Below are 57,671 nucleotides of genomic sequence, written 5' to 3'. Positions count from 1 at the left end.
TGCCGCTGCAACCCCTAACGCAAGTTGTTAATGCAGGCTAAAAATACAAAACTTAACCTTGCTACGAAAACGTTGTAATGTAAAAGCTATGTTAAAAATATTACCATGTAAATAGTTTCCTTGGAAAATAAAATATTTTATCATATATTTGCCATGGAAAATAAAAACAATCACACATGAAACATATTATAGCATTCGCAGGAAGTAACAGTACAACATCAATCAACAAACAATTGGCAACATACGCTTCTAGTTTAGTAGAAGGAGCCAAAGTAGAAGTATTGGATTTAAATGATTTTGATGTACCGCTATTTAGTACAGATTTAGAAAAAAGCATGGGCGGACAACCAGAAAACGCTCACAAGCTATTCAATAAAATAAAGGAAGCTGATGGTATGGTTATTTCATTAGCAGAACACAATGGCGCTTATGCTTCAGTTTTTAAAAACCTATTTGATTGGATATCACGTATAGAAGCCAAAACATTTTTAGGAAAACCTATGTTGCTTATGGCAACATCACCAGGAGCAAGAGGCGGACAATCGGTATTAACCATTGCTGAAGACCGTTTTCCAAGACATGAAGCAGATATTGTAGGCGTGTTTTCTTTACCGCAATTCGGAAATAATTTTTCTGAAGGAAAGATTACTAATAAGGAATTAAACGACCAATTATTAGTTGAAGTAGATAAATTTCAAAACGCAATATAGTTATGAACATCCAGCAAGAAGACGATACTAAAAAAGGGGCTTTTTACATAGAACAAGATGCAAAACGAATAGCTGAAATGACTTACGTTTATGCAGGAGAACAAAAAATTATTATTGATCATACAGAAGTAGATGCAAGTCTAAAAGGTCAAGGCGTTGGTTACAAACTAGTAGAAGAAGCTGTAGCATTTGCAAGAGAAAAAGCGTTAAAAATTTTACCACTTTGTCCGTTTGCAGCAGCTGTCTTTAAAAAGAAAGCTGATGATTATAATGATGTAAAAGCCTAACAACTATGGGAGATATTTCAAAAGACGTTAATTCCTCGTTTAAAGATAACCGTACAAAAGCGCTGATTAATATTTTGTACACAGCTAATTGGATTACCGGAAAACAAAATACATTTTTTGCAAAGTTCGGGTTATCACCACAACAATATAATATTTTACGCATTTTACGTGGTGCAGATAAACCATTGACGATGCAAGATGTAAAATCAAGAATGATAGACAGAGCTCCAAATGCCACACGATTGGCAGACAAGCTTTGTGCAAAACAACTCATTGAGCGTATCCCATCTGAAACAGATAGACGTGTGGTACAAGTTGCCATCACCAGCGAAGGATTAAAACTTTTAGAAGATATATCAGACAATTTTAATGACGATTGGTTAAAAAATATCACAGAAAAAGAAGCATCACAATTAAGTGATTTATTAGATAAATTAAGATAAAAGGGGAAACCCAGAAAGGATAATAAAATGAAAACAATAGTTCACAAAGCAGGTACAAGAGGATTTGCAAATCACGGATGGTTACAAGCCAATCATTCGTTTAGCTTTGCAGGTTGGTTTAATCCAGAGCGCATTCATTTTGGAGCGTTACGAGTATTAAATGATGATGTTATTGCACCAAAAATGGGTTTTGGAACACATCCGCACGATAATATGGAAATTATCACCATTCCTTTAAGTGGTGAGCTTAAACATCGCGATTCTATGCATAACGAATGGCAATCTGTATTACCAGGTGAAGTGCAAGTAATGAGTGCCGGAACTGGAGTGCAACATTCTGAAATTAATGGTTCGGTAGATTCGCATTTAAGTTTGTTTCAAATATGGGTAATACCTAACAAGCAAGGTGTTTCACCACGTTATGATCAAAAAACATTTAGTGATTCTGAAAGGAAAAATAAACTACAAACCTTGGTAACATCTATTGATGATAATCATGAAGGAAGTTTAAAAATTCATCAAGATGCTAAACTATCTCGCATTGATTTAAGCCAAGGTGAAACGTTTACCTATAACCTAAAAAGTAGTAACCATGGTGTTTATGTAATGACTATTTATGGAGACATTATTATAGCAGATCAAAACCTTGAAACAAGAGACGCTATAGGTGTTTCAGAAACTGACAGCTTTTCAATAGAAACAAAACAAGATTCTGAATTGTTGTTTATTGAAGTTCCTATGATAACTCTATAGGCGTTTAAACAGGAGGAAACTATCTCGAAGCAAGCACACGAGGTATTAAAAAGAACAAACGTTTAATTTCGAGGCAAGCATTGGAGCATTTAATCTCGATTATCGAGTAAACTAAAGCATCACAAACGTGATGCTTTTTTTCATTTTATGACATTAATCATATTTTTAATCTTATTCGTGTACTAAATTTGTTTTATTAATCAAGACAAAATTATCCTAATTTAAAATCACTATTATGAGAACACTAAAAAACACTAAAATTAAAGGTATCAACATACTATTTTTTGTGGTTGTATCATTGTTTATGGTTTCTTGTTTCAACAACGAGAAAACCGTTTATGAAGAAGCACAAGACATTCCTGTTAGCCGTGAAATGACAGCAGAGTTAACTGCACCACCAAACGTACCAACACCTGTTGGAAGACGAAAGGCCAAAAAGCTTATTGTTGAAATGGAAATCCTTGAAGAAGAAGGCGAACTTACCGATGGTGTACGCTATGTATATTGGACTTTTGGTGGAACAGTTCCTGGAAGCTTCATTAGAACTCGGGTAGGTGATGAGGTTGAGTTTAGACTACAAAACCACCCAGATAATAAGCTGCCTCACAACATCGATTTACACGCTGTAACTGGTCCAGGTGGTGGTGCAGAATCTTCGTTTGTAGCACCAGGTCACGAAAAAGTGTTTTCTTTTAAAACACTCAACCCTGGTTTGTATGTGTACCACTGTGCAACGGCTCCTGTAGGAATGCACATTGCCAATGGTATGTATGGATTAATTTTGGTAGAACCTGAAGGTGGTTTACCACTTGTAGATAAGGAATATTATATTATGCAAGGCGATTTTTATACCAAAGGAAAAAATGGTGAACGTGGTTTGCAACCTTTTGATATGCAAAAGGCCGTTGATGAACACGCCGATTATGTTGTCTTTAATGGTAGTGTAAATGCTCTAACAGGCGATAATGCTATTACTGCTAATGTGGGTGAAACTATTAGACTGTTTGTAGGAAACGGTGGGCCTAATTTAGTGTCTTCATTTCACGTAATTGGAGAAATATTTGATAAGGTTCACGTAGAAGGTGGTGATATGGTAAATGAAAATGTTCAGACCACAATAATCCCTGCAGGAGGAGCAGCTATTGTAGAATTTCGTGTAGATGTCCCTGGAACATTTATTTTAGTTGACCATTCCATTTTTAGAGCTTTTAATAAAGGGGCTTTGGGTATGTTAAAAGTACAAGGAGAAGAACATGAAAAAATCTATTCTGGGGAACAATATGAAGGAATCTATTTACCAGAAGGTCCAGGAATTCAAGAAATGCCAACAACCAATGAAATTGTAGAGTCTGAAATTCCTGCACAAAACTTTGAGGAGCAAATGAAATTTGGCAAACAAATTTATATGCAAACTTGTTTTGCATGCCATCAAGCTGAAGGACAAGGTGTTCCTAATGCATTTCCACCATTGGCAAAATCAGATTATTTAAACGCAGATGTAAATCGTGCCATTGGTGCAGTTGTAAACGGATTAACAGGCGAAATTACCGTAAATGGGAAAAAATACAATAGTGTAATGACCAGACAAATGTTATCTTCTGAAGAAATAGCCAATGTTTTGACCTACGTGTATAACAGTTGGGATAATAACGGAACAGTGGTTACTAAACAAATGGTGGATAAAGTAAAAGGAAAGTAATTAATAGTAATAGTTAGTGTTATGTTTGACCATACCTTCAAAATATTGTGTGTGTTTTTAGTGTTTCAAACCATTTGTTTTTCACAAACTGAAGGTATGGCAAATATAAAGGGTAGTCGCTATATCCCTTTATATGGTAGAGATTCAACTGTTGTTGAAGTTCAAGATTTTAAACTTGATAAATACCCTGTTAGCAATCAGCAGTTTTTAGAGTTTCTAAAGAAAAACCCTAAATGGCAAAAACACAATATACTTAAGCTCTATGCTGATGGAAACTATTTGAGACAATTTAAAAGTGATACAATTCTAAACGATATAGTAAACCCTCAAAGCCCTGTAACCTATGTGTCTTGGTTTGCAGCCAAAGCTTACTGCGAGTGTCAAGGCAAACGATTACCAACTATTGATGAATGGGAATATGTAGCAATGGCAGATGAAGACGTACCAGATGCCAGAAGAAAGCCTTCATATAACCAACAAATCCTCTCTTGGTACGAAACACCTAGAACTGATGAAAAAACTATAGGTAATTCGCCTAAAAATTATTGGGGTATTTACGATATGCATGGTTTGGTTTGGGAATGGACACTCGATTTTAACTCGGTATTGATTTCTGGAGAATCCAGAAAAGATGTTGACAAAGATAGTAATCTGTTTTGTGGGAGCGCAGCCATTGGTGCTACCGATTTAATGAATTATGCTGCTTTTATGCGATATGCTTTTAGAGGTAGTATAAAGGCAAGTTTTAGTATTAAAAACCTTGGATTTAGATGTGCAAAAGACATTGAAGTAAATCCTTAAAAACAACATTATGAAACCATTTATCTATATAATATGTATTGTCTTAACGTTGGTATCTTGTAAAAACACCTCTTCAAAAGCTGCAAAAGATGATGTGGCTTACCATTGTCCTATGCGTTGTGAAGGTGATAAAATATATACCGAAAAAGGAAATTGTCCTGTTTGTAAAATGGATTTGGTTGTAGAAGAAAACCATGTAAAAACTATTTCAGATGATAAGTTTTCAGAGATGTCTATCTACAACTTACCCTCAACTTGGACCACCCAAAATGGAGAAGATATTCAACTTAAAGACTTGAAAGGTGATGTTTTGGTCATGGTAATGATTTATACTAGTTGTAAAGCAGCATGCCCACGTTTGGTAGCCGATATGCGAAACATAGAAGAACGCCTACCAGAACATTCCAAAGAAAATGTAAAAATGATTTTTGTAAGTATTGATCCCGAAGTTGATACACCAGAACGTTTAAAAACCTTTGCAAAAGAAAACTTGATGGATAATGACCCTTGGCTGTTTTTACGTTCTACAGAAGAAAACACGCGCGAATTTGCTGCGGTTTTAGCGGTAAGCTATAAAGAAATATCACCAATCGATTTTTCACATTCAAATATTATTAGCGTATTTAACCATAAAGGAGAGTTAGTGTTTCAGCAAGAAGGTTTAGGTGTGAATTCCGATAATACCATTAAACATATTAACGAAGCTGTTGACGCTATGTAACAGTTTAACAATATCTAACAACTTATGAAAAATATAATTTGCACAATGTTCTTCGGAATGTTGACATACACCTTTTTTGCCCAAGAATTAGAAGTAGGTATCGAATTTAGACCACGATACGAGTTTAGAAACGGCTTTGGTACATTGCTGGATGATACACAAGACCCAACGTCTTTTGTGTCCCAACGTAGCAGATTAAATCTGAATTTTAATTACGAAAACCTAACTATTGTATTAAGACCGCAAGACATTAGAGTCTGGGGAGATGTTGCAACAAACCAAAGTAATGCCCATGATGGTTTAGCTCTTTTTGAAGGTTATGCCCAATATAGATTGGATAATATTTGGAAGTTTAAAGTGGGAAGACAAACGTTGTCGTATGATAATCAACGTATTTTAGGAGAAGTCAATTGGGCACAACAAGGTAGAAGTCACGATGCCTTTTTGGTTTCGGTAACACCCAACAAAAAACATCGACTGGATGTTGGCGCATCGGTGAGTTCAAATGCTGAAACTGTTGAGCGTACAGCGTATTCGGTAAACAATTACAAGAATATGCAATTGTTGTGGTATCAATATGGCTTTAAGACATCAACATTGAGTGTTTTGTTTTTAAATACAGGTTATGAGTTTGAAACTACTAATCAAGACCTGAAAACCCAATATGCACAAACATTTGGTATGTTTTACAGCTTGAAAACCAATAAATGGATAGGCGAGTTTTCTGTTTACGGACAAACAGGAACACGAAATGACACTACTGTTTCTGCTTGGTATGGTGGAGCTTCGTTGGGATATTTGGCAACAGAACATTGGCTCTTTGGTATTGGAGGCGAATATTTGTCAGGAACAGCCATGGATGATACTTCGGGAACTAATAAATCGTTTACTCCGTTGTTTGGAACCAATCATAAGTTTAATGGTTTAATGGATTATTTCTATGTAGGAAATCATGCCAATTCTGTTGGTTTGATTGATGCTTATGCACAACTAAAATACAGTAAAAACAAATTGACTTTAACTCTATTGCCACATGTGTTTTCTTCAGCAGAGAGCGTATTGAGCGGTTCCAATACAATGGATAGCTATTTAGGCACAGTAATCGATGTTGTGGTAACCTATAAACTTCATAAATTCATTACGGCAAATTTGGGCTACTCACAAATATTTGCAACTGATACAATGGAAGTGTTAAAAGGAGGAAACGCCAATAGAACCCATAATTGGGCTTGGGCAATGGTTACTGTAAGACCAGAGATTTTTAGTTTTAAGAAGTAATTACTTCCAAAATTCATCATCCAGATTATCTATAAATTTTTCGTCTGGATGATGGATTTTTTCAATATGTTGTAATTGTGTTTCAGTAGCTATCTTCTGGATTTCCTTAAAAAGTACACGCTCTTCAAAACGGATGTGTTGTTCTAGTTCTTCTTCAATTAATCCCAAGGCTTTGGAAACATCTTTGTCATTGGTAAAGAGACGTTTTAACCTTCGGTGTTCTGTCAATGCTCGCTTGATCAAATCATTGTCATTTCTCAATAACGGAAAAATGTATTGTTCTTCCATTTCAAAATGAGGAATCAAATGCGTTTTAAAAAACCAATCGGTATAGGTTTTCATACGTTTAACCTCAATGTTCTTCTTGAAGCCTTCTCGTAGTTTCCAAGACAATAATAAACCGTGATGATGCTCTCTGCTCAATGGTTGTAATGCTTTATGGCGTTTTAAAGGTTTATTAGACATGCTGTTTTTGTTTTGAATAGGTGAATAAAATTAAAGTAATTCCCAACGGAAGAAATATGCTACTTATAAAAAGTAAAAGGTAGTAGTGCGGTATTAATCCTTTTCCAAAATAGAAAAAACTACCTTGATACGTCAGTAAAAGTTCTGTTAAAACAAACCCTATAAAAAAGCTAAATATTCCTAGATTGAGATAGACTGACGGTTTTATGGTTTTTGAATAAAGTAGAAATGCGAATAGGAATCCACTAACTATTCCTAGCATCAATAAATGGATAAAACCGATAATAAAATTTTTGTGGTTTATGAGTACTTGTGAAAATTCAGGAATAACCGAAACACTTTGGAGTGCCATTTTCAAAATAAAACAGCTCAACCCAAAAATATAAAGCCATCTTACGGCTTTTTGTTGTTTAACAATAATGGTCTTAAAAGGAATTTTTATGATTTTTATAAAGTAAACTAAAGTTAAAAGCTGTAAAATGCTACCCAATGCATTGATGTAGTACAGCAACCAATGGGTTGCAAACCATTGAATAGGTAAAGCGAACGTAGTTATGGTTGCGACAATCAATAATCTTAAAAATAGTTTTGTGTTTTTTGACGGTTGTACTTGTAGCTGATGAAAAAGAATAGCAATAACAGCAAACAAAAACCAACCGTTAAACTGAAAATGTAAAAAATACTGAATGGCTATTTGATAAAATGCCGATGCTTTTCCTAGAAGCCCAACAGCAGGACCCAAACACCAAACACCAATGGTACTCAATACCATAAAAGCTAATGACCACTTTATGAGTCTTTCAATTAAAATATTTTTTGCTTTTAAATTTTTCCACATCTTAAAGGCAAACACATAGCTACATAAGATATGTAAAGTTGAAAATATTATGGAAACTGTTGCATAACCTTGAAAAGGAAAGCTAAAGAGCATGCCCAAAACAGCAAGTTGGGTAACCCAAAAAAGCTTGGTGTAAAAACGTTTGTTTTTAGGGATAAAGTAATGTACAAAAAGTGTAAAAATCATAAGATAAACCCAACCCAAGATAGCTACATGCGAATGTGTATGGGTCAAAAATTGGTAGTTGAAATCTAGATGTCCAACAAATGCGTAGCGCAAAACCAAACCTAATAATGCGGCAATTAAAAAATTGATAAGACAAGTTGCTACAAGTTTTTTTTGCATAAAATGTATTTTTATATTTTAAAAATACGTATAAAAAAGAAACACCTTTCCTTTATACTTCTCTCGTATATTCTTTTATTGGAAAGGTGTTTCAATCACAGCGTTATTTTATTTAAAAACAAATGTTATTGAATCATTTTTTTAAAAAAAGCTTTTCAAGATCGGTAGCTTTAGGGAATAAAATGTTGTTTTCAAGATGGATGTGAAGATGTAAATCTTGTTCAAACTCGTTGAGCATGGCAAAGGTAACACGATATGTGTTACATGCATCAGCAGGTGGATTATAGTTATTTGTTAGTTCAGCGATTTTTCTAAATCGTATCCCTTCATTATCGTGTTCTTGCATCATCATGGCAATAGGGTTTTCAACGGTTCCAAAACCAGGTGCTTGAATTTCTTGACCAGAAATAGAGGCTTTCATCATCTTTTTTATAAAAGGGAAGAGGATAAGTTCTTCCTTTTTCATGTGGGCAGCCAGTTCGCCAGCAGAAGCCGAAAAGAGTTCGTTGATTTCGAATAATTCAGGATGGCGGTTTCCATGCACTTTACATAGCTTATCTAGAAATTGTTTTAATACTGGTATAGTTTCTTCTACATAACGATGGTGTTTTTTTTCAATATACTCTGCAAGTAAATCTAATGGCCAAGATTTATAATCAATATTTTCATTGGTTTTCGAATTCATAATGGCATTCAAATTATTCAATAATTCGTCTGCATTAATATCATTTTTTTCGCAGACCTCATGAATGGTTCTGTGGCCTTTACAGCAGAAATCAATACCGTATTTTGAAAACACTGCAGCAGTTCTGTAATCATCAGCCACAAAACTTCCTATTTGTTTGTTTGTTTGTTGTTCTAGAATCTCCATATCATATTTATTTATTCGGATAAATTTATCCTGTTTTGTTTTAATTTTTTTTTTTTTTATTATTTTAGATTTTTAAAAAAACAGCACCAGCATTCACATTCATTGCCAAGGATTTTAAATTAGTTGTCTCTAGAAGGATTCTTAAATTATTTCTAACAACCTTAAAGTCATTATGAATAGGACAAGGATGTTGTTCGCTACATTCTTTTAAACCAATACCACAACCTTTATATATACTGTCTCCATCAATAGCATTAACAATATCAGCCAATTGAATATTTTCAAGTTTTTGCTTGTCTATTTCAAAGCCACCATTAATACCTCTTATAGAGTTTACAATATTCTCTCTCGCAAGAGTTTGAAGAATTTTTGCAGTAAAGGCTTCTGGTGAATCAATATGTTTTGAAATGCCTTTTAAGCTAACACGCTTACCTTCATTGGAATTTGATGCAATGTAAATTGCTGCTTTAATACCATATTCACAAGCTTTTGAAAACATATAGATAATTTATCTTTTACAAATTTATGAATATTTTTTTAATTAGGATGTTTTTGTCTTAATTAAAATGTCTTTAACCTATTATATGTTATTTCTTAAATAATGCCGATATTTGTATTAACTAACTATCTAATAAAATAAGAAGAAAAATTATGGCAATGAATAAAAACACAGTGTTGGCTTGGGCCACATGGATTATGATTTTTGTAGGATTAGGTTTAATAGGACTAGGAGCTTTTCGCTATGACGATGTTGCAGGTTGGGGATTTGCTGCTGTTGGTTTTGGCTTTTTCTGTATTGCTTGGGTGTTTAATGCATTAAAAGGACGCGTTTAAGGGTTTTCAATTTATGGGTAGATTAAGTAGTATTAAGTTTAAAAATTTCACTTTCTACTGAATACTATCTACTAAAAACAAACAACTATAATATATGAGCGACGATAAAAAAGTAATTTTTTCAATGTCTGGTGTTACCAAGACATTTCAATCGGCTAATACGCCAGTACTTAAAAGCATTTATTTAAGCTTCTTTTACGGAGCTAAAATTGGTATTTTAGGTCTTAACGGTTCGGGTAAATCTACATTATTAAAGATTATTGCAGGTGTAGATAAAAACTATCAAGGCGATGTGGTTTTTTCACCAGGATATTCTGTTGGTTATCTAGAACAAGAACCACAACTAGATGATGAAAAAACAGTGATGGAAGTAGTGCGAGAAGGCGCTGCTGAAACTGTAGCTATTCTTGATGAATACAATAAAATAAACGATATGTTTGGTTTGGAAGAAGTGTATAGCAATCCTGAAAAAATGGAAAAGCTTATGAATCGTCAAGCCGAATTACAAGATCAAATAGATGCTTCAAATGCTTGGGAATTGGATACCAAATTAGAAATTGCCATGGATGCATTACGTACTCCAGATGGTGATAAAAAAATAGGTGTACTTTCTGGTGGTGAGCGTCGTCGTGTAGCTTTATGTCGTTTATTACTACAAGAACCAGACGTATTACTACTTGATGAGCCTACCAACCACCTAGATGCAGAATCGGTACATTGGTTAGAGCATCATTTAGCACAGTATAAAGGAACTGTTATTGCTGTAACGCACGATAGATATTTCTTGGATAACGTTGCAGGTTGGATTTTAGAGCTGGATAGAGGCGAAGGTATTCCTTGGAAAGGTAATTATTCTTCATGGTTAGACCAAAAGTCTAAACGTATGGCTCAAGAAGGAAAAGCAGCTTCAAAACGTCAAAAAACATTAGAACGCGAGTTAGAATGGGTGCGTCAAGGTGCAAAAGGACGTCAAACCAAGCAAAAAGCGCGTTTAAAGAACTACGATAAATTAATGAGTCAAGACCAAAAGCAACTTGACGAAAAGCTTGAAATTTACATACCAAATGGTCCGCGTTTAGGAACCAATGTTATTGAAGCAAAAGGTGTAAGTAAAGGTTATGGCGATAAGTTATTGTACGAAGATTTAAACTTCAATCTACCTCAAGCAGGAATTGTTGGTGTTATAGGACCTAATGGTGCAGGTAAAACCACGATTTTCAGAATGATAATGGGTGAAGAAACACCAGACAAAGGAGAGTTTGTAGTGGGTGATACTTCAAAAATTGCTTATGTAGACCAAAGTCATTCTAATATAGATCCTGAAAAAACGATTTGGCAAAACTTTAGTGATGAGCAAGAATTGGTGATGATGGGAGGAAAGCAAGTCAATTCTCGTGCGTATTTAAGTCGTTTTAATTTCTCTGGAAGTGAACAAAACAAAAAAGTAAAATTACTATCTGGAGGTGAGCGTAACCGTTTGCATTTAGCGATGACATTAAAAGAAGAAGGAAACGTACTACTTTTAGATGAGCCTACAAACGACCTTGATGTAAACACGTTACGTGCGCTAGAAGAAGGTTTAGAAAACTTTGCTGGTTGTGCTGTGATTATTTCTCACGACCGTTGGTTTTTAGATCGTATTTGTACGCACATATTAGCTTTTGAAGGCGATAGCCAAGTATATTTCTTTGAAGGTAGTTTTAGTGATTACGAAGAGAACAAGAAAAAACGTTTAGGTGGTGACTTAATGCCGAAACGAATTAAGTATAAAAAATTAGTTAGATAGATAAAAAAAAGCCTGCACAATGCAGGCTTTTTTATTTAAGTGATTTTAATTTATTCATACAAATGGCCATTTGTAAAATCTTTATAGCTCTCCTCAACGTCATTTTTTAAAGATTCCATTTCAATAAGCTTCTTATTTTCAGCCTTTAACTTTCTCATTTTTATTACTGCAACCACAATAAAAAACATAAATACTGCTGCTGTAATAATGAGTATAACCGTAAGCTGAGTAGTGCTTACAAGTAACTTTGGAATTGAATATAAAGCATTCATAATTAGGTTGATAGTTGGGGTTAATCAAGTCAAATATACAATTTTAATTAAAACCGTAACTATTTCATTATAAATTTGTTAATAAAAAATGGAGTAATCACTATTTGTACCAATCTAATTGAACGACTTCAATAGCATCATTTTTATCATTCACAATGGTTTTAAATTTTTCTACATCGCTAAGCCCACCTTGTCCTCTGTAGTGGTATGGATATACTTGCTTTGGTTTAAAATCCAGAACAGCACTTGCAGCACTTTCAACAGTCATAGTGTATGGTAAGTTCATACATACAAAGGCCATATCTATATCTTTTAAGTTACGCATTTCAGGAATGTCTTCAGTATCACCTGAAATATAAATTCGTTTTCCTCCCATGGTTAAAATGTAACCATTACCACGTCCTTTTTCATGGAATTTTAAAGCCTCTTCTCTTAAGTTGTACATTGGTACAGCTTCAATATTAATTTCAACACCATCAAAAGTGTAGTCTCTATTTTGCGAATTATTAAGAACCAATGTACGATCTCTTAGAGGTTTTGGTAGCAATTCAGCTACTGCACCAGGAGCTATAATCTTAACAGCATTTCCTAATATTCCTGACAAGGTTTCTTCATTAAAATGATCACCATGAATATCAGTAACCAAAATAATACTAGGAGATTTTTGTTCAGTAAATTTTTCTGCTCCTCCAACAGGATCAACATACACTATAACATTTTTATACTCCAAGACCATAGTAGCATGTTCAATAGGAGTAATTTTTATTTCAGAAGAAGTATCGGAAGTTGTTGTTTCAACATCAACATTGTTTTCAATAATTGTCTCAGTGGTTGCTGGTTCTTTTTTATCTGTTTTACAGCTTATAAAACACAATGCTAAAATAGCGGTAATAAAAATTGAATTTCTCATAATAGAAGTATTTGAGTACTAAAGATAATGATTGCGTTACATTTTTTAAAGCCTGTAACATTTTTAATTTTTTTACTACTGATATTTTAAGAGCATTAGTTTTGAAAATGATATTTTTTAACGAAATTGCTTATCCAAAAATTGTTCAACTATAAAAACACTACACAATATGTCTGATGATTTTGATTTATTAGAAACCAATTCCAATGAAAAACAGGAAAAAGTAGATGTTAATTGGGGAAAAGCCATTGACACTATGAAATCTAAATTGGCACAGGAAGATGATCCTGAAGTGCGTCAAAAAATACTTAATGCAACATTGGACGATGTAGTGCATATGGCAGAAAAAGATAGAACATCTTTACTAGATGCCATTAAAGACTTAACTGATTATCAAGACGAAGTTGGAATTATTTTTGAAGATTTCTCTAGCTTAAATGCTGATGAACAAAAAATCATTGATAATGCAATAAAACGTCTAGAACGCGCAAGAGTTGAATTAGAAGATGCCGAAGCTAAACCAGACACTTGGTGGAACAACCTTTGGGGAAGAAAAAGCAAAATCAAAAAAGCGCAAGACGAACTTACTGCTGCTCAAAAATCTCGTGACGAAGCAGATAACAAAGCTAAAGCGATGTTTCAGCAACGTATAGAATCGGCAGATGTACAAACTTTATTAAATGAGTTATCGTTTAAAAGTCAGGCAGCTGTAAAGCGTTTAAAAGATCGTGAAGTAGAAATTAAAGAAGTTGAAGACAAACTTCAAGACGCGATTGTTGAAGCTACAAAAAACCATACAAAAGCTTTAGAGAAGAAGAAAGAAGTAGAAGCAAAGCTTGAAGAAAACTATGCTTTACTAAAACAAGCACGTCAAGAGTTAGAAGAAATTGTAGATAAGCAATCTGCGGAGTATGCTGAAGCTGTTGGTAAAGTCACCACATTAGAGCAAAAAGTAGAAGAGCTTGAAGGACTTAAAAACGCTTATACAACGCTTGCTGCAAGTAAGGACAGCTTTGTGCATAAGCATAACTTAACCATCAAGGTATTAACCTCTTTACGTAGTAATTTACAAACACATCGTGCAAAATTAAAGAGTGATACCGAAGAGCGTTTAAAATATTACGACGGTTACGTTGTGGCTTTAAAAGCACGAACTGACCAAGAATTTGCAGCTATTTTAGAGCATTTAGGTGTAAAAACCGATGAGCATATTGGAGAAACTCTTGCGTCAATGCATACAGCAAGTGCTAAAGCACGTCAAGAAATGATGGATAATATTCCTGTGCATGAAAAAGTAATGCAAGGTGTTTACAGCAGTTATGCTGAAGCGTTACAGGAAATTCGTACCAAAGATTCTGAAATTCAAAAGAATTTTGCTGAGCGTTATGGTATTGATATGAAAGAAATTTTTGAAGACTACTATAAGGCAGATGCTAATAAACCATCAGGTGAAGGAGAGCCAACTGGCGACAAAAAACCTGAAAATAATGACGACTTATTATCTTAAAAAGTAATTGGTATTCAGTTTGCAGTTAGCAGTATTTTTATAATTGACTGCAAACCGAATACTGCTCACTGCAAACTCAAAACATGATTGTAACTCCCTTAGATTCCGCTACACTAGACTCCAAAGCGCAATATGTATTCTATCATAAAATGGTAGACTTTGCTCTAAAGGAACTCATTGTAAGTGTTCAAAATCAAGGATTATGTAGTGCACAAGAAGTTGTTTATTTTAAGCAGTTTTGTGATTTGTTATTGTATTCAGTCGAAGCTATGCGTATTAAATATATGTATGACGATGAAGACAATATGAAAGTAGATTTAACCGATTCTGGTTTTCCTAACTATTTGGAGTTTAGGTATCTTTTTAATGATTTATCCTTAAAAGAAGACTACATTTCTAAACTTAAAGATGTTAGTCAATTACAAGATGAGTTTTTACATGAGTTACTTCATAAAAAACAACCCATAAAACGAGAAAAACTGTTTCAAGCGGCTTCAATAGTTTATTACACCTCAGTAGAGCAAAAGTATATTTTTAATCGTTTTGTACAAGGTCGCATTATGGAAACACCTAAAGACGTTTCGCCTGAGTTTATGACCAGTTGGAGTTTTTATGATGTAGCACATAATAGGCCATTTATATGCTTCATGTACTTTGATTATAGTGGTGGACGAAATCCGTTAAAAGACAGAGATAAAATTTATGAAGTCTTAAAGACCACTGCCGACAGAGATATGGATTTAGACACTATGGCTTATGGAATAGACAGAAAACTGCCTGAAGTACATCCAAAACACATTAAACGAATAGATTTAGGTCCTTTTCATAATGTATTTGCAAAAGACGAGAATGAAATTACACATGCCATTTTAGAAGGTATTGCCAAAAAAGAATTAAGTCTAGAGTCGTATGCACTGTCACTGAGTATTGACGAAGTATTCTCAGGAAGTGAGTTTAAAGAAGGTAGCTTTTTCAATAAGCAAACCTTACAAAAGTGGAGTGAACCTATACACCAAAAATATGTATTCGCACCACATCGTATTATACAAATGTTGTATAACAAAACACCTGAAATTATGAATAGACTAGCTAAACCGCCTATTCAGGTTTCTGAATTAAAAATTAAAAAAACAACGTCATAACGAGGAACAAAGTACGTGGTTATCTTTTAAGCAAGAGATTGCTTCATTTTATTCGCAATGACGACAAAATAGAAACATGGAACACAACTCAACATTTCCTATAAAGCAAACCGAACTTGATATGCTTCGTGATGAAGCAACATCCTATTTAAAAAGTGTACACTGGGAGCAAGGTCAACGTGCAAAAAACAAAGACAAAGACGCTAAAGATGAATCTATTTTACTGTATTTGTCGCGTGCCAATAATGGAAGCAATGTTGAACTGACTTCAGTTTCAAAAACTATATTAGCTTTAAAAAAACGCTTATTACCAGACTCTGTTGCTATTCCAATTCATTTAAACCAAACCTTATTTGCAGTTCAAGAAGGTATTACTTTAGGTATTTGGATTAAAGACAGTTACTACGATGCTTCAGGATTATCAAGTTTAAACGAGCGAAAATCTGCTTTAGATACTTCAGGAAAACGAGAGTACGAAAGCAAAATGCAAACCGCAACAGCCTTTATGTTATATGCTACAGCTTACAATATTTTGCATAACCTTAAAACCATTGCTTCAGATGATTTAAGCGTTATGAAGCAAAAATTTGCAGGTCTGCCAGAAGTGTCTTTGCTGTCACCATTAAAAGGAATTTCGTGTTGTCTTTACTATTACGACAAGTATTTGTCGCATCCAGATATTATAAAAAGTGATAAAGACGTTACCGATTTTACGGTTGTGTATTTTGAAGCTTTAATAGACGAAATCCAAATGCGTAAAAGCATGTTGGAGTACACCGAAACTATTTTAGATAGAACCTATAAATTAGAAAAATCGGACTTTGCTGTATCTGGTTGGGACAATGTGTTTGCAGGAGCTGCCAAAAGTGTAGAGTTTAATAAAATTCAATTTGAACAAATAGTAGGTAACAGAGATGCAAAACACTTTGCACGACGTTTAACAGAGCGTATGTTAAGCTACGATTTTACAGCAAAAAAGAATCCATTTCAGGAGTTAGGAGGTTTTATGCCAGTGTTTATGGGTTACGGAATTCCAGGAACAGGAAAAAGTATGCTTATTGCAGCGATTGCTACACGCTTAAAAGAGCATTGTGACAATCTTGATATTCCATTTTTATTCCATCCAATGCCTGATACGTTGATTTCAACATTTCAAGGTGGATCTGCAGAAAAAATGGTAGAGTGGATGAAACCATTACAAGATCCTTCAAAACTCATTTTTGCTCCAATTGATGATGCCGAAAATAATCTTCAAGAACGAACTGCACAAGGTGTTTCGGCAGGTGTAAAAGAAGTTATAGGTGTGTTTTTAAGATATACCGAAGGAGCTTATGCTGTTAATTACGGTAATAGCTCAATTGGGTTGTTTACCAACCTTCCAGAAATGTTGGATAAAGCAGTAATTTCACGTGTTCAAGGACGATTTAAAATTGATGGAGCACGTACTGAACACGACTTTTTAGATCAAGATCATTTGTGGTGGCGAAAACTACAAGATACTATGCCTGATTTTGTAAATATGAACAATCCAGAGGCTTACACTTATTTAAGCGATCAAGGTTTGGCTAAAAACATGGGAGACATTTTAAAAGCTGTTGAAAAACCTTCAGAAGAGCGTGTTATGGAAACTTTTGAAAAAGTAGAAAAAATGCATCGCTTTGAAGACCACATGTTTTATGCATCGTTATATACCGAAATCCAAAAGATATTTCCATTCTTTTCATCGCGTGATGTTCGTAATATACAATCGGCAATTTCATTGCGTTTAACTGACTTTGACTTAGAACAAGATTGGTTTGACAATCCTGAAATCTATTTCAAAAAGGATTATGATACTAAATTAGGAATGCTTCAGGAACTCATGCGTGCTAATATGAAAGGGCTTGATTTTTCTGATATAAGAAAACAAGAAGTTATTAGATACCTAGATAATGTAGCAACTATTGCAGATACCGATTTTAAACGAAAAGTTGATGCTAGAGTTAATCAGCTTAATATTGAATTGGAAGCAAGAACTCAGTTTGACAAAAAGTAATTTTACTGTCATTCCGCACTTGATGCGGAATCTAAAAATAAACGTGAAAGAAGTTTTTATTAAATATTATTTACCTGTTTTAGCATTTACTATAGCATTTAGTGTTCCAACATTTATTGTAAACTATGATGGAAGCAAACTAATTGAGTTTTTAGTAGCATGTATCAGTTTAAATGTGATAATTACATTTGTTTTTGGAACTCTATATTTGAAATTTGGAAAAAATTGGAAATCTAAATTTAGACGTAAAGTTTTAAATAAGAAGGCGTTAAAATCATTTGAAGCATTAGGTTTTGTTAGGCAAGAAGAAATGTTATATGGATATATTGATGACTATTTTATAATGATACAACCTGAAATGGATGCTTTGGGTCAGAAAAAATGGTTAGATATAAAAGTGTTTTTCAATCCTAAAATTCAAAATCAATTTATACCAGAATATCTTTTGAAAAAATTAAATGACAATAAGTTGAAACAAACTTTTTTCAATAAAAATTGCGTAGTAATTGAACAGGCTTTTGCTCCATTAGTACCTTTAAATTTTGACCGAATGAGGGCAAAATTAAAAGAAGTAGTTTCGTTATTGAAAAATCATAATATAATGCCAATTTCAATGACTGATTTAATAGAGCAAAAAACAGATTTATTAAAGTATCATCAACAAATTCAGTCATTGTATAAATGAATCAAAAATGAATCTTTTGTCATTCCGTACTTGATGCAGAATCTAAAAGAGAATTAGATAAAAATAAGATTCCCACTTTCGTGGGAAATAATTATGAATAAACTAAAAGCAGCAAATCTATATCAAAGTGAACTACTTCCTGTAAGTGGTAAGTTGGTTGAGCGTTATAATGAGTGCTTAAAAACATTAGGGTTTTCGCCAACAGAGCTTACTAGTTTTTCAATTGATGGTATAGGTTGGAGCCCTGAAATTGCTGAAGAAAAAAAGGAATTACTTTATTTAAGCCATGGCGAAGCCAATGCGCATGCCATTATTATTTCACCGTTGCAAAAAGGAAAACCTGTCTATTTGCCTACACATACGTTTGACAGGGAATTAATGAAATTGGTTTTTAAAACCTATGGTAGTAAAATAAACGATATAACTAGAGACTCAGCAATTTGTCTCGATTTTGATCAAGGTATCGATGCATTTTATGGACCTATGGATGTTTTAAAATACAAAACTATAAACATTCATTTTAGGTTAATAAACAACCTTAATAAAGCACAAAAAAAACAACGTGAACTTATTGAGCAGTTTAAAGAAGGTAATAATTTTATTGATGAAACCTTACACGAAAAATTATTGCAATCGGCAAATACCTATGGCGATTTGCGTAATAGGGATTTAGAATTACCAGAACTTCAATACAGTGTGAGTTCGTTTTATACAAGAGCTTTTGGAGGTGTGTATGTGTTGCGCGATTTTATTTCGGATATTATCGTGTTTGAAGATGAAAAATGGTACAAAGAAGCTATTAATGATACTACACATGATGTGTTGATGTACCATATCAATCATGATGAATTAATTGAAAAACTACGAAATCATTTAATTGCTGAATGCGATTTGGATGAAGTGGTTAAAACCCCAAGATACGATCGTGTAAAAAAATATGAACTTTCTCAACAACTTAAAGAAACTCAACACACTTTAAAAGAAATATTTGAGAGTAAAATTTTATATAAGAGTTATTTAAATAAAATAGATATCAATGCACTTAAAAAAATCAATAGTGTAGAATTATATTTAGAACGCTTAGAGGTTAGCAACGAGTATAAATTAAAGGACATGGTAGATGTTGATCTATACCATGCATTGCACCAACCTCATTCATCTTTAGAGCCAATGCATCAAGATTTAATATGGAAGCTTTTAATTAATGTTTCTCCAAAGGATGTGTTGTTTTTGTATTGGTATGATAAAGAACAGTTTTATAAAACCTATGAGACTTGGGATGACTCGTTTAAAGATTGGGTAATTGACACAATACGTAACAATATTTAAATAAAATAGACTAATTTTATAAAGCATTCACTTTAAAAACAAACACATGGGACTAGATCTTGTAATTTTTATAGCTGCTATACTTTTTGGCATTTTCTTGTATTGGAGAGAGTCTAATGGTAATGGAGCATATCGTTTTGTGAATAAAATTGTAAACAGTAAAGAGCTACAAATGAAGCCTGATAGTAAAAAAGGATTCATTTATAAGCAAACCTTTATACCTAGATTAATTTTTGTTGTAGCCTTATTTTTGGTTGTAGCTGTGGCTGTTCAATTTTTAACTCCGTTTCAAATCTTTGGAAGCTATGATGGTGTTTCAGCTTTTGCTTCAGTTATTGTTGGTACACTTGTAGGCACTTACATTGCAAATTTTGTAATTAAATCAACTAAAATTATTGAAGAGAAAAGTGATTCTTTAGAAGATAAGTTTGATGACGTTGTTGAAAAAGGAAAAGACTTTATTGAAGACTTAAAAACTAAAGACAGCGATGTCAGTTCGAGCGCAGTCGAGAACAAAATCGAACCTGAAGTTGAAGCACCAAAACCTAACGAGAAAAGTGCTCGTGAACGCTTGAAGGATAAAGGATTGATGTAATTCACTAACAACTAAAAACTAAACATGAGATTATTCTGGAAAAACGGAAAGCCTGCAATTTTAACTTACATTTTATTAGTGTTGGCATTATTCTTCTTTAGGGACGATTATCAACCAGTTTTATTATTTCTTAGAAAATACATTTTCATTATTCTGTTAAGTGGTATAGTCTTGTTTTTTGGATTACGAAAGTTTAGAAAAACAGCAAGTACAGGTGGTCGATTAGGTATTTTAGGTATTTTGCTTGTGTTTTTTGGTTTGCTCTATATGGTTGGATGGCATTTTAAAATGTACGATTACATGAAAACCTACAATGTCTTTAATCATTTAAATAAAGTTGAAATCAACGAGCTTCCTCTAACTCAAAACGAGCGTATACAACCACTTCGTAACATTTTCTCAATGGCAAACGAAAGTGTTGGAGAGACCAAAGACGTGTCGTTACCTCACTTAGTTCGTGTCGATGGCGAAAACAAATGGACTATGGCCATTCAACCTTCAGAAAAATATACATTACAGCAAATAAGCGATAATACCGAAGAGGTTTTTTCAGTCTCTAGTACAACACCATTTCCTAGGTTTTCAAGTGAAAATCGTATTCCTGTAGTGTTTTCAATAGGTGAGTCTTTAAAATTTAGTAGAAACACTTACAACGCAGTAGTGCAACGTTTCAATCCTTGGATGTTGTTTAATTATGAACCTGGAGATGTGTTTTATATGAAAAACGATTCCGGAAAATGGGTGGAAGTGGTGAGTTTGATAAAATGGAAAGGGTTCCTATTTCCTTATCCAACCTTTGGTGGTGTTATGGTTATTGATAGTGGTGAACATGATATTAACGATTATTTTGAACGCGTTTTAATAGGAAAAGGGACCTATATAAGTCCAGATGAAATGAACAACCATCCGTATTTAACACGTCAAAATACATTGTCTGAAAAAGTATCTCGCATACAAGCAGAATCTTTAAAATTTCTTGGAGGTTTTAGCGATCCACTACCTTGGAACATGGAAACAGCAGTGAAGATACCAGATTTACCAGACGATCAAAACGAACAGCCTTTTGTAACTGATTTTGATTTTTCTGACACAGATACCAATGCTTATAGCGGATTGTACCATTGGTTTGGTTTAGAGCCAGTAGGTGATGAGCGCACAAGTTTAACATTTAGTGTTTTTATTCCTGCAGATGGAACTGATAAGCTGTATTATTATGATCATGCAGCTAAAAAACAAGGTTATGCAGGTGTTTCGGCAATGCCTTTAAAAGTGATAGAATCTCGTAAAGAGTTTGACTGGACAGTCAATAAACCTGTTGAATTTAGACCTTATATAAAAGATATTGCAGGAAGAAAACGTATGTTCTTTTTAGGAACTATTTCGGCAATTCGTGAAGGTTCAGACAATTTTGATGGCTCTGCAACACCAGATTTAGCCTTAATTGATGCTGAATATAGAGATGTTATTTGGATTGATGTAAAGCACCCAAGTCAATGGGATAAAACAGTTTATGACCAATTAAACGAAGCTTGGAGATCGAGTGAAGGTATTGGATATTATTTTGTTGAAGAGACAAAAGATATTGATATTGTTGAGCAAGCTATAGACTCGGTTTTGGCAATCCCTAGAGTAGATAAAAATGCTGAAGAAATTGAACGCTTACAACATCAAATAGACTCTTTAAAATCTATTGAGAATTAAGGTTAATATTTTACTCTATATTATATAAATAAGAAAATTCATATTCTTTTAGTTGGATTGGATTCCGCATCAAGTGCGGAATGACAAGGTAATTATTATCTCATCATACTAACTAAGTGTAACTTTTATTGAATTTCAGTGACTTATAGATAAAGGATATTTATGGGTTACATGGGTTTTGGTATGCAAAGTTGGATTTATAAACAACGTCCAAGAAAGCCTTTTGAAATAAAAAGAAAACCTTTATTTACAGAAGTCCCAAAATACCAAAGAGAATTTAAAATCCAGCCTTCTAAAACTTCAAATAGATTATATGTAGTGGTAAGTATTGTTTTGATAAGCTTGTTTTTTGGAATTATCCAATTGAATAAGTCAAAAATCTTGCAACATTCATCTGAAATTAATAGTGCAACTAAACAACGTCTTGAAAGTGAAAACCTTGAAGCATTCAACTTTTTGAAGCGTTCTGGTAAATCAAGATTAAAAAACAATAATCTTGAAGGAGCTCTCTCTGAGTTTAAACTTGCTTATGCTATTAAATCTACAGATGAGGAATTAAATCAGTTGTTATTTGAGACATTATCTATTCTTTGTGCTGAAAATCAAAAGTTTTGTAATGAGCTAGATGAAAAGTTTTAAACCTCTAAAATCATCTTTATATCACTACGTTTATATGGAGAGTTTTTTTCAACAGGAATTTCTATAAAACCATATTTTCGGTATATATAAATAGCGTTTTCCAACTTCGTGTTAGAGTACAACATCAAAGTTTTAAATTGATGTTGTTTTGCGAATTCTATACAATATTGCATAAGTTGCTGCCCAATTTTGTAACCACGATGTTTTGGTGAAACTGCCATTTTAGTGAGTTCAAAGACATTTTTAGTATTAGTTGGCATTAATGCAACAGTTCCAAGAATAGTTTCATTAAGTTTAGCAAAAAAGATAAAACCGCCTTTATTAATGATATATTCTTCAGGTTTACTTAAGACTTCTTCATCGTAAGGTTCTACATAAAAATAGGTTTTAAGCCATTCAATATTCAAATCATAAAAATGTTGAGAATATCTAGTATTAAAGGGTATGATTTCAATTTGCATGAGCTTTAATAAAATCAGTAATCAAATAGGTAATCAATTTTCCAACTTGGGTTTCGGTTTCTGGAGTAGGAGCAGCTTCGCAAATATGTAAATATTTTGCATTTTCATGCGCACCAAAAAAGGTGGCAAACTGTCGTGCTTTATTAGCGCTAAAACCACTTGGTGTCATTGCACTGCTTGGAATATTCAATATGGCATCGCAATCTATTTCAACACCAAAAGCAGTACCAGAAACATGCTCTAAAGCACGTTGCATTTCTGCTTTAAACTTAAGCTCTTTTCTAATTTGTATAGCTTCAAAAGTATTATATGCCACAGATTTTACTTTATCTAAAGTCTTAAATGTAGTTGAAGATGTATAGTTTTCGTGCAAGCCAAACACAAAATAGTTTTTCAAAAAGCCTTCAGCGTAAGCATAACTAAAGCCATTTCCACTGTGTCTGCCTTCTTCAGCTCTAAAATCGCTATGCGCATCAAAGTTTACAGCGTTAATTGTTGAGTTTAACGCTAGCGAAGTTCCTTTTATATTTCCGTAGGCATTATTGTGTCCTCCACCAATAACAATTGGTGTTTTACCTGCTTTAACTATTTGATGGATTAAATGAGAAACTTGTTTGTCGATTTTAGCTACTTTTCGACGTGCTTTAGCAATATCCTTTTTGTTGGTTTTATCTAAGTTTTGAAGTTTTTGTAATGATTTAGAATAGTCTAAATGACCTAGGATAACTACTTTACTAGCATTTAAAAACGCGTTACTTTGTATATTTGTTAAAATTTTTATTGTAGCATCCCATGCTTTTGAAGTCCCTGTATTTCCTAGGTTTCCAAAGACTCCAATGTCTTCAGAAATACCAAAAATTACATAGTCAACATCTAAATTTACTAATTCATCGTATATATTAGTGGAGTTAGGAAGTAAAATAACTTGTTCTCCAAACTTGGTTTCGCCTGAGCGTTTTTTTAAGATGGTTTTTAAAGTATCTTTATCAAAAAGTATAAGGTTGTCCATATTGGAAATGTTATTAAAAAATAATAATTAAAAATACAGTTTTATTTATTTTCAGGCTTAAAATTAAATTTAATTAAAAGATTAAAAACAAGAATTAACGTTTAAATAATTTAAAAAGAAAAAACAATGGAGAATTCAAACAGTAAAAGTACAGGATTAAAAGTTGCTTTAGGTATTTTGTTGGCTCTTTTCTTAGGAACAGGATTTTATACCTCTAAACTTTATAATGACAAGAAAGAAACAGAAGCAGTTTTAACCAAAGAAAAAGAACAGGTAATGGCAGACCTAAATAACATGGCTAAGCAATATGATATTGCAATTGGCGAGAATGAAGTTGCCAATCAAAATTTAGTTGAGGCTAGAGCACGTATTGAAGGCTTAATGGACTCACTAAAAATATCTCAAAACAGTGTTAACAGTTTATGGAGATACAAAAAACAATTTTTAGCATTACAAGAAGAAATGGATGTATTGCTAGCTGAAAATGACAAGCTAAAAGTAGAAAACTCTTTATTAGCAACATCATTAGATAGTACTCAGTTACAATTAGCAGAACGTACAATGTTTACTGATTCATTATTAGTACAAAATACTGAGTTAGCAACAGTAGTTGAAAACGCTGCAGTATTACAAACTGTTGGACTTAAAGCGTACGGAGTTATTGAGAGAACTTCAGGTAAATTAATACCAACAGAGCGTTCTAGAAGAAGTGATAAAATTAGAGTTTGTTATACTGTTGCTAAAAACACATTAGTAGGTGCAGGTGATAAAGAATTATATGTTCAGGTATTAGATCCTAATGATAATGTACTTGGTGCTAACGAGCAAATACAGTTTGAAGATAAAATATTAAACTATAGCTTGGTGAGTAAATTTAACTACGAAAACAGAAGTTTAAACATTTGCGAATTTGTAGCTCCTAACAACGATGAGTTTGAAGAAGGACGTTATACAGTAAATGTTTTCAATGAAAAAGAATTAATCTCATCAACTGAGTTTACATTGAAATAAGCAAATTAATTGATTGATTGTAAAAAGCCGAATGAAAATTTTCATTCGGCTTTTTTATTTTAATCTAATCTAATCTAATCTAATCTAATCTAATCTAATACCATTAATAATAACTTCATCAATTAAGTTTTCTCCAAACGCATAAGGAATAAACTGGTAATTAGGAATTTCTTTTGTAATGATTACATTCGCTTTTTTACCTCTACAAATACTGCCATACATATTGCTTAATCCCATAGCATAAGCACCATTTATGGTTGCAGCATTAATAGCTTCTTCAGGTGTCATTTTCATTTTTATACATGCAGTACTCACTACAAAATTCATATTTCCACTAGGTGTTGAACCTGGATTATAATCGGTTGCTAATGCTAGAGGTAAGCCTGCGTCGATCATTTGTCTTGCAGGTGTATAAGGAATACTTAAAAAATAGGAGCAAGAGGGTAGAGCAACAGGCATTGTATTACTGTTTTTAAGTGCTTCAATATCTTCTTTATTCATTTCTTCTAAATGATCTACTGAAAGTGCATCATATTTTACTCCTAAAGCTACACCTCCAAAAGCATTAAATTGGTTTACATGTATTTTAGGTTTTAAACCATGAGCGACACCTGCTTTAAGGATTCTTTCGGTATCGTCTAGGTCAAAATAGCCTTTTTCACAAAATACATCAATGTATTCGGCTAGGTGCTCTTCAGTAGCTTTTGGTATAAGTTCGTTTACTACCAAATCTACATAAGCACTTTTATTATTACTGTATTCTTTAGGAACAGCATGAGCGCCTAATAGTGTAGGCTTAATAAAAGCAAGCGATTCGCGTTTTAATCGTTTTATCACTCGCAACATTTTTAGTTCTGCATCAACGGTTAAGCCGTAACCTGATTTTATTTCAACAGTACCAGTACCTAGTTTTATGACTTCATTAAGACGTTTTAGTGATTGTTGGTAAAGTTCTTCTTCAGAAGTGTTTTGAAGTTTTTCAGCAGAATTTAAAATACCACCACCATTATTGGCAATTTCTTCGTAGGACAAGCCATTAATTCTATCTACAAATTCTCTAACTCTATTTCCTGCGTATACAATGTGTGTATGAGAGTCGCACCAAGAAGGCATAACCACTTTTCCTGTGGCATCAATAACTTCATCAGCATCAATATCTTGGTAGTCGTCCATTGAGCCATACTCAACTATAGTATCATGCTCAATAAATAAGTAGGCGTTTTTTATTACAGGAAGTGTTTTCATGTCACTGCCTTTTACAATGGTAACATTGGTATCACGAACTTGAATAAGTTCTTTTATGTTGGTTATTAGTATTGACATAGCTAAGGGTAAAATCATAAAATTAACAAAATTACTTCTGTTATCAGGAAATGGCATCGAAAATTTTTCTAAATACGATGTATAAAAAAAGCGCTGACTGTTTGTCAACGCTTTCTATAAGATGTATTTAAAAGTTTATTCTTTAACAAACTTAAAAGTTTTATTATGCCCTTCAAATTTGATAATGTAAATTCCATTGTATAGAGATGATACATCTAAAGGGTTATTTGGTGAAATAGTTGAATTAACAACGTTTTTTCCTAAAATATCATAAACTGATACATTGAAACTTTCATTATTAGGAGCCTTAACGTAAAGCTTATTTTTAACTGGGTTAGGGTAGATGTTAAAAGTGTTTAATATAGAGCTATTTAGACCTAGAGAATATTTAGCATTTTTATACCAATTTAAATCGTTTTCATTAAAGGATACTGCAGCAATATCCATATCAGTGTCATTATCAAGATCGTTTATTGAAAAAGAAAATATTTGACTAGTGCTTGTACTTATGATGTTTTCTGAACTATAGACACCATTGTTTAAGTTTCTAAACCATACAAGGTCAGGTTCGGTTGCATTACTTGCTCCATTAGCAGTAACAACATCTTTTAGTCCATCGTCATCTAAGTCTTCAAAACCAATGAACGAAGGATTGTTAATTGATGTTGTTAAAGTAGTTCTGGTATAAGTTCCGTTCGTTTCTTTTTTATACCAATAAAGGTAACCAGTAACGCCACCATCTCCAATGTCAGTAACTAATATGTCGATGTTATTATCATTGTCAACATCAGCAAATTTTGTGTAAAAAACATAGTACAAACCACTGTCTACAGTATTGGTGTCTTTAGTATATGTTACAGTTCCATTTTGTATAAAGTTGTTATAATATACTTCGACTGTACCATTTTCATAGGAATATATATTAGTAATTACTATGTCAAGATCAAGATCATTATCAAAATCAATAATATCTATATGTCCTGGATAGCTATTTGCAACAGAAATTAAAGTTTGAGCAGTTGAAAAACTACCTCCTCCAAGGTTTGAATACCAAACTGTTTGACCAGCATAATATAAAAGAACAACTAAATCCCTAGTACCATTATTATCAATATCAGCAAAAACCATACTTACTGGTGAAGATGCATTAGCAATCAATTGTTCTGTGCCGAAATTACCGAAGCCATCATTTTGAAACCATACAATCTTATTACCGTCTAAAGAGCCAGCAACAATATCAATATGATTATCACCATTGACGTCCTCTAAAACTAAAGCATAAACAAAAGAAAGCGTTGTAGATACTTGTGTTTGTTCAGTAAATGTACCGTCTCCATTATTTTTATATAATTGTATTCCAGTACTGGTTTGAGTGGTTACTACAAGTTCAGGATATTGATCATTATCAAGATTAGCAGACTCTATAATATAAGGAGTGTTATTAGTGTCAGTATCAATAGGCATTTTTGTCGAAAATGTAGTTTGAGATGTTGAAGTTGACAGTATAAAAACTCCAAAAAGTAAAGTAAGTAGTGTTCTTTTCATAAATGTAGTAAATTGAATTAGTTGCTAATATATTGATTTATTTCATGTTACCAATCATATCTTCTGGTTTTACCCATTCGTCATATTCTTCAGCTGTAACATAGCCTAAATTAATTGCTTCTTCTTTTAATGTAGTTCCATTTTTATGAGCTGTATTAGCAATTTCGGCAGCTTTGTAATAGCCTATTTTAGTATTTAATGCTGTTACAAGCATTAAAGAGTTGTTTAGTAACTGTTTTATTACTGAATGATTAGGTTCAATACCACTAGCACAGTTTTCTTCAAAGCTTACACAAGCATCTCCTATAAGTTGGGCAGATTCTAAAATATTTGCAGCCATCATAGGCTTAAATACATTTAATTCATAATGTCCTTGAGTGCCACCAACAGTAATAGCAACGTCGTTACCCATAACTTGCGCACAAACCATTGTAAGGGCTTCACATTGCGTTGGGTTAACTTTTCCAGGCATAATTGAGCTACCAGGTTCGTTAGCAGGAATTATGATTTCTCCAATACCAGAACGAGGTCCAGAAGCCATCATTCTAATATCATTTGCTATTTTATTTAATGACACCGCAAGTTGCTTTAATGCACCATGAGTTTCAACAATTGCATCATGAGCAGCTAGAGCTTCAAACTTATTTTCAGCAGATACAAATGGAAGGTTTGTAAATTTAGCAATGTATTGAGCTACCAGTTCAGCATAACCCTCAGGAGTATTAAGACCTGTTCCAACAGCTGTTCCTCCTAAAGCTAGTTCAGCAAGGTGAGGTAAAGTGTTTTCAAGTGCTTTTAACCCATGGTCTAATTGTGATACATAACCAGAAAACTCTTGTCCTAAAGTTAAAGGTGTTGCATCCATAAGGTGTGTTCTACCAATTTTTACACAGTCTTTAAACTCAATAGATTTTGTGTGTAAAGTATTTCTAAGTTTTATAACTCCTGGAATTGTAGTTTCTACAACTTTTTTATAAGCTGCAATATGCATTCCAGTAGGGAAGGTATCGTTTGATGATTGCGATTTGTTAACATCGTCATTAGGTTGAATGGTTTTATCGCCTTCACCAATAACTTTACCAGCAAGTTGGTGTGCTCTATTAGCAACAACCTCATTTACGTTCATGTTACTTTGAGTTCCTGAACCTGTTTGCCAGATTACTAACGGAAACTGATCGTCGTGTTTTCCTTCTAAAATTTCATCACAAACTTGAGCAATTAAATCGCGTTTTTCGTCTTCTAAAACACCTAACTCATTATTAGTATAAGCAGCAGCTTTTTTTAAATATGCAAAACCATATACTATTTCTAAAGGCATAGAAGCTGGTGCACCAATTTTAAAATTATTTCTTGAACGCTCAGTTTGCGCTCCCCAAAGTTTATCTGATGGGACTTTTACTTCTCCCATCGTGTCTTTTTCTATTCTATAAGTCATGATGTTTATTTTATTAGATGCACAAATTTAACATTTTTCGTTGTTCTTTTAGGTTTAAAAAGTATGAAGTTATGTGCTTAAATATTAAAAAAAACTTAAATACCTTTAATTCCTACTAATTTAGTAGATTAATAAGTATCTTTATGCTTTAATTTTTAAAATCATAAACATGGCAACAATTAGATTAGGAGATTTAGCACCAAATTTTACTGCGCAATCTTCAGAAGGACAGATTAATTTTCATGATTGGTTAGGTGATGGTTGGGGAATCTTGTTTTCGCATCCTGCCGATTATACTCCAGTTTGTACTACAGAGCTTGGTACTGTAGCTAAATATAAATCAGAATTTGATAAACGAAATGTTAAAGTAGTAGCGTTAAGTGTTGATGGAGTAGAGTCTCATAAAGGATGGATTAAGGATATTAATGAAACACAAAATACTACAGTGAATTTTCCAATAATTGCTGATGAAGATCGAAAAGTATCAGAACTTTATGATATGATACATCCTAATGCAGATAGTAAATTAACTGTTCGTTCAGTCTTCGTGATTGATCCTGATAAAAAAGTAAAACTTATTATTACTTATCCAGCTTCAACAGGTAGAAATTTTGATGAGTTATTACGAGTTATCGATTCGTTACAGCTTACAGCTTATCATAAAGTAGCTACACCTGCCAACTGGAATAATGGTGATGACTGCGTCATAGTTCCTGCGGTTGCAGATAAAGATATTCCTGAGCTTTTCCCAAAAGGGCATAAAGTTGTAAAACCTTATTTGCGAACAACTCCACAACCTAATTTGGATTAGGATTAACAATAAATAAGATTAAAAAACATCATGTAGTCAATTCATGGTGTTTTTTTATATTTATAAATCAAAAATGATTTAGATATGAAGCAAGTTATAGCAGTACTTTTTTTAGTTTTTACAGTTTCTTTTTCTTTTTCGCAAACCGAAGTTAAATCAACACCATTAACGATAGGAGAGATAAAAACTATTCATTCAAAGGTTTTAAATGAAAACCGAACACTGAATGTGTATTTGCCATCAACTTATGATGCAGCTAAAGCATATCCTGTTATATATGTTTTAGATGGCTCAATCAATGAAGATTTTATTCATGTCGTTGGCTTAGTGCAGTTTTTTAATTTACAGTTTAAGATGCCTGATGTTATTGTTGTAGGTATTGCTAATGTAGATAGAAAACGTGATTTTACATTTCATACAAATTTAAAATCTCTGAAAAAAAATTATCCAACAACAGGACATTCTAAATCGTTTATCACTTTTTTAGAAACCGAATTGCAACCTTACATTGAAAAAACCTATAAAACTACTAATGAGAAATATTTAATTGGCCAATCATTAGGAGGTTTGTTAGCCACTGAGGTTTTATTGAAAAAACAGTCATTATTTACGCATTACTTAATTGTTAGTCCTAGTTTATGGTGGGATGATGAAAGTATGCTTAACGAAGCTAATGTATTGTTTAGCCACCAACCAGATGTTGAAACGTATGTGTATGTTTCAGTAGGGAAGGAAGAAGACCCAATTATGCAAAGAGAAGCTAGTGCTATTGCTGAAGTTTTAAAATCCTCTGGTAAAGAAAATTTAACAGTTGATTATTTACTAATGGATAATGAAAATCATGCTACTATTTTACATAGAAGTTTGTATGAAGGTTTCTTAAAATTGTTTCCATACAAAGATTAGTGAATAAGCTGTTAATAAATTTTAGTTTCGTATTGTAAAACAAAACACTTTGTTTTATCTTTGCATCAACAACAAAAAAATAGCACATGTTTGAATTTGATCAATACTTAGGATTTTTAGCATTTTTAACCATTTTAACAATTGGATTTTGGTTAATGATATTTTTATTGACTTTCGTAATCCCTTACTGGATTTTTGGTGCTTCAATTGAAAGACTTAAAGAAATTAGAGCTGAAAAGAAAGCTCAAAGATTACAACAATAATTTTTTACTATATAAAATAAAAAAAGGACGCAATTGCGTCCTTTTTTAGTTTTATACATTTTAGGTTTACCCTTCAAACTCAAAGTCGTCTCCACCACCATTACCATCGCCACCTCTTTGACGTTGGTTGTTTCTGTTTTGTTGGTTAAATCTATAAGTGAACGATAGGTTAAAAGTACGTTGTCTCCATTGAAACTCACTATGACTAATAAACGTATCGGTTGTAGAGTCAGAAATTCTTTTTCTGCTGTTAAATACATCGCTCACATTAAAAGCTATTGAAGCATTTTCATTTAAGATATCTTTACTAAAAGCAACATCAGTTGAAAACATTCCCTTTGTTTTATTTTGAGCATCTTCACTTGGTCCTCTATAAAATAAACGTGTTTGCCAATCGATTTTTCCTGGTAAAGTATATTTATTGTTTAATCGAGCAAACCAACTAATGTTTTCAGCTCCAAAATCGGTTCCGTTGTAAAAACCTTCGGTTTTAGATTGGAATAAGTTGAAGTTTCCGTTTAAGTTCCATTTTTTTGATGGTCTGTAGGTTACGGTAAACTCAAAACCAAAACGGTCGTTTGTTGCTAAGTTAATAGGAACACGTCTTATTACTGGTACTTCAGTTCCTCCAACAGTAACTGTTTGTCCTGTATCTTCTGTAATGAAAGTAAATACATCTGTAGCATGTTGAAAGTAAATAGAAGAGTTTAAAGTTACTTTTCCAAATTTGTTTAAGTATCCAATGTCAACAGTATTTGAGTAACTTGGGTCAATATCAGGATTTCCTTGAAATAGGTTAGTTGCACTACTTCTTGATGGAAAAGGATTTATAAAACGAGAACGTGGTCTTCTAATTCTACGGTTATAACCAAATGTGATACTTTGGTTTTCAGTAATTTCATACCCTAAATTTACAGTTGGGAAAAATCCAACATAGTTTTTCTTGTCGAAATCACCACTTGTAACTTGGTCAATAGTTATACGTGTAGATTCCATACGTAAACCTAATAAATAAGAAAATTTGTCTTTTATTTTACTGCCAAATTGAGAGTACACAGCGTTAATATATTCTCTGTAAACTAAATTATTACTTACATCAGTATCTAAAACATAATCATTACCATCATAAAACTCTAACGCATAATCGGTATCTAATTCGTTAAAGTTACCTCTATACCCAAATTCAAATTGACCTTTTTCACCAATAGGCATTACGTAGTCACTTTGTAATAAAATTTGATCTTGTTCTTCAAGAGTTGTTACTCTTTCAGAAGCATCTCCATCTTGCTGAATTAAAGAAAACTCATCCTCGTTACTATTTTCATATTGAAAATCGAACGTAAATCTGTGCTCACTGTTTCCATTAAATTGCTTGTCGAAATTAACAGAGTATTGTAAGTTTCTGTCGTCTTCTTTTTCAAGTTCAAGTCTTGGAGATTCATTAATTAATGCTCCAGTTGCATCAACCTCTCTAATAGTGTTAGTAGTTTCATCATCATCATCACTTTTTCTGTAGACAACCGAAGCTGTTAATGAAGCAGTGTCATTAATGTACCATTCAACACCTGTATTAGTTGTAATTCCTTTTCGCTGCCTGTCAAAATCTCTGTATTCGTTTAAGAATGTGTTAGGGTCGTCACCATTGAAATATTCAGTTTCAGTAAGTGAATTCCCAGGAGATTCTCTGTAATTATATCCAGTAGTATTGAAAAAGTTGAAATCTCCAGTTCTGTAGTTAATATTCCCAGAAATTCCAGCTTGTGTTGGGTGTCCTGCATTTACAGTAACAGCTCCATTTAATCCTTGTAATTTACTACGTCTTAAAATAATGTTTAAAATACCTGCAGTTCCTTCGGCATCATAACGAGCAGAAGGAGAGGTGATTACTTCAACACGCTCAATAGATTCAGCAGGTAGTTGTCGTAAAGCATCGGTTGAATTTAAACCTACCAATCCTGAAGGTTTACCGTTAATTAAAATACGTACGTTGTCTTGACCTCTTAAAGATACATTTCCTTCAACATCAACAGAAACCGAAGGAACGTTGTCTAGTACATCACTTACTGTACCACCACGAACCGTAAGGTCTTTACCAACATTATATATTTTCTTGTCTAGCTTTATTTCAACAGTAGTACGCTCTGCAATAACTTCAACCTCTCCAAGAGCTTCTACATCTAAAGCTAAACCTACAGTACCAAGATTTATATCGCTAGTTAATGATTTATCATAATAGGTTTTCTTTTCGTAAGAAATGTATTCAACTGATATGTCATAAGTTCCTGCAGGTACATTTATAGAGAATTTACCTTCGCTATCTGTAATGCCTCCAGTAACTATTTTATTCTCTTTTTTACTAAAAAAGGCAACAGTTGCATACTCTAATGGTAAGTTTACCTCACTGTCCATTACTATACCAGAAACGGTTATTTCGTTAGGTGTTTGCGCAACAATTGAGTTGAAGCTTAAAAGTAGAATAAGTGTTTTAAATAGATGTTTCATGAATTGATTTTGGTTGGGTTAATTTTTGTTTTTCTTTTTTCTCTTGTTCTTTTTTTTATGTTCCAAAGGGTTTTTAACTGCTTCTTGAATTTTACCAATAACTTCATCTTTACATATATCTTTTAATTCAGTAAAATGAGTTCTGTCCAATTCATTTAATTTTTCTTCGCGTATATATGAAGGGAAGTTTGATTGATGAATTTTCTGTTTTTCATCAAAATAGGAGTTTAGTTTTTGCTTGATGATTTCTTTTTGAAAATCGTCAACACTTAAGCTGCTAACAAGATTTTCTATAAATTCAAGTTTGTCAGCCTCATATTGTTCTTTCATCTCTTGTATTTGCTTCTCATTACTGTTTTGAGAATGAGTAGCTAGAGAATAAAAACTGAAAAAAAGTAAAAAAAAGAATAGTTTTTGCATGCCTAGTTTTTTAGTTAGACAGCAAAAATATGGTAAGGTTTAGTGGGTTTTGGTTAAAGTTGTGTTAAAGAAATAAACCTTATTAAGGCTAAATAATTTCTAAAATTTTGGTAGCAGGTCTACCAATAACAGCCTTTTTACCATTAATAGCTATTGGTCTTTCAATAAGTTTTGGGTTTTCAGTCATAGCTTTTATAATTTGATCGTCAGTAAGGTCTTTACCTTTAAATTCTGATTTCCAAATAGCTTCATTTTTACGCACTAATTCAATAGGTTGAATTCCTAATAAATTAATGATGTCTTTTAGTTCTTTTTCAGAAGGAACGTCTTCTAAATATTTAATAACTTTAAATGGTTTTCCATAAGTTTCAAGAACTTCAATACCTTGTCTTGATTTACTACATCTAGGGTTGTGGTAAATTTTAAGCATAATAATTTTTTATAGTGTTTGTTGTGTGTCTTCTTTTTGTCCCATCATCATTAAATAGGCTTTTAAAAATGGCTCAATATCTCCATCCATAACAGCGTCTACATTACCTGTTTCATGACCAGACCTTACATCTTTTACTAGTTTATAAGGGTGCATAACGTAATTACGTATTTGACTTCCCCATTCAATCTTCATTTTTTCGGCTTCAATATCATCTCTTTGCGCTAATTGTTTTTGCAATTCTATTTCGTATAACTGCGATTTAAGCATTTGCATTGCTCTTGCTCTGTTATCATGTTGCGATCGTGTTTCGGAACAAGAAATTTGAATTCCTGTAGGCTTGTGAGTAAGCTGTACTTTGGTTTCAACTTTATTTACATTTTGTCCACCAGCACCACTTGAACGCGCTGTTGTAATTTCAATATCGGCAGGATTGATTTCTATTTCAATGGTATCATCTACCAAAGGATAAACATATACCGAAACAAAACTTGTGTGTCGTTTGGCATTACTGTCAAATGGTGAAATACGTACCAAACGATGCACACCATTTTCACCTTTTAGCCATCCAAAAGCAAAATCGCCTTCAATCTCTAAAGTTACCGTTTTTATACCTGCAACATCTCCTTCTTGAAAGTTAAGTTCTTTAACTTTAAAGCCATTTTTTTCAGCATACATAAGATACATACGCATGAGCATACTTGCCCAATCGCAGCTTTCGGTTCCACCAGCTCCAGCAGTAATTTGAAGTACAGCACTAAGGCTATCTCCTTCATCTGAAAGCATATTTTTAAACTCTAATTTTTCAATTTGAGTTACAGCTTTTTCAAATCGGTCATCAACATCTTCAGCAGTAGCTTCATCTTCCTTATGAAACTCATAAATAACTTCTAAGTCCTCTACAAGTGTTTTTGCAGTGTTATAGTCTTCAACCCATTTTTTCTTTTCTCTTAGCGACTTCATTATGGCTTCAGCAGCTTTGGAGTCGTTCCAAAAGTTTGGGTCAAATGTTTTTTCTTCTTCGTTAGCTATTTCAATTAATTTGGCATCTACGTCAAAGATATTGTCTAAGCGAACCTAGACGGGAATTAAGATCTTTTATTTGATCTGATGTAGTCATAAAATTGTAAATTTTGACAAATTTAAAATTAAAACCTGCATTGTAAAAGATTTGCAAGGATATTTTTAAAGGAATTTGTTTAGTTTTATACCTTAATACTCAATTATGAAAACGCTTTTTTTACATTCATTTTTACTTTTATGTATTACTACTTCCTTTGCTCAAGGATTAACAGGAAAAGATTTAAAAAATTACGAAGGATATTTTAATTTCTTTTATGAAGAAGCTCAAGATAAAATCTATCTAGAAGTTACTCAGTTAGATGAGGAGTTTTTATATGTAAACTCACTAGCAACAGGAGTTGGTTCTAATGATATAGGTTTAGATAGAGGACAACTTGGAGATAACAGAATTGTAAAATTTGTTAAAGCAGGAAACAAATTACTTTTAGTACAACCTAATCAAAATTACAGAGCAATAACCGATAACGAGTTAGAAAAGAAAAGTATTGAACAAGCTTTTGCAAAATCGGTGTTATTTGGGTTTAAAATAGAAGAAGAGTCCAACGGAAAATACATTATCGATATTACTCCGTTTTTAATGCAAGATGCTCATGGAGTAGCTGATAGACTGCAAAGCCAAAACGAAGGACGCTACAGTTTAGATATGAGTAAAAGTGCATTATCACTAGAGCGTACAAAGGCATTTCCAAAAAATGTTGAGTTTGAAGCATTGTTAACTTTTAGTGGAGACCCAAAAGGCCGAAACATAAGAAGTGTAACACCAACAGCTTCTTTAGTGAGTGTTATTCAGCATCATTCATTTGTAGAATTACCAGACGATAATTATAAAAAGCGTGAGTTTGATGTGCGTAGTGGAGCCATTTCCATTTCGTATATGGATTATGCAACTCCTGTACAGGAGCAAATAAAGAAGCATTATATTATTCGTCATCGTTTAGAAAAAAAGAACCCAAACGATTCCATTAGTGAAGCAGTTGAACCTATTATTTATTATTTAGATTCTGGTACTCCTGAACCTATTCGTTCTGCTTTATTAGATGGAGCACGTTGGTGGAATGAAGCCTACGAAGCTATTGGTTTTAAAAATGCTTTTCAAGTTGAAGTGTTGCCTGAAGATGCAGATCCTATGGATTGCAGATATAATGTTATTCAATGGGTACATCGTTCAACAAGAGGTTGGAGCTATGGTGGAAGTGTTATTGACCCAAGAACAGGAGAGATTATTAAAGGACATGTTAGTCTAGGAAGTTTACGTATTAGACAAGATTTTATGATTGCTCAGGCGTTATTAAATGAGCCATTCGCTAATCGTGATGATAATTACCAACCTATGTTACAAATGGCTTTGGCAAGAATACGCCAGTTAAGTGCGCACGAAGTGGGACATACTATTGGTTTTGCTCATAATTTTGCAGCAAGTACTAACAATAGAGCTTCGGTTATGGATTATCCGCATCCAAAAGTAAAACTTACAAATGGCGAAGTTGATTTAAGCGATGCTTATGATGTTGGTATTGGCGATTGGGATAAAGTTACTGTGGCGTATAGTTATTCTCAATTTAAGGACACTGAAAATGAAACAGAAGCACTAAATGATATTTTAAAAGAAGCAACCAATTCTGGTCTTCGATTTATAACCGATAGTGATGCACGAGCACAAAATGGTGCCCACGCTTATGCTCACCTTTGGGATAACGGTAAAAGTGCTTCAGAGGAGTTAGAAAATGTACTTAAAGTGAGAGCTAAAGCAATTTCAAATTTTTCAAAAGATAACATTAAGACAGGAGAACCTTATTCGGTTTTAGAAGATGTGTTTGTGCCTTTATATTTCTTTCATCGTTATCAAACCGAAGCAGCTACTAAGCTTGTAGGAGGATTGGATTATAATTACGCTGTAAAAGGTGATGGTCAAATGATTACAAAAGCTATCGATGCTAAAACTCAAAAAGAAGCACTACAAGCTATACTTAAAACCCTTTCTGCAGAGACATTGGCTATTCCACAAGATAAGTTAGGGTTGTTTCCTCCAAGAGCATTTCAGTATTGGCGAACAAGAGAATCATTTCGTGGAAATACAGGAGTCGCTTTTGACCCTTTTGCACCTGTTGAAACGTCAAGTGATATGACTTTAGGGTTATTATTAAATCCTGAACGAATGAACAGAGTGTATCAACAAAAGGTTTTAGATAAATCGCAATTAGGTTTAAAAGAATTTTTAGAAATCTTGATAGATGCCACTATAAAAAAGAAAACAGAAAACAGTTACCAAGGCGAAGTACAGCAGGTTATCAATCTTTCGGTTTTAAATAATATTATGGCGTTATCAGCTAGCGAAAAATTAATGCCACAAGCTCAGGCTTTAGTAAATTTTGAAGTGATGAAACTAAAAGTGAAGTTACAAGAGCGAAGAGTTGACCCAATGGCAATGTTTATGGTGAAAGAGATAGATAAATTTTTAGGAAACCCTAAAGGTTTTAAAGCTCCAAGTTCACCAAAAATTCCTGATGGCTCTCCAATAGGAAGTGATGCTTGTTTTTATCATTCAAACTAAACATAACAGAAAAATAGTTTAAAAATTCCCATTATCTTAGAAAATAGATATGATTATAGATTTAAGAAGCGATACAGTTACAAAGCCAACAAAAGACATGTTGGAAGCAATGATGCAAGCGCAAGTTGGCGATGATGTTTTTGATGAAGATGTTACTGTAAAAATGCTAGAGAGCAAACTAGCAGCTCAATTTGGAAAATCACACGCCTTATTTTTTCCTAGCGGAAGTATGGCAAACCAAACTGCTTTAAAATTGCATACGCAACCAGGAGAGCAGGTAATTTGTGATAAAACAGCTCACATCTATAATTACGAAGCTGGTGGAGCGTCATTTAATAGTGGTATTTCGTGTAAGTTGGTTGATGGTAACAGAGGTATGTTTACAGCGCAACAAGTAGAAGAAGCTATTAATCCTGATGCGTTTTATTATGCTAAAACAACTTTAGTAGAAGTTGAAAATACAGCAAATAGAGGAGGAGGTTCTTGTTGGGATTTTGAAGAGTTGAAAAAAATACGTCAGGTTTGTGATACACACAAATTAGGGTATCATCTTGATGGTGCTCGATTATGGAATGCGCTTGTTGAAAAAGACGAAACCACAATGCAGTATGGAAAACTGTTTGATACTATTTCGGTGTGTTTGAGTAAAGGTTTAGGTTGTCCTATAGGTTCTGTTTTAATTGGTGATGAAGCGCTTATGAAAAACGCAGTGAGAATTAGAAAAGTATTTGGTGGAAATATGCGCCAAGTAGGATATTTAGCTGCTGCTGGACTGTATGCTTTAGAAAACAATATCAACAGACTAAAAGACGATCACAGTAAAGCTAAAGACATTGAAACGGTTTTAAAAACATTGCCTTTTATACAATCGGTTGAACCTGTAGAGACCAACATTATCATTTTTGAGGTACAGAAAGGAATTAACGAATCTGCATTTGTACAAAAGCTAGATGATAATGGCATTAAGATTATTGGTATGGGAAGTGGAAAGCTACGTATTGTAACACATCTTGATTATACCAATGTAATGCACGATAAGTTTTTGAGCGTATTGAGAAAGCTTGAGTTTTAGTTCAATAATGTTTTGTAAATAGATTTTTAAATTAGTGGTTTAAATTAAACCCACTCAACATTTAGCTTCTCTAATTCTGTTTTTAAATTAGATAAAGATTCTTTATCAATTAAATCAATATTAATTTTCATTTCTTGTGATGTAGTTTTGAGTATATACTCTCCTGCAAAATGTTTAATTCTTGTTATCTCATTTAAGTATATTTTCTTTCCAAAAGGCCAATTTTGTTTAATAAACCCATTTCCGATAGTTAAATATTTTTCTTTTGTCTGGTAGAAATAAGTTATTAGATAAAACCCTGAAAGTAGAAACCAGATATAATCAAACCATCTAGTATTGTCATTAAATATAGTTTGTATAACTCCATTAGCTAACCAAACTAACCCTAAAATTAGATTTAGGGTTATTTGTTTCTTTTTATAATGAATTTTCATTTTAAGGGATTTACATTAACACGCTAAAAAATCACTTAAACATATCCAAACCAGGAATGTTTGGCATACCATCTTTAGCAACTGCAGCAATTTCGGTTTCATTTACAGTTGTGGCACGCTCTATAGCTTTGTTTAGTGTTAAAACAAGGTAATCTTCAAGCATATCTTTATCTTCAAGCAAAGCATCATCAATTGCAATATTTTTAATGGTTCTGTTTGCAGTAATAGTTACTTTAAGTTTATTATCAGTACTACTTTCATCAATTAAAACAGTGTTTAAACGTGCTTTAGTGTCTTCAACTTTTTTTTGGGTTTCTTTCAATTTATTCATCATACCCATCATATCTCCAAACATAATTTTTTCTTTTTATTAGGTTAAGTCACAAAATTACTAAAATCATTAGTAATGCATTAACAGTTCAATTCTAATTTTAATTCTATTTTTGCATACTTCTTAAACTAATTTTTAATGATAAAAGAAAGGGTTGTACCTCCTGTAGCTAAAAGAGTTCCTAAAACTTTAAGCATTCACAACGATACCAGAATTGACGATTATTTTTGGCTCAATCAAAGAGAAGACCAAGATGTTTTGGATTATTTAAACGCTGAAAACGCCTACTTTGAAGAAATGACAGCGCATACCAAAGCCTTTGAAGACAACTTGTTTAAAGAAATGAAAGCAAGAATTAAGGAAGATGACGAGTCGGTTCCTTATAAATACAATGGGTATTGGTATATTGTAAAGTATGAAACAGGAAAAGATTACCCTATTTATATAAGAAGAAAAGACACTTTAGATGCTCCTGATGAGTTGATGTTTGATTGTAACGAAATGGCAAAAGGACACGACTATTTTAAACTAGCAGGTATTAGTATAAGCCCTGATAATACCAAAGTTGCGTATGGTTTAGATACAGTAGGAAGGCGTCAGTATACTATTAATTTTAAAAGTTTAGGTGATAATGAACCAATTACTGATACTATAGAAAACACTACAGGTTCAGCGTCTTGGGCTAACGATAACGCGACTTTATTTTACACTAAAAAAGATGAAGAAACGCTGAGGTCTGATAAAGTGTTTAAACACAAATTAGGGACTAATGAAAGTGAAGATAAATTGGTTTTTCACGAAACCGACGACACATTTGGAGTAGCAGTTTACAAGTCAAAATCTAGAAAATATATCATTATTGCTTGTTACAGTACTTTAACTAATGAGTATCACATTTTAGATGCCAACACACCTAATGCTGATTTTAAGGTGTTTCAAGAGCGTATAAGAGGGTTGGAGTATAGTATTTCGCATTTTGAAGACCATTTTTATATGGTTACCAATAAAGATGAGGCTACTAACTTTAAGCTAATGAAAACCGATGAAGCCAGAACAGAAGTTTCAAATTGGATTGAGGTTATTCCGCATCGAGAAGATGTGTTACTTGAGGATATTGATATTTTCAAAGACTTTTTAGTTATTAGTGAGCGTAGTAATGGTTTAAACCAAATACGAATTACACGTTGGGACGAAACCGATGATTACTACTTACCTTTTGATAGTGAAACCTATACAGCCTACACAGGCACTAATGTCGATTTTGATACTGAAGTGTTGAGGTATAGTTACAATTCGCTAACCAATCCTGCGTCAACTATTGACTTTAATATGGTAACTAAAACCAAAACCATAAAAAAGGAGCAGCAGGTTTTAGGAGGTACATTTGATAAAAACAATTATCAATCAGAGCGCTTATGGGCAACTGCTGATGATGGTACCAAAATACCAATGTCTGTAGTATATAAAAAAGGTGTAAAAAAGGATGGCAACAGTCCTGTATTGCAATATGCTTATGGCTCTTACGGTTCAACTATAGATCCTTATTTTTCTAGCATACGTTTAAGCTTGTTAGATAGAGGCTTTATTTATGTAATTGCTCATGTAAGAGGCGGAGAGTATTTGGGTAGAAATTGGTACGAGCAAGGTAAACTACTTCAAAAGAAAAACACCTTTACCGATTTTATTGCGTGTTCAAAATTTTTAATAGAAAACAATTACACCTCTCCTAAGCATCTATACGCTTTAGGCGGAAGTGCAGGAGGGCTTTTAATAGGAGCTGTAATTAATATGGCACCACAGTTATATCATGGTGTTATTGCTGCTGTACCTTTTGTAGACGTGGTAACCACAATGTTAGACGATAGTATTCCGCTAACAACAGGAGAATATGACGAATGGGGAAACCCAAATACCTTAGAGTATTATAACTACATGAAATCCTATTCGCCATACGATAATGTAAAAGCGCAAGACTATCCACATATTTTAGTAACTACAGGACTTCATGACTCTCAAGTACAATATTGGGAGCCAGCAAAATGGGTTGCAAAAATGAGATTTCTAAAAACTGACACTAATAAATTGTTTTTAAAAACCAACATGAATGCAGGTCATGGTGGCGCTTCAGGACGTTTTGAAGCTTTAAAAGAAGATGCCGAAGAGTATGCCTTTTTATTAGACTTAGAGAATATTACTAGTTAATTAAAAAAAAACTCTTATTTTTGCGAGGTTTTAGGTTACTTTTTTTAATTTGTGACTGATAAATAGCATTTATGAAAGACAACTTACAAGTGTTTGATAACGTGTTGGATCTTATAGGAAAAACACCTCTAATCAAATTAAATAAGCTAACTGCAAGTTTTGATGGTGATTTCTACGCTAAGGTAGAAGCCTTTAATCCAGGACACTCTTCAAAAGATAGAATAGCACTTCATATTATAGAAGAAGCTGAAAGACAAGGAATTTTAACTCCAGGAGATACAATTATTGAAACCACATCTGGTAATACAGGATTTAGTATTGCTATGGTAAGTATCATTAAAGGATACGAGTGTATTTTGGCTGTGAGCTCAAAGTCGTCAGCTGATAAAATAGATATGCTTAAAGCCATGGGAGCAACAGTGTATGTGTGTCCTGCTCATGTAAGTGCTGATGACCCAAGGTCGTATTATCAAGTTGCAAAACGCTTACATGAAGAACGAAAAGGTTCAATCTATATCAATCAGTATTTTAATCAATTAAATATTGATGCACATTATAACACTACAGGTCCTGAAATTTGGAAACAAACAGAAGGAAAAATTACACATCTAATTGCTTGTAGTGGAACAGGAGGAACAATTTCAGGAACTTCTAAGTTTTTGAAAGAGCAAAATCCAAACGTTAAAATAATAGGAGTAGACGCTTATGGTTCGGTATTAAAAAAATACCACGAAACCAGAGAGTTTGACGAAAACGAAATCTACCCATACAGAATTGAAGGCTTAGGAAAAAACTTAATTCCTACAGCAACAGATTTTGACCTTATTGACAAGTTTGTAAAAGTAACCGACGAAGACAGTGCACACACTGCAAGAGAAATTTCTAGAACCGAAGGTTTATTTGTTGGTTATACAAGTGGAGCAGCAATGCAAGCCATAAAACAACTTAGTGAAGAAGGAGAATTTAAAAAAGGAGACAAAATTGTTGTGATTTTCCCAGACCATGGTTCAAGATACATGAGTAAAGTGTATAGTGACAAGTGGATGGAAAGTCAAGGTTTCTTTGACAGTAAAAATGTCACTTCCGAAACAATTCAGTACATAAAGTAAATACATTACCTATCCTATTTCACCCTAATAATATGATAGGTTTTTTGTGTCTTATTAGGTTATGAACACAAGTTTATAAATTAATTATGTTGTCATAATATAATTAATTAATTTTGCCTCTCAAACTAGACTAATTTAGCTTAAATGAAAGATTTATTTGAAAAGATATACAAGGATAAAGGTCCTTTAGGAAAATGGGCGTCTCAAGCAGAAGGATATTTTGTGTTTCCTAAACTTGAAGGTCAAATATCCAACAGAATGAAGTTCCAGGGAAAAGATGTAATTACCTGGAGTATTAATGATTATCTTGGTTTAGCTAACCATCCTGAAGTACGAAAAACCGATGCTGAAGCTGGTGCAGCTTATGGATCGGCTTACCCAATGGGAGCTCGTATGATGTCTGGTCACACAGATTTACACGAAAAACTTCAAAATGAGTTGGCTTCATTTGTAAGTAAAGAAGCAGCTTACCTTTTAAACTTTGGTTATCAAGGAATGGTATCTACTATTGATGCTTTGGTATCTAAAGATGATATTATCGTTTACGATGTTGATGCACACGCTTGTATTATAGATGGAGTACGTTTACACATGGGTAAACGTTTTACTTACAAGCACAACGATGTTGAAAGTTTAGAAAAAAACCTTGAGCGTGCTACCAAAATGGCAGAACAAACAGGAGGTGGAATTTTAGTAATTTCAGAAGGTGTGTTTGGAATGCGTGGTGAGCAAGGTCGTTTAAAAGAAATCGTAGCGCTTAAAGAAAAATACAATTTCAGATTTTTAGTTGATGATGCTCACGGTTTTGGAACCTTAGGAAAAACAGGAGCTGGAGCAGGTGAAGAGCAAGGTGTACAAGACGGAATAGATGTATATTTTGCAACTTTTGCTAAGTCTTTAGCAAGTACAGGTGCTTTTATTGCTGCAGATCAAGAAATTATTGATTATTTAAAATATAATTTACGTTCTCAAATGTTTGCTAAATCATTGCAAATGCAATTGGTTGTTGGTGCGTTAAAACGTTTAGAGATGTTAAAGACAATGCCAGAGCTTAAAGCAAAACTTTGGGAGAATGTAAATGCATTACAAAAAGGTTTAAAAGAGCGTGGTTTTGATATTGGTACAACACAAAGTTGTGTAACTCCAGTATATTTAAAAGGAAGTATTCCTGAAGCTATGGCTTTAGTAAAAGATTTACGCGAAAACTATGGTATTTTTTGTTCAATAGTAGTGTATCCAGTAATCCCTAAAGGGTTAATATTATTACGTTTAATACCTACTGCGACACACACGCTAGAAGATGTTAATGAAACTTTAGATGCGTTTGATGGTATTAGAAGTAGATTAGAAAACGGAACTTACAAACGTTTATCTGCTGCAGTTGCTGCTGCAATGGGAGAGTAAACGATAATTAAATATATCAACAAAAAAGCCGATGATTTTTCATCGGCTTTTTTTATTAAAGATTTTTTCTAAGTGTAAAACGCCTTTTGTTGGTTTTAGGATTAAAATGTTTCCATATTTGATGAATAGCTTTATTATCTGCTAATTCAGGTGTTCTAATACAGTTTTGAATGCCTTTTTCCTTAAACACCTTATAGTATTCATTAAATATAATTGCTGTAACTCCTTTGTTTTGATATTCTGGTAAAACACCAATTAAGTAGAATACTACATCCTTACTTTCTTTTTTAGCTTTTAGTAACTTAAGAAACCCAAACGGAAATAGTTTTCCTTTTGCTTCCTGTAAAGCTCTAGCAAATGATGGCATTACTATTGAAAACGCAATTAATTCATCGTTTTTATCAACAACAAACTTGATGTATTCAGGGTTTACAAAGCTTATAAACTTCTTTTTAAAGTATGCCTTTTGAATATCGGTAATCTCAACAAACGATGATAACGAAGAATAACTCTTATTGAATAAGTCAAACATTTTATCAGCATAAGGCATTACCTCTTCTGTTTTGGTAAAAGTCAATGAACGTAACTGATATCTTCTTTTTATAAGTTCTTGAGCCTTTGTAAAGAACTCAGGTTTTACATTTTTAAAAGGGAAAAAGTTCTCGATGTATTCTTTTTCCTCAGTATACCCATGAGATTTGTAATGGTTGATGTAGTATGGATGGTTATACCATGTAATCATAGTGCTAAGTTGGTCAAAACCTTCGGTAAGCACACCTACTTTGTCTAAGTTAGAGAAGCCAACAGGACCTTCGCAATACTCAAGGTTATTTTCTTTACCAATTTCTTCTACTTTTTCAAGAAGCGCTTTAGAAACTTCTAAATCATCAATAAAATCAAACCATCCAAATCGCATTTTCTTTTGGTCTTGCTTTTTTACTTCAAGCCAATTGATAATTGCAGCGACTCTACCCACAATTTCATTATTCTTATATGCTAAAAAGAAACGAGCTTCAGCATCTTTAAATATTGGGTTAACATCTTTGTTAAAGGTTTCTAACTCTTGTTTTATAATAGGAGGAACCCAATACTTGGAGTCTTTATAAATTTTAAACGGAAACTTTACAAATTCCTTAAGCTCATTTTTAGAGCTAATTTCTTTAACTGTAATCATAAAATAGTTGGCTTAGTTGCCATTATCGTCATTAAAATCGGTTTCAGCTCTTCTGCTTTTTTTACCTCTTGATTTTCGTTTAGCTTCTTCATCGGCAGAATTACCATTGTCAATTTTATCCTTATGGAAATCAAACCTGTAAGATGCTCCAAAATTAACGCTGAATACCGAAGGTGTATCTTTAGTGTTCAAGGTTAAAGCTGTGTCTAACTGTAAGTCTTTGCTTAAGAGGTAAGCACCTCCAAATCTAAATAAATTATCGGCATAAAAGTCACTCTTAATACCATGGGCTTCTCCAAAAATCACCCATTTTGGATTGAAAGAATGCGTTAGTGTGAGGATATATTGAAAATCAGAAAAGTCACTACCAATTCTGTCTTTAATTAAATTCATAACAAGTACCCAACCACCAGCAAAGTTGTTTTGTGTTGCAACCATTACTTTAGGACTAAAACCTTCAACATCTGGAGCAGTGTAAGGGTTATTTTTAGAATCGTAATTTGCACCTAAATATACAGCAACAGCAGGAATTAAGGATTTCCATTTAAAAGCTCTATTGGCATGGTAGCTATAAATGTTTGGTTTGTCTTCTTCTGCATTTTTATAAGGATCGTAAACTAAATATTTAGCGCCAAGAGTAAAGTTTTTAAAATTTGAGCGTTTATCTTCAGTTGAGAATGTTGAGCGATTATCGGTAAACGTATCGTTTTGGTAAGTACCTTCAAGGTTGATTTCCAATTCTTCAAATAGTAGTCCGTAACGCGCAGCAAAATCTACTCCAAAACCAGACACTTCATACATTAAAGGCGTGTGTTTTTCTTTAACAATGTAAGGGCCAACCTCTAATTGAGCTACATTGGTTCCCACAGAAAAAGCACTTCTAGAAACTCCAGGTCTATTGGAATTTATAACTTCGGTATATTGCGAAAATGTATTGAAAGACACTGCAAAACACACCAATAACATATACTGTTTAATAGATTTCATCTGTTTGTGTTTTAGTTTTTTAATTGTCAAACGGAATGCCTTTTTCATTTTATATTCTGTTATAAGAATTAGCTTTGTAGGCATTTCACAGGTGATTTGTTAAATTCAAATATAGAGATTTTATACTTTTTTTAAGTATTTATAACTTATTTTAAAGTATGATAATTGTATTTTTGAAAAAAATATCTTTTTAATGGTACAAACGGCTTCTTTTATTGGTTTTTTAAGAACCATTTTAATCATACTATTAGTGTATTATGGTATAAAGCTACTTATGCGAATTTTTGCTCCATACCTTATGCGCTATATGTCTAAAAAGATGCAAGAACGTTTTGGAGGTCAATTTCAACAATACCAAAATAACCAACAAACACAACAAAGAGAAGGCGAGACTGTAATTGATAAAATGCCTGAGCGTCAGAAGTCTTCAAATAAAACTGTTGGAGAGTACGTGGATTACGAAGAAATTGATTAATTTTCACAATCATTCTTTAAAACATATTCATGCAGTTTTCAATCAAAAGAATTCTTCCTCATCTTTTAATTTTAGTAGGGTTTGTTATTGTTTCATTAGCATATTTTAACCCAGTTTTAAAAGGCAAAAAGATTTTTCAAAGTGATATTAAGCACTATATTGGAATGTCTCAACAGCAAAATGACTTTAGAGCAGCCACTGGTGAGGAAACCTACTGGACTAACAGTGCGTTTGGAGGTATGCCCACGTATCAGTTAGGTGCAAAATACCCTCATAATTATATTAAAAAACTAGACCTTTCACTACGTTTTTTACCACGACCAGCCGATTATTTATTTCTTTACTTTCTAGGATTTTATGTGTTGTTACTTGTGCTAAAAGTAGATTTTAAACTCGCTGCACTTGGTGCATTGGCCTTTGGTTTTTCTACCTATCTTATTATTATATTAGGTGTAGGACATAATAGTAAAGCGCATGCTATTGCCTATATGCCTTTGGTGCTTAGCGGTATTCTACTCACGTTTAGAAAACATTACATTGGTGGTTTTTTACTAACCACAGTAGCTATGGCTTTAGAGATATGTACTAACCATTTTCAAATGACTTATTATTTGATGCTGTTAGTTGTGGTTTTAGGAATAGCTTATTTAATAGACGCTTACCGAAAAAAGCTATTGTCACATTTTTTCAAATCGGTTGGGATGCTAGTTGTTGCAGTACTATTAGCTGTTGGGTTAAACGCCAGCAATATTATGGCAACCAAAGAGTATGTTAATGAAAGTACACGAGGAAAAAGTGAACTTACCATAAATCCTGATGGTTCTCCTAAAGCAGTGACTACTGGATTGGATAAGGATTATATTACAGAATATAGCTATGGCATAGCGGAAAGTCTTAACTTGTTTATTCCGAGGCTTTTTGGTGGTGGAAGTCATGAAGATGTTGGTGTCGACTCTGAAACGTTTAAATTTTATAGAAATATTGGAGCGTCGCCTGTTGAAGCTACTCGCGAAGTAAAAACTACACCTACTTATTGGGGAGCACAAACCATTGTTGAAGCACCAGCGTATGTTGGAGCAGTAGTTATTTTCTTGTTTGTATTTGCTTTGTTTTTGGTTAAAGGCAGACTCAAATGGTGGCTAGTTGGTGGTACTGTACTATCGTTATTGCTTTCTTACGGAAAACATTTAGGGTTTTTAACCGATTTCTTTATAGACTTTGTACCTATGTACAACAAGTTTAGAGCAGTAAGTTCTATTCAGGTAATTTTAGAACTCTGTATACCTGTATTGGCTATTTTTGGTTTGGTACGTTTATTCAATGATTTTGAAAGCAAAGAGGAAAAGCTAAAAGCATTAAAATATTCCGCAATAATTACAGGAGGACTTGCAATTTTACTCTTGCTTATAAAATCGTCGTTTGACTTTGTTGGTGTAAACGATGGGTATTACAGACAAGCCTATGGCGAGTATGGACAAAGCTTTGTTGATGCACTAAGAGCCGACAGACAAACCTTCTTTACACAAGACACATTAAGAACTTTGCTTTTAGTAGTGCTTGCAGCAGCAACAATTTTTGGATTCTTAAAACAAAAACTATCAGAAGGAAAAGTGATTATTGTATTTGCTGCTTTAATTTTATTTGATTTGGTTGGTGTAGACAGACGCTACGTTAATAACGATAATTTTGTGTCTGCAATTCAAGTTGAAAAACCTTATAAAGCTAATGCTGCTGATAAAGAGATATTAAAGGACAAGACACATTTTAGAGTTTTAGATTTATCTAGTGAAGGCTCTAGAAATCCAGGGAAAGCTGCTTATTTTCATAATTCGTTAAGTGGTTATCATGCAGCTAAACTTGGACGATTTGATGAACTGTATGATTTTCATATTTCAAAAAATAATATGGAAGTCATTAATATGTTGAATACCAAATATTTTATTGGAGAAGACGATAAGGGTAATGTATTTCCTTATAATAATGAAGATGCCAATGGAAATGCTTGGTTTGTTTCGTCATTACAACAGGTTAGTTCTGCTAATGAAGAAATAGTTGCTTTAGACAGTTTAAATACTAAAACAAAAGCGATTACATCAATGCCATTGGAGTCTAGAACCTATACTGTAGACTCTTTATCTACAATTAAATTAGTAGCACATCAACCAAACTATTTAAAGTACGAATCTAACAACAGTAACGATGGTTTTGCTGTGTTTTCTGAAGTGTATTATGGCCATGGTTGGGTAGCAACAATTGATGGAACCGAAACACCTATTCAGCGTGTTAATTATGTGTTGAGAGGACTTGAAATTCCTAAAGGAAACCATACTATTGAGTTTAAATTTGAGCCTCAAGTAGTAAAAACAGGAAGTACTATTTCGCTGTCTAGTTCAATTATACTAGCATTATTGCTTTTAGGAGGCCTATTGTATTCGTTTAAAAAAGACCAAGCTAGTGCGTAAAAAAGCACTTATAATAACATACTATTGGCCACCTGCAGGAGGACCAGGTGTACAACGTTGGTTGAAATTTGTAAAATACTTACCAGAATTTGGTGTAGACCCTGTTGTTTATTGTCCTGAGAACCCTAGTTATCCAATTACAGACTTGCAGTTGGAAGACGAAGTGTCTAATACTGTAACTGTTTTAAAACAACCTATAAACGAACCTTATAAGTTTGCTAATTTACTTTCAAAAAAGAGTTCTAAAACGATAAGTTCAGGTATTATTCCGAAGAAAAAAAAGCAATCTCTTATTGAGCGTTTGTTATTGTATGTAAGAGGAAATTTCTTTATTCCTGATGCCCGAAAAGGTTGGATAAAACCTTCGGTAGCTTATCTTTCAGAATATATAAAAAACGAAGGTATTGAAACGATTATCACTACTGGACCACCACATAGTTTACACCTTATAGGTTTGCAGTTAAAAGCGCAATTGAATGTAAAATGGATAGCCGATTTTAGAGACCCTTGGACAACTATAGGCTATCACAAAGATTTAAAGCTCACCAAAAGCTCTAGACAAAAACACGAATTGTTAGAGCAGAATGTTTTGCAATCTGCCGACCAAATTATAGTTACTAGCACAGTAACAAAGCAAGAGTTTGCGCTTAAAACCCAACAACCTATAACTGTTATTACCAATGGTTACGATACATATGCTATTGAGCGACCAGAGAAAGACCAACGTTTTACAATAGCTCATATTGGCTCATTACTTTCTGAACGTAACCCAACTCAATTATGGGACGCATTACGTGAGTTGATAGCTGAAAACGAAGCTTTTAAAACTGCGTTTCAGTTGAACTTGATAGGAGTAGTGAGTGATGATGTGTTACAGACATTATCACATTACCAACTAGATGATTATGTGAATGTTGTAGGCTATGTTAACCATGAGGAAGCGATGCAGTTTCAAATGCAATCGCAAGTGTTGTTGTTAATTGAAATAGACTCACAAGTAAGTAAAGCTATAATTCCTGGGAAGTTGTTTGAATATATGGTTTCTAGTACGCCAATACTAGCTATAGGACCACAAGAGTCTGATGTTGAAGACATCATTAAAACTACCAATACAGGACATTATTTTTATTACAATGAAAAGCAGCAGATAAAATCTCAAATTTTATTGTATTTTAATGCCTATAAAACCAATTCGCTGCAAACGCAACCTATAGGATTGCAAAAGTACAGTAGAAGGGAACTAACAAAAACTCTAGCGCAACTTGTATAAATGGGAATTGTAGTTAAACAATCCTTTAAAAACACTATTAGTACCTATTTAGGGTTTGGTATAGGAGCAATTAATACATTGTTTCTGTACACTAATTTTATTACAGATGAGTACTATGGTTTAATTGCCTTTGTGCTATCTACAGCAAATATTATGATGCCTCTAATGGCTTTTGGAGTTCATAATACACTTATAAAGTTCTATTCTACATTTAAAACCAAAAATTCACTTAACAGCTTTTTAACCTTAATGCTAATACTACCTATGTTTGTGGTAGTTCCTGTAGCGTTGATTGGCTATTTTGGTTATGATGTTATAAGTGATTTGTTATCACAAAGAAATGGTATAGTAAAAGACTATGTGTGGCATATTATTATTGCTGCTATTTCTATGGGTTATTTTGAAGTGTTTTTTGCTTGGGCAAAAACCCAAATGCAGACTGTTTTTGGCAACTTTATGAAAGAGGTGTTTCATAGAATTGGGATAATGGTACTGCTGTTTTGTGTGTATTTGGGATATCTTAATGTACATGAGTTTATCAATTCAATTATTATAGTATATGTATTGCGTATGGTTATAATGAAACTCTATGCATTTATTATTCGTTGGCCAGTACTTAAGTTTAATAGAATAGAGAGCTTTAGGGCTATTATTAAATACTCATCGCTTATTATACTTGCTGGTTCGGTAGCGACACTTATTTTAGATATAGATAAGTTTATGCTTGGACAATATATTGATATAGAGGAAGTCGCTTACTATAGTGTTGCAATTTATATCGCATCGGTAATTTCGGTTCCACAACGTTCTATGCACCAAATATTAATGCCTATTACTGCTAATTATTTAAATGAAGGAAATAAGGTTGCTTTAAAGGATTTATACCAGCGTTCGTCACTTAGCCTTTTTATTATTAGTGGCTTAATTTTTTTACTGATTGTACTTAACATCAATCAGTTGTATTTAATTATCCCTGAAGAATTTAGTTATGGACTAACCGTTGTGTTTTTAATAAGCTTAGCAAAACTCTACGACACGCTTTTAGGAAACAATAATGCTATTTTATTCAATAGTGATTATTATAGAGTGGTACTACTTTTTGGAGTGTTACTTACGGTATTGATAGTTATTTTAAATATGGTATTTATTCCGTTATTAGGAATTGATGGAGCAGCAGTTGCAACTTTTATAGCTATTTTTATTTACAATACAGCTAAAATTTACTTTGTAAACCGAAAGTTTAAAATGCTTCCTTTTACAAAAGACTCTTTAAAAGTAGGAATATTGATTTTAGTAAGTGTTGCTGTGTTTTATTTTTGGGAATTTCCTTTTCATCCTATAGTTAATATAGCATTTAAGTCTTTACTGATAGGATGTGTGTATGTCTTTGCAGTGTATAAGATGAATGTCTCTAAAGACATTTCAGGAATACTAAAAAAGTACTTACCAATTAAATAGTTTTTGCTGTGTTACTAGCCTAAAACGGGAAAATCCCACAAGGTGCTTTGAGGCATACGACTTGCAGGACTTTCCAACTAACCAACCAAAAAATTATGTATCGTTATATTATCTTCTAGATCTTGTACTGTTTTGTGAACTTCTAGATTTAGTCGCATTTGACGACTTTGTTCTATTATTTTGAGTTACACGCTGAGTACTTTTGTTTTGTCTTGTATTATATTTACGTATTTGAGACGTATTTGGTTTTCTTACCGTTGAATTTTTTTTAGTATTCACTTTATTAGACACAGTAGTTCTTGTTTTGGTCACATTTCTTTTGGTAGTAACCGAACTATTTTTAGGCCTATTAGTATTAACTGTAGCTCTAGACGATGTGTTTGTTCTGTTAGTAGAACTTGATACTCTAGGAGTGGTAGTTCTTGTTCTAGTAGGAGCTGTTACAGCACTATTATTACGTCTTGTGGTGTTGCTTCTATCTACAGAAGTACTTCTTCTAGGTGTAGCATCTTGTCTATATCTATCACTTATACGTGTTTGTTGTTCGTTTGAACGTCTTCCGTTGTTAGCTACAGTATTACGACGACTGTTTATGTTAACAGGCTGACGGTAATTGTTTCTGTATGGTCTGTAATAGTGATGTCTAATAGGAGTGTAATACTGTCTATAAGGTCTAGTGTTTACAATACAGAAGTTTACTGAAGGTACAGCATAATATCTGTGCCATGGACGGTACACATAGTATCTATTATAAACGTTTATAAACCCTGTGTAGTGAGAAAATACTCTGTTACGATAGTGAATGTATAAACCACCTACACGAGCAACACGTCCAAAACTGTTATAGTGAATGTTTACATTTCCTGCTCTTGTAATTCTTCCGTAGAAGTCATAATAAATAGGTGTGTTTTCTATTTGAACAATAGCACCAAAATCGTCATATTGTACATAAGGGTTGTAATCATAACCAGTGTTAAAGCTTATGGATACATTAGGAGTACTAAAGCCAACATTTACGTTTGGACCATAATTAGGGATGTAAAAGTCGAACTGACCATCAGGAAATACTGAAAATTCAATACCATTCTCTACAAATATGAAAGAGTTGCCATAACCATTAGCATAAGTGTTAAAAGTATTTACTGAATTTGTGCTGGTGGTTGTTGCGTTTACAGATACGCTTCCTAAGAGTATTGCTGTAAAAAAATAAATAATTCGTTTCATAATTGTAAGGGTTTTAATTATACAATTATTAGTAAACAAACAGCGTGCCAAAAAACCGAAACAATATTTAATGTGTTGATTTTGAGTAGTTTGTGTTTGTTTGGATTTTTTGTAGGAAAAACCGCGTTTTACATGGACTATCCATGGACTAGCTATGGAGTAGCTATGACCTAGGTATAGAGAAGCCATTTGTGAGTGGTTTTTAAGGAAAATATAACTACAATTTACTATCTTTCAATTGTAACAAGCATATCAAAAGTTGATATTTGATTAAGTTGTATAAGTATGAGATATAGAAGATTATCTAAATACTGTTTGTTTTATTTTTTATTTATAATACAAACATTAGGAGTATCACAAACCAATCCTTTTACTGATTTAGTTTATGATACTGTTGTTGCTTATGAATTTAAAGGTGATGGAGAAACTTTGATAGATTATTGTCTTAAAAATGCTAAAGAGAGAATAAACAAAGAATCCGTTTTAAGCTCCGAACAAGTGAAAGATTTTGAGACTATTATAACCAGTAAAACAGCTTATGGTAGTACAACAGCCTTTTGTTTTGATCCTCATTTTGCAGTTGTTTATTTTTTAAAAGGAAAACCTGTTGAGACAATTGATGTTTGCCTTAGTTGTAATTACTTAGTGTCAAGGACTGAAATACCTTCAACAACATTAAAGTATATAAAAATATCAGATGATTATTCTTATCCAGCTAATGGTTTTAGTTCAACTGCTAGAAAACAAATTTATCAGTTTATAAAGGATTTAGGATTTACAAAATATTTACAACCTTTGAACTCAATATATGATAATCAACCATGATTCATATCTTTAAGTTAATGTAAGTGCAATTTACTATCTTTCCATACCAAAATTAACACATTCAGTACTATGAGTATTACCACACCAGAACATGATGAACGTATTGCAAAAATGACTTTTGCATCGGTATATCCACATTATGTTACTAAAGTTGAGAAAAAGAATCGTACCAAAGCCGAGTTACACCAAGTTATTGAATGGTTAACAGGATTTGACGACAATAAGTTGCAACAACTTATAGACGATAAGGTAACTTTTAAAACGTTTTTTGAGCAAGCAACTATTCACCCAAATGCACACTTAATTAAGGGTGTAATATGTGGTTACAGAATAGAAGATATTACTACTACATTAACCCAACAGGCAAGATATTTAGATAAGTTGGTTGATGAGTTAGCAAAAGGTAGAAAAATGGAAAAGATACTTAGAGAAGGATAAGCTTTTTATAGTTAGTATTGATGCTCTATAAAAAGACAATCCCGAAGTACTTGGGGACGTACAACGGGATTATCAATTAACTAACCAATCAAAAAAATCTATTTATACTTTTATTTTAATCTTTTTTTGTTTTTTCACTTCACCACCTTGTCTGTAGTAATAGTAATCATCAGCATCATCAAAATCACTATAATAACCATATCCAAAATTACCCGAAGTGTTGTTACTGTATACATAACCTGAATTGTTATGGTTTACCACACCAGAAGCATGAACAATTTCTCCCCAAGCGTTGTAGTTTACACGTAAACCACCAACTTGTTTTAATCTTCCATTACCTCTTTGGTAACTCATATATACAGTTCCAGCTCTTTTAATTCTACCTTGTCTGTCATAATTTAAGTACACATTGCCAATTCTTCTAATTTTACCATCACTATCATGTTGAATAAATACACCTTGATTAGATCTTGGAGTAGAATAGTGTACTCTACTAACAGTACCAGGAGCTCCATAAGTAACATTTACCGAGCTTCTACGAGTAGTTGTTGATCTGTAGTACACGTTACCTGTTTGGTAAGTGTTTTCAATATTGGTATTGAAGTCGAAACTTCCGTCAGGAAAAATCATAAACTCTACACCACGCTCTACAAACATTATTGGTTGTGCATAACGATAGCGTGTATTGTTTAAACCTTCACCTTGTGCTGTTGCTGTTGCAGATGTTAAACCTAATAACATCGATGCTAATATGAATACAAATTTTTTCATAATAATAGGGTTTTAGATTATGCCTACTCATTTAGCTTTTCGGCTTACGCTATTTGTTATGTTAGTTTTCAATTTGCGTGCCAAAAATGTAAGTGTTTCATTGTTAATGTTTTATTGATTGTTAAGGACGTTTGTGAAAAACACTTTACATGAGCGTTCAATTTTTTTTATACTTTTATATAGCCAATCAATTATTATGGGAAAAACTCAGGTTAACTGTCCAAACTGCGAAAAGCAATTTGAAGAAGGGTTTCAATTTTGTCCGCACTGTGGGCAAAAAGCAAAAGACGACCTTACTCTTGGTGTGTTGTTTTACAACACTATTAGCAACTACTTTTCTTTTGATGCTCGTTTTTTTAAGAGCTTTATCCCTTTAATGATACAACCAGGTTATTTGGCTAGACGTTTTGTAGAAGGAAAACGCTTGTTGTATTTGCATCCAGCTCAGATGTACCTGTTTATTTCGGTAGTATTTTTCTTTTTATTCTCTTTTATCGCAAGACAAACTACGCAAAGCGTTGATGAGGCTATGAAACGCGAACTAGAACGTTCAAAAACGGTTATAGACTCTTTGAGAAATAAACCTTTAGATTCGGCTCAAATAGCTCAAATAATGCAGCCTCTTGAGGCAAATAAAGAGAAACTAGGATTAAAAGATAAAGAGTTTAAAGAGCTTGATTCTATTATAAAACAAGAAGCTACTAAGGAATCTAAAATGAATACTAATTTTAGTTTTAGCCGAAGTGAGATTGATTCTTTAATTGAAGCAGGAGCAAGTGAGGATGAGATCTATAAGGCTATGGGAATGGATGACGATGATGGCTATTTTACCAGAAGACTATACTCACAAGCCTTAAAGTTTTTTAAGAATAGGAGTGGAGGTTCAATATTGCAAGCGTTTTATGATAGTATCCCAATAGCAATGTTTATACTCTTGCCAATATTTGCATTTATTTTAAAGTTGTTATACTATAGAAAAGGACGTTTTGCACATCATTTGGTGTTTAGCTTTTATTTCTTTTCGTTTTTGTTTACAGTTTTTAGCGTGCTTATGTTGTGTAATTTTATTTGGGATAATTTTCCAGGTTGGATTATGACATTGGTTATGCTATCAACTTTCTTTTACCTCTTTATAGCTGTAAAACGATTTTATGGACAAGGTTGGTTTTTAAGCTTCTTTAAAAGTAGTGTGGCAACCTTTGTGTTTTTAATGTTTGTAATACCATTTGCTGCTGGTATTATGGCACTTATGGCGTTATTGACTTATTGAGCATTGTGTGTTTTTGCATGCCATATTGGGATGTTTAAAAAATCACTTAAGATATGTGCATCGTTGATTATGGATTTTAGATTTCCGTGATCCACTACATTTTTTCTAGAATAGTCATTTAATACTAGATTAAGCTCAAAACTTCCATAAGAACCATCATCACTAGTTATGCGTTCTCCAATGATTTGAATAGCTATAATTGATTTTAAAGGAATTTGTTTTTTTGAAGTGTTTTTATCTCTATTAAAATCAACTTTATAAGCTTTATAGTAAAGACCAAGTTGTTTATCGAAAACCCTAGGCATATAAGACCAATACGTTAGTAATACTCCAGCTGCAGCAAAGATAGTTCCTATTAATAGCATAAAC

56 protein-coding genes (1 of these 56 running past the window's edge) are annotated in these 57,671 nt (G+C 33.1%); 34 read left to right on the top strand and 22 right to left on the bottom strand.

Going from position 1 to position 57,671, the window contains the following annotated elements; genetic code table 11:
- Positions 1-176: 176 nt before the first annotated feature.
- From ACQ0RB_RS04175 to ACQ0RB_RS04140, 8 genes are all read left to right on the top strand, one after another.
- Entirely contained in the window at positions 177-710 is a 534-nt protein-coding gene (locus ACQ0RB_RS04175) for an NADPH-dependent FMN reductase (protein WP_430496673.1), read from the top strand.
- Positions 711-712: 2 nt separating this feature from the next.
- On the top strand, positions 713-997 hold the full coding sequence (locus ACQ0RB_RS04170) for a GNAT family N-acetyltransferase (protein ID WP_418510024.1): 285 nt from the start codon (positions 713-715) through the stop codon (positions 995-997).
- A 5-nt stretch (positions 998-1,002) separates the two neighbouring features.
- Complete coding sequence (locus ACQ0RB_RS04165; RefSeq protein ID WP_129760218.1) at positions 1,003-1,440, top strand: MarR family winged helix-turn-helix transcriptional regulator; 438 nt, start codon at positions 1,003-1,005, stop codon at positions 1,438-1,440.
- Between the two features lie 27 nt (positions 1,441-1,467).
- Positions 1,468-2,193, top strand: coding sequence for a pirin family protein (locus ACQ0RB_RS04160; protein WP_430496670.1), 726 nt, complete (start codon positions 1,468-1,470; stop codon positions 2,191-2,193).
- 235 nt (positions 2,194-2,428) lie between these two features.
- Positions 2,429-3,892, top strand: coding sequence for a copper-containing nitrite reductase (gene nirK / locus ACQ0RB_RS04155; RefSeq protein WP_262733358.1), 1,464 nt, complete (start codon positions 2,429-2,431; stop codon positions 3,890-3,892).
- A gap of 96 nt (positions 3,893-3,988) precedes the next feature.
- Positions 3,989-4,693, top strand: a complete 705-nt coding sequence (locus ACQ0RB_RS04150; protein WP_332006935.1) for a formylglycine-generating enzyme family protein — start codon at positions 3,989-3,991, stop codon at positions 4,691-4,693.
- A gap of 10 nt (positions 4,694-4,703) precedes the next feature.
- Positions 4,704-5,414: an SCO family protein gene (locus tag ACQ0RB_RS04145; RefSeq protein ID WP_430496667.1), complete on the top strand. Its 711-nt coding sequence runs from the start codon at positions 4,704-4,706 to the stop codon at positions 5,412-5,414.
- A 24-nt stretch (positions 5,415-5,438) separates the two neighbouring features.
- Entirely contained in the window at positions 5,439-6,692 is a 1,254-nt protein-coding gene (locus tag ACQ0RB_RS04140) for an alginate export family protein (protein ID WP_430496665.1), read from the top strand.
- Here ACQ0RB_RS04140 and ACQ0RB_RS04135 read toward each other — a convergent pair whose 3' ends face one another.
- From ACQ0RB_RS04135 to ACQ0RB_RS04120, 4 genes are all read right to left on the bottom strand, one after another.
- Complete coding sequence (locus tag ACQ0RB_RS04135; RefSeq protein WP_430496664.1) at positions 6,693-7,157, bottom strand: hemerythrin domain-containing protein; 465 nt, start codon at positions 7,155-7,157, stop codon at positions 6,693-6,695.
- The gene (locus tag ACQ0RB_RS04130; RefSeq protein WP_430496662.1) at positions 7,150-8,340 is read right to left on the bottom strand and encodes a hypothetical protein; all 1,191 of its coding nucleotides are present in this window, start codon (positions 8,338-8,340) and stop codon (positions 7,150-7,152) included. Before ACQ0RB_RS04130 ends, ACQ0RB_RS04135 begins: the two co-directional genes overlap by 8 nt.
- A gap of 133 nt (positions 8,341-8,473) precedes the next feature.
- Positions 8,474-9,211, bottom strand: a complete 738-nt coding sequence (gene ric, locus ACQ0RB_RS04125) for an iron-sulfur cluster repair di-iron protein (RefSeq protein ID WP_430496660.1) — start codon at positions 9,209-9,211, stop codon at positions 8,474-8,476.
- A gap of 64 nt (positions 9,212-9,275) precedes the next feature.
- On the bottom strand, positions 9,276-9,710 hold the full coding sequence (locus tag ACQ0RB_RS04120) for an RrF2 family transcriptional regulator (protein ID WP_129760210.1): 435 nt from the start codon (positions 9,708-9,710) through the stop codon (positions 9,276-9,278).
- A gap of 152 nt (positions 9,711-9,862) precedes the next feature.
- Here ACQ0RB_RS04120 and ACQ0RB_RS04115 point away from each other — a divergent pair, with 152 nt between their 5' ends.
- Both ACQ0RB_RS04115 and ettA read left to right on the top strand, forming a co-directional pair.
- On the top strand, positions 9,863-10,045 hold the full coding sequence (locus ACQ0RB_RS04115; RefSeq protein ID WP_103052245.1) for a CAL67264 family membrane protein: 183 nt from the start codon (positions 9,863-9,865) through the stop codon (positions 10,043-10,045).
- 94 nt (positions 10,046-10,139) lie between these two features.
- The gene (ettA, locus tag ACQ0RB_RS04110; RefSeq protein ID WP_430496657.1) at positions 10,140-11,831 is read left to right on the top strand and encodes an energy-dependent translational throttle protein EttA; all 1,692 of its coding nucleotides are present in this window, start codon (positions 10,140-10,142) and stop codon (positions 11,829-11,831) included.
- 50 nt (positions 11,832-11,881) lie between these two features.
- On the opposite strand, the gene ACQ0RB_RS04105 is transcribed toward ettA, so the two are convergent.
- Together ACQ0RB_RS04105 and ACQ0RB_RS04100 are read right to left on the bottom strand one after the other, a co-directional pair.
- Positions 11,882-12,103 (bottom strand): hypothetical protein, encoded by a 222-nt coding sequence (locus ACQ0RB_RS04105; RefSeq protein WP_129760208.1) that lies wholly within the window; start codon positions 12,101-12,103, stop codon positions 11,882-11,884.
- A gap of 100 nt (positions 12,104-12,203) precedes the next feature.
- Entirely contained in the window at positions 12,204-13,013 is an 810-nt protein-coding gene (locus ACQ0RB_RS04100) for an MBL fold metallo-hydrolase (protein WP_430496655.1), read from the bottom strand.
- 169 nt (positions 13,014-13,182) lie between these two features.
- Here ACQ0RB_RS04100 and ACQ0RB_RS04095 point away from each other — a divergent pair, with 169 nt between their 5' ends.
- The 8 genes from ACQ0RB_RS04095 to ACQ0RB_RS04060 all read left to right on the top strand — a co-directional run bounded on the left by ACQ0RB_RS04095 (position 13,183) and on the right by ACQ0RB_RS04060 (position 22,646).
- The gene (locus ACQ0RB_RS04095) at positions 13,183-14,520 is read left to right on the top strand and encodes a coiled-coil domain-containing protein (RefSeq protein ID WP_129760206.1); all 1,338 of its coding nucleotides are present in this window, start codon (positions 13,183-13,185) and stop codon (positions 14,518-14,520) included.
- Positions 14,521-14,603: 83 nt separating this feature from the next.
- Positions 14,604-15,662, top strand: coding sequence for a hypothetical protein (locus ACQ0RB_RS04090; RefSeq protein ID WP_430496653.1), 1,059 nt, complete (start codon positions 14,604-14,606; stop codon positions 15,660-15,662).
- Positions 15,663-15,738: 76 nt separating this feature from the next.
- On the top strand, positions 15,739-17,697 hold the full coding sequence (locus tag ACQ0RB_RS04085) for an AAA family ATPase (RefSeq protein ID WP_430496652.1): 1,959 nt from the start codon (positions 15,739-15,741) through the stop codon (positions 17,695-17,697).
- 43 nt (positions 17,698-17,740) lie between these two features.
- Positions 17,741-18,382, top strand: a complete 642-nt coding sequence (locus ACQ0RB_RS04080) for a hypothetical protein (RefSeq protein WP_430496650.1) — start codon at positions 17,741-17,743, stop codon at positions 18,380-18,382.
- Positions 18,383-18,475: 93 nt separating this feature from the next.
- Positions 18,476-19,711 carry a DUF6638 family protein gene (locus tag ACQ0RB_RS04075; protein ID WP_430496648.1) on the top strand — a complete coding sequence of 412 codons (1,236 nt, stop codon included), beginning with the start codon at positions 18,476-18,478 and terminating at the stop codon, positions 19,709-19,711.
- A gap of 46 nt (positions 19,712-19,757) precedes the next feature.
- Positions 19,758-20,306 (top strand): hypothetical protein, encoded by a 549-nt coding sequence (locus ACQ0RB_RS04070; RefSeq protein ID WP_430496646.1) that lies wholly within the window; start codon positions 19,758-19,760, stop codon positions 20,304-20,306.
- Between the two features lie 24 nt (positions 20,307-20,330).
- A complete protein-coding gene (locus ACQ0RB_RS04065; RefSeq protein ID WP_430496645.1) occupies positions 20,331-22,007 on the top strand; it encodes a hypothetical protein in 1,677 nt (558 codons plus the stop codon).
- A gap of 183 nt (positions 22,008-22,190) precedes the next feature.
- Positions 22,191-22,646: a hypothetical protein gene (locus ACQ0RB_RS04060; RefSeq protein WP_335975707.1), complete on the top strand. Its 456-nt coding sequence runs from the start codon at positions 22,191-22,193 to the stop codon at positions 22,644-22,646.
- On the opposite strand, the gene ACQ0RB_RS04055 is transcribed toward ACQ0RB_RS04060, so the two are convergent.
- A complete protein-coding gene (locus ACQ0RB_RS04055; RefSeq protein ID WP_430496643.1) occupies positions 22,643-23,107 on the bottom strand; it encodes a GNAT family N-acetyltransferase in 465 nt (154 codons plus the stop codon). The two genes, ACQ0RB_RS04060 and ACQ0RB_RS04055, sit on opposite strands and share 4 nt — an antisense overlap.
- On the bottom strand, positions 23,097-24,116 hold the full coding sequence (locus ACQ0RB_RS04050) for a formimidoylglutamase (RefSeq protein WP_430496641.1): 1,020 nt from the start codon (positions 24,114-24,116) through the stop codon (positions 23,097-23,099). Before ACQ0RB_RS04050 ends, ACQ0RB_RS04055 begins: the two co-directional genes overlap by 11 nt.
- Before the next feature lie 126 nt (positions 24,117-24,242).
- On the opposite strand from ACQ0RB_RS04050, the gene ACQ0RB_RS04045 reads away from it, so the two are divergent.
- Positions 24,243-25,127, top strand: a complete 885-nt coding sequence (locus tag ACQ0RB_RS04045; RefSeq protein ID WP_129760198.1) for a chromosome partitioning protein ParA — start codon at positions 24,243-24,245, stop codon at positions 25,125-25,127.
- 84 nt (positions 25,128-25,211) lie between these two features.
- Here the strand turns inward: ACQ0RB_RS04045 and hutI are convergent, their stop codons facing one another.
- The 3 genes from hutI to fumC form a co-directional block, all read right to left on the bottom strand.
- Positions 25,212-26,450, bottom strand: a complete 1,239-nt coding sequence (gene hutI, locus ACQ0RB_RS04040) for an imidazolonepropionase (RefSeq protein ID WP_335975713.1) — start codon at positions 26,448-26,450, stop codon at positions 25,212-25,214.
- Positions 26,451-26,585: 135 nt separating this feature from the next.
- Positions 26,586-27,995: a T9SS type A sorting domain-containing protein gene (locus ACQ0RB_RS04035; RefSeq protein WP_430496639.1), complete on the bottom strand. Its 1,410-nt coding sequence runs from the start codon at positions 27,993-27,995 to the stop codon at positions 26,586-26,588.
- Positions 27,996-28,032: 37 nt separating this feature from the next.
- A complete protein-coding gene (fumC, locus tag ACQ0RB_RS04030) occupies positions 28,033-29,430 on the bottom strand; it encodes a class II fumarate hydratase (protein ID WP_134199077.1) in 1,398 nt (465 codons plus the stop codon).
- 169 nt (positions 29,431-29,599) lie between these two features.
- On the opposite strand from fumC, the gene ACQ0RB_RS04025 reads away from it, so the two are divergent.
- The 3 genes from ACQ0RB_RS04025 to ACQ0RB_RS04015 all read left to right on the top strand — a co-directional run bounded on the left by ACQ0RB_RS04025 (position 29,600) and on the right by ACQ0RB_RS04015 (position 31,410).
- A complete protein-coding gene (locus ACQ0RB_RS04025) occupies positions 29,600-30,241 on the top strand; it encodes a peroxiredoxin (protein ID WP_430496637.1) in 642 nt (213 codons plus the stop codon).
- Positions 30,242-30,325: 84 nt separating this feature from the next.
- Positions 30,326-31,147: an alpha/beta hydrolase gene (locus ACQ0RB_RS04020; protein WP_430496635.1), complete on the top strand. Its 822-nt coding sequence runs from the start codon at positions 30,326-30,328 to the stop codon at positions 31,145-31,147.
- Positions 31,148-31,233: 86 nt separating this feature from the next.
- On the top strand, positions 31,234-31,410 hold the full coding sequence (locus ACQ0RB_RS04015; RefSeq protein ID WP_165353684.1) for a hypothetical protein: 177 nt from the start codon (positions 31,234-31,236) through the stop codon (positions 31,408-31,410).
- 66 nt (positions 31,411-31,476) lie between these two features.
- On the opposite strand, the gene ACQ0RB_RS04010 is transcribed toward ACQ0RB_RS04015, so the two are convergent.
- The 4 genes from ACQ0RB_RS04010 to prfB form a co-directional block, all read right to left on the bottom strand.
- Positions 31,477-33,912, bottom strand: a complete 2,436-nt coding sequence (locus tag ACQ0RB_RS04010) for a TonB-dependent receptor domain-containing protein (RefSeq protein ID WP_131506873.1) — start codon at positions 33,910-33,912, stop codon at positions 31,477-31,479.
- 18 nt (positions 33,913-33,930) lie between these two features.
- Entirely contained in the window at positions 33,931-34,332 is a 402-nt protein-coding gene (locus tag ACQ0RB_RS04005; RefSeq protein WP_430496633.1) for a hypothetical protein, read from the bottom strand.
- Positions 34,333-34,420: 88 nt separating this feature from the next.
- Positions 34,421-34,762, bottom strand: a complete 342-nt coding sequence (gene arsC, locus ACQ0RB_RS04000; protein ID WP_129760190.1) for an arsenate reductase (glutaredoxin) — start codon at positions 34,760-34,762, stop codon at positions 34,421-34,423.
- Between the two features lie 9 nt (positions 34,763-34,771).
- Positions 34,772-35,882, bottom strand: a protein-coding gene (gene prfB, locus ACQ0RB_RS03995) for a peptide chain release factor 2 (RefSeq protein WP_131506867.1) whose coding sequence is annotated in 2 segments (ribosomal slippage) — positions 34,772-35,818 and positions 35,820-35,882 — 1,110 coding nt in all. Because the reading frame shifts where the segments join, the coding sequence is not laid out codon by codon here.
- Positions 35,883-35,987: 105 nt separating this feature from the next.
- Between prfB and ACQ0RB_RS03990 the strand changes: the two genes are divergently transcribed.
- Both ACQ0RB_RS03990 and ACQ0RB_RS03985 read left to right on the top strand, forming a co-directional pair.
- On the top strand, positions 35,988-38,396 hold the full coding sequence (locus tag ACQ0RB_RS03990) for a zinc-dependent metalloprotease (RefSeq protein ID WP_430496630.1): 2,409 nt from the start codon (positions 35,988-35,990) through the stop codon (positions 38,394-38,396).
- 49 nt (positions 38,397-38,445) lie between these two features.
- Positions 38,446-39,468, top strand: coding sequence for a threonine aldolase family protein (locus ACQ0RB_RS03985; protein ID WP_430496628.1), 1,023 nt, complete (start codon positions 38,446-38,448; stop codon positions 39,466-39,468).
- 44 nt (positions 39,469-39,512) lie between these two features.
- Here ACQ0RB_RS03985 and ACQ0RB_RS03980 read toward each other — a convergent pair whose 3' ends face one another.
- The gene (locus tag ACQ0RB_RS03980) at positions 39,513-39,902 is read right to left on the bottom strand and encodes a hypothetical protein (protein WP_430496626.1); all 390 of its coding nucleotides are present in this window, start codon (positions 39,900-39,902) and stop codon (positions 39,513-39,515) included.
- Positions 39,903-39,933: 31 nt separating this feature from the next.
- Positions 39,934-40,257, bottom strand: a complete 324-nt coding sequence (locus ACQ0RB_RS03975; protein ID WP_129760184.1) for a YbaB/EbfC family nucleoid-associated protein — start codon at positions 40,255-40,257, stop codon at positions 39,934-39,936.
- Positions 40,258-40,371: 114 nt separating this feature from the next.
- On the opposite strand from ACQ0RB_RS03975, the gene ACQ0RB_RS03970 reads away from it, so the two are divergent.
- From ACQ0RB_RS03970 to ACQ0RB_RS03960, 3 genes are all read left to right on the top strand, one after another.
- Positions 40,372-42,435 (top strand): S9 family peptidase, encoded by a 2,064-nt coding sequence (locus ACQ0RB_RS03970; protein WP_430496624.1) that lies wholly within the window; start codon positions 40,372-40,374, stop codon positions 42,433-42,435.
- Positions 42,436-42,506: 71 nt separating this feature from the next.
- The gene (locus ACQ0RB_RS03965) at positions 42,507-43,544 is read left to right on the top strand and encodes a PLP-dependent cysteine synthase family protein (RefSeq protein ID WP_131506858.1); all 1,038 of its coding nucleotides are present in this window, start codon (positions 42,507-42,509) and stop codon (positions 43,542-43,544) included.
- Between the two features lie 144 nt (positions 43,545-43,688).
- Positions 43,689-44,948, top strand: a complete 1,260-nt coding sequence (locus ACQ0RB_RS03960; protein WP_129760181.1) for an aminotransferase class I/II-fold pyridoxal phosphate-dependent enzyme — start codon at positions 43,689-43,691, stop codon at positions 44,946-44,948.
- Between the two features lie 55 nt (positions 44,949-45,003).
- Here the strand turns inward: ACQ0RB_RS03960 and ACQ0RB_RS03955 are convergent, their stop codons facing one another.
- On the bottom strand, positions 45,004-46,122 hold the full coding sequence (locus ACQ0RB_RS03955; RefSeq protein ID WP_430496621.1) for a GTP cyclohydrolase: 1,119 nt from the start codon (positions 46,120-46,122) through the stop codon (positions 45,004-45,006).
- 12 nt (positions 46,123-46,134) lie between these two features.
- Positions 46,135-47,109 carry a transporter gene (locus tag ACQ0RB_RS03950; protein WP_131506854.1) on the bottom strand — a complete coding sequence of 325 codons (975 nt, stop codon included), beginning with the start codon at positions 47,107-47,109 and terminating at the stop codon, positions 46,135-46,137.
- Between the two features lie 193 nt (positions 47,110-47,302).
- Here ACQ0RB_RS03950 and ACQ0RB_RS03945 point away from each other — a divergent pair, with 193 nt between their 5' ends.
- From ACQ0RB_RS03945 to ACQ0RB_RS03930, 4 genes are read left to right on the top strand one after another with little or no spacing between them, the layout of a single operon-like run.
- Positions 47,303-47,584: a DUF4834 family protein gene (locus ACQ0RB_RS03945; RefSeq protein WP_129760178.1), complete on the top strand. Its 282-nt coding sequence runs from the start codon at positions 47,303-47,305 to the stop codon at positions 47,582-47,584.
- A 29-nt stretch (positions 47,585-47,613) separates the two neighbouring features.
- Positions 47,614-50,046: a YfhO family protein gene (locus ACQ0RB_RS03940; protein WP_430496619.1), complete on the top strand. Its 2,433-nt coding sequence runs from the start codon at positions 47,614-47,616 to the stop codon at positions 50,044-50,046.
- Positions 50,039-51,316 (top strand): glycosyltransferase family 4 protein, encoded by a 1,278-nt coding sequence (locus ACQ0RB_RS03935; RefSeq protein ID WP_430496617.1) that lies wholly within the window; start codon positions 50,039-50,041, stop codon positions 51,314-51,316. Before ACQ0RB_RS03940 ends, ACQ0RB_RS03935 begins: the two co-directional genes overlap by 8 nt.
- Positions 51,317-52,774: an oligosaccharide flippase family protein gene (locus ACQ0RB_RS03930; protein WP_430496615.1), complete on the top strand. Its 1,458-nt coding sequence runs from the start codon at positions 51,317-51,319 to the stop codon at positions 52,772-52,774.
- A gap of 108 nt (positions 52,775-52,882) precedes the next feature.
- On the opposite strand, the gene ACQ0RB_RS03925 is transcribed toward ACQ0RB_RS03930, so the two are convergent.
- Positions 52,883-53,998: a hypothetical protein gene (locus ACQ0RB_RS03925; RefSeq protein ID WP_430496613.1), complete on the bottom strand. Its 1,116-nt coding sequence runs from the start codon at positions 53,996-53,998 to the stop codon at positions 52,883-52,885.
- 285 nt (positions 53,999-54,283) lie between these two features.
- Here ACQ0RB_RS03925 and ACQ0RB_RS03920 point away from each other — a divergent pair, with 285 nt between their 5' ends.
- Positions 54,284-54,823 carry a hypothetical protein gene (locus ACQ0RB_RS03920; protein ID WP_335975760.1) on the top strand — a complete coding sequence of 180 codons (540 nt, stop codon included), beginning with the start codon at positions 54,284-54,286 and terminating at the stop codon, positions 54,821-54,823.
- A gap of 69 nt (positions 54,824-54,892) precedes the next feature.
- Entirely contained in the window at positions 54,893-55,261 is a 369-nt protein-coding gene (locus ACQ0RB_RS03915) for a DUF2200 domain-containing protein (RefSeq protein ID WP_335975763.1), read from the top strand.
- Positions 55,262-55,363: 102 nt separating this feature from the next.
- On the opposite strand, the gene ACQ0RB_RS03910 is transcribed toward ACQ0RB_RS03915, so the two are convergent.
- Positions 55,364-56,032 carry a hypothetical protein gene (locus tag ACQ0RB_RS03910; RefSeq protein ID WP_129760170.1) on the bottom strand — a complete coding sequence of 223 codons (669 nt, stop codon included), beginning with the start codon at positions 56,030-56,032 and terminating at the stop codon, positions 55,364-55,366.
- A gap of 196 nt (positions 56,033-56,228) precedes the next feature.
- Between ACQ0RB_RS03910 and ACQ0RB_RS03905 the strand changes: the two genes are divergently transcribed.
- Positions 56,229-57,302 (top strand): DUF3667 domain-containing protein, encoded by a 1,074-nt coding sequence (locus ACQ0RB_RS03905; protein ID WP_430496611.1) that lies wholly within the window; start codon positions 56,229-56,231, stop codon positions 57,300-57,302.
- On the opposite strand, the gene ACQ0RB_RS03900 is transcribed toward ACQ0RB_RS03905, so the two are convergent.
- On the bottom strand, positions 57,296-57,671 hold the 3' portion of the coding sequence (locus tag ACQ0RB_RS03900; protein WP_129760168.1) for a hypothetical protein. It continues 296 nt past the right edge of the window; only the last 376 of its 672 coding nucleotides appear in the window; its start codon lies beyond the right edge, outside the window; it ends in the stop codon at positions 57,296-57,298. The genes ACQ0RB_RS03905 and ACQ0RB_RS03900 overlap by 7 nt on opposite strands.

It is taken from the genome of Gaetbulibacter sp. PBL-D1 (assembly GCF_050509525.1).
GTDB lineage: Bacteria > Bacteroidota > Bacteroidia > Flavobacteriales > Flavobacteriaceae > Gaetbulibacter_B > Gaetbulibacter_B jejuensis.
The sequence above is the reverse complement of the archived record's forward strand: the minus strand, read 5'-3'. Positions and strand labels throughout refer to the sequence as shown.

What these genes read in the sequence shown, in the direction of transcription:
- ACQ0RB_RS04175 (WP_430496673.1), top strand. Translation starts at nt 177, where the DNA reads ATGAAACATATTATAGCATTCGCAGGAAGTAACAGTACAACATCAATC.
- ACQ0RB_RS04170 (WP_418510024.1), top strand. Translation starts at nt 713, where the DNA reads ATGAACATCCAGCAAGAAGACGATACTAAAAAAGGGGCTTTTTACATA.
- ACQ0RB_RS04165 (WP_129760218.1), top strand. Translation starts at nt 1,003, where the DNA reads ATGGGAGATATTTCAAAAGACGTTAATTCCTCGTTTAAAGATAACCGT.
- ACQ0RB_RS04160 (WP_430496670.1), top strand. Translation starts at nt 1,468, where the DNA reads ATGAAAACAATAGTTCACAAAGCAGGTACAAGAGGATTTGCAAATCAC.
- nirK (WP_262733358.1), top strand. Translation starts at nt 2,429, where the DNA reads ATGAGAACACTAAAAAACACTAAAATTAAAGGTATCAACATACTATTT.
- ACQ0RB_RS04150 (WP_332006935.1), top strand. Translation starts at nt 3,989, where the DNA reads ATGGCAAATATAAAGGGTAGTCGCTATATCCCTTTATATGGTAGAGAT.
- ACQ0RB_RS04145 (WP_430496667.1), top strand. Translation starts at nt 4,704, where the DNA reads ATGAAACCATTTATCTATATAATATGTATTGTCTTAACGTTGGTATCT.
- ACQ0RB_RS04140 (WP_430496665.1), top strand. Translation starts at nt 5,439, where the DNA reads ATGAAAAATATAATTTGCACAATGTTCTTCGGAATGTTGACATACACC.
- ACQ0RB_RS04135 (WP_430496664.1), bottom strand. Translation starts at nt 7,157, where the DNA reads ATGTCTAATAAACCTTTAAAACGCCATAAAGCATTACAACCATTGAGC.
- ACQ0RB_RS04130 (WP_430496662.1), bottom strand. Translation starts at nt 8,340, where the DNA reads ATGCAAAAAAAACTTGTAGCAACTTGTCTTATCAATTTTTTAATTGCC.
- ric (WP_430496660.1), bottom strand. Translation starts at nt 9,211, where the DNA reads ATGGAGATTCTAGAACAACAAACAAACAAACAAATAGGAAGTTTTGTG.
- ACQ0RB_RS04120 (WP_129760210.1), bottom strand. Translation starts at nt 9,710, where the DNA reads ATGTTTTCAAAAGCTTGTGAATATGGTATTAAAGCAGCAATTTACATT.
- ACQ0RB_RS04115 (WP_103052245.1), top strand. Translation starts at nt 9,863, where the DNA reads ATGGCAATGAATAAAAACACAGTGTTGGCTTGGGCCACATGGATTATG.
- ettA (WP_430496657.1), top strand. Translation starts at nt 10,140, where the DNA reads ATGAGCGACGATAAAAAAGTAATTTTTTCAATGTCTGGTGTTACCAAG.
- ACQ0RB_RS04105 (WP_129760208.1), bottom strand. Translation starts at nt 12,103, where the DNA reads ATGAATGCTTTATATTCAATTCCAAAGTTACTTGTAAGCACTACTCAG.
- ACQ0RB_RS04100 (WP_430496655.1), bottom strand. Translation starts at nt 13,013, where the DNA reads ATGAGAAATTCAATTTTTATTACCGCTATTTTAGCATTGTGTTTTATA.
- ACQ0RB_RS04095 (WP_129760206.1), top strand. Translation starts at nt 13,183, where the DNA reads ATGTCTGATGATTTTGATTTATTAGAAACCAATTCCAATGAAAAACAG.
- ACQ0RB_RS04090 (WP_430496653.1), top strand. Translation starts at nt 14,604, where the DNA reads ATGATTGTAACTCCCTTAGATTCCGCTACACTAGACTCCAAAGCGCAA.
- ACQ0RB_RS04085 (WP_430496652.1), top strand. Translation starts at nt 15,739, where the DNA reads ATGGAACACAACTCAACATTTCCTATAAAGCAAACCGAACTTGATATG.
- ACQ0RB_RS04075 (WP_430496648.1), top strand. Translation starts at nt 18,476, where the DNA reads ATGAATAAACTAAAAGCAGCAAATCTATATCAAAGTGAACTACTTCCT.
- ACQ0RB_RS04070 (WP_430496646.1), top strand. Translation starts at nt 19,758, where the DNA reads ATGGGACTAGATCTTGTAATTTTTATAGCTGCTATACTTTTTGGCATT.
- ACQ0RB_RS04065 (WP_430496645.1), top strand. Translation starts at nt 20,331, where the DNA reads ATGAGATTATTCTGGAAAAACGGAAAGCCTGCAATTTTAACTTACATT.
- ACQ0RB_RS04060 (WP_335975707.1), top strand. Translation starts at nt 22,191, where the DNA reads ATGCAAAGTTGGATTTATAAACAACGTCCAAGAAAGCCTTTTGAAATA.
- ACQ0RB_RS04055 (WP_430496643.1), bottom strand. Translation starts at nt 23,107, where the DNA reads ATGCAAATTGAAATCATACCCTTTAATACTAGATATTCTCAACATTTT.
- ACQ0RB_RS04050 (WP_430496641.1), bottom strand. Translation starts at nt 24,116, where the DNA reads ATGGACAACCTTATACTTTTTGATAAAGATACTTTAAAAACCATCTTA.
- ACQ0RB_RS04045 (WP_129760198.1), top strand. Translation starts at nt 24,243, where the DNA reads ATGGAGAATTCAAACAGTAAAAGTACAGGATTAAAAGTTGCTTTAGGT.
- hutI (WP_335975713.1), bottom strand. Translation starts at nt 26,450, where the DNA reads ATGTCAATACTAATAACCAACATAAAAGAACTTATTCAAGTTCGTGAT.
- ACQ0RB_RS04035 (WP_430496639.1), bottom strand. Translation starts at nt 27,995, where the DNA reads ATGAAAAGAACACTACTTACTTTACTTTTTGGAGTTTTTATACTGTCA.
- fumC (WP_134199077.1), bottom strand. Translation starts at nt 29,430, where the DNA reads ATGACTTATAGAATAGAAAAAGACACGATGGGAGAAGTAAAAGTCCCA.
- ACQ0RB_RS04025 (WP_430496637.1), top strand. Translation starts at nt 29,600, where the DNA reads ATGGCAACAATTAGATTAGGAGATTTAGCACCAAATTTTACTGCGCAA.
- ACQ0RB_RS04020 (WP_430496635.1), top strand. Translation starts at nt 30,326, where the DNA reads ATGAAGCAAGTTATAGCAGTACTTTTTTTAGTTTTTACAGTTTCTTTT.
- ACQ0RB_RS04015 (WP_165353684.1), top strand. Translation starts at nt 31,234, where the DNA reads ATGTTTGAATTTGATCAATACTTAGGATTTTTAGCATTTTTAACCATT.
- ACQ0RB_RS04010 (WP_131506873.1), bottom strand. Translation starts at nt 33,912, where the DNA reads ATGAAACATCTATTTAAAACACTTATTCTACTTTTAAGCTTCAACTCA.
- ACQ0RB_RS04005 (WP_430496633.1), bottom strand. Translation starts at nt 34,332, where the DNA reads ATGCAAAAACTATTCTTTTTTTTACTTTTTTTCAGTTTTTATTCTCTA.
- arsC (WP_129760190.1), bottom strand. Translation starts at nt 34,762, where the DNA reads ATGCTTAAAATTTACCACAACCCTAGATGTAGTAAATCAAGACAAGGT.
- ACQ0RB_RS03990 (WP_430496630.1), top strand. Translation starts at nt 35,988, where the DNA reads ATGAAAACGCTTTTTTTACATTCATTTTTACTTTTATGTATTACTACT.
- ACQ0RB_RS03985 (WP_430496628.1), top strand. Translation starts at nt 38,446, where the DNA reads ATGATTATAGATTTAAGAAGCGATACAGTTACAAAGCCAACAAAAGAC.
- ACQ0RB_RS03980 (WP_430496626.1), bottom strand. Translation starts at nt 39,902, where the DNA reads ATGAAAATTCATTATAAAAAGAAACAAATAACCCTAAATCTAATTTTA.
- ACQ0RB_RS03975 (WP_129760184.1), bottom strand. Translation starts at nt 40,257, where the DNA reads ATGTTTGGAGATATGATGGGTATGATGAATAAATTGAAAGAAACCCAA.
- ACQ0RB_RS03970 (WP_430496624.1), top strand. Translation starts at nt 40,372, where the DNA reads ATGATAAAAGAAAGGGTTGTACCTCCTGTAGCTAAAAGAGTTCCTAAA.
- ACQ0RB_RS03965 (WP_131506858.1), top strand. Translation starts at nt 42,507, where the DNA reads ATGAAAGACAACTTACAAGTGTTTGATAACGTGTTGGATCTTATAGGA.
- ACQ0RB_RS03960 (WP_129760181.1), top strand. Translation starts at nt 43,689, where the DNA reads ATGAAAGATTTATTTGAAAAGATATACAAGGATAAAGGTCCTTTAGGA.
- ACQ0RB_RS03955 (WP_430496621.1), bottom strand. Translation starts at nt 46,122, where the DNA reads ATGATTACAGTTAAAGAAATTAGCTCTAAAAATGAGCTTAAGGAATTT.
- ACQ0RB_RS03950 (WP_131506854.1), bottom strand. Translation starts at nt 47,109, where the DNA reads ATGAAATCTATTAAACAGTATATGTTATTGGTGTGTTTTGCAGTGTCT.
- ACQ0RB_RS03945 (WP_129760178.1), top strand. Translation starts at nt 47,303, where the DNA reads ATGGTACAAACGGCTTCTTTTATTGGTTTTTTAAGAACCATTTTAATC.
- ACQ0RB_RS03940 (WP_430496619.1), top strand. Translation starts at nt 47,614, where the DNA reads ATGCAGTTTTCAATCAAAAGAATTCTTCCTCATCTTTTAATTTTAGTA.
- ACQ0RB_RS03930 (WP_430496615.1), top strand. Translation starts at nt 51,317, where the DNA reads ATGGGAATTGTAGTTAAACAATCCTTTAAAAACACTATTAGTACCTAT.
- ACQ0RB_RS03925 (WP_430496613.1), bottom strand. Translation starts at nt 53,998, where the DNA reads ATGAAACGAATTATTTATTTTTTTACAGCAATACTCTTAGGAAGCGTA.
- ACQ0RB_RS03920 (WP_335975760.1), top strand. Translation starts at nt 54,284, where the DNA reads ATGAGATATAGAAGATTATCTAAATACTGTTTGTTTTATTTTTTATTT.
- ACQ0RB_RS03915 (WP_335975763.1), top strand. Translation starts at nt 54,893, where the DNA reads ATGAGTATTACCACACCAGAACATGATGAACGTATTGCAAAAATGACT.
- ACQ0RB_RS03910 (WP_129760170.1), bottom strand. Translation starts at nt 56,032, where the DNA reads ATGAAAAAATTTGTATTCATATTAGCATCGATGTTATTAGGTTTAACA.
- ACQ0RB_RS03905 (WP_430496611.1), top strand. Translation starts at nt 56,229, where the DNA reads ATGGGAAAAACTCAGGTTAACTGTCCAAACTGCGAAAAGCAATTTGAA.